The 57671-nt window shown below is 66.0% G+C and carries 45 protein-coding genes (1 of these 45 running past the window's edge); 20 read left to right on the top strand and 25 right to left on the bottom strand.

Going from position 1 to position 57671, the window contains the following annotated elements; genetic code table 11:
* Window positions 1-120: 120 nt before the first annotated feature.
* Window positions 121-2205 (top strand): TonB-dependent receptor domain-containing protein, encoded by a 2085-nt coding sequence (locus CQ039_RS14465; protein ID WP_105561833.1) that lies wholly within the window; start codon window positions 121-123, stop codon window positions 2203-2205.
* Window positions 2206-2227: 22 nt separating this feature from the next.
* Window positions 2228-2707 carry a copper chaperone PCu(A)C gene (locus CQ039_RS14470; RefSeq protein WP_233190071.1) on the top strand — a complete coding sequence of 160 codons (480 nt, stop codon included), beginning with the start codon at window positions 2228-2230 and terminating at the stop codon, window positions 2705-2707.
* A 288-nt stretch (window positions 2708-2995) separates the two neighbouring features.
* Here CQ039_RS14470 and CQ039_RS14475 read toward each other — a convergent pair whose 3' ends face one another.
* From CQ039_RS14475 to CQ039_RS14485, 3 genes are all read right to left on the bottom strand, one after another.
* Window positions 2996-3214 (bottom strand): hypothetical protein, encoded by a 219-nt coding sequence (locus CQ039_RS14475; protein WP_105561835.1) that lies wholly within the window; start codon window positions 3212-3214, stop codon window positions 2996-2998.
* 62 nt (window positions 3215-3276) lie between these two features.
* Window positions 3277-3882, bottom strand: coding sequence for a hypothetical protein (locus tag CQ039_RS14480; RefSeq protein ID WP_233192739.1), 606 nt, complete (start codon window positions 3880-3882; stop codon window positions 3277-3279).
* A gap of 2 nt (window positions 3883-3884) precedes the next feature.
* Window positions 3885-4136 (bottom strand): hypothetical protein, encoded by a 252-nt coding sequence (locus CQ039_RS14485; RefSeq protein ID WP_105561837.1) that lies wholly within the window; start codon window positions 4134-4136, stop codon window positions 3885-3887.
* Window positions 4137-4489: 353 nt separating this feature from the next.
* On the opposite strand from CQ039_RS14485, the gene CQ039_RS14490 reads away from it, so the two are divergent.
* The 4 genes from CQ039_RS14490 to CQ039_RS14505 are packed head-to-tail and all read left to right on the top strand — an operon-like array spanning window position 4490 to window position 12272.
* Window positions 4490-7267 carry a DNA methyltransferase gene (locus CQ039_RS14490; RefSeq protein WP_105561838.1) on the top strand — a complete coding sequence of 926 codons (2778 nt, stop codon included), beginning with the start codon at window positions 4490-4492 and terminating at the stop codon, window positions 7265-7267.
* Window positions 7268-7286: 19 nt separating this feature from the next.
* Entirely contained in the window at window positions 7287-8996 is a 1710-nt protein-coding gene (locus tag CQ039_RS14495; protein ID WP_105561839.1) for a DUF262 domain-containing protein, read from the top strand.
* Complete coding sequence (locus tag CQ039_RS14500; RefSeq protein WP_105561840.1) at window positions 8993-11059, top strand: pseudomurein-binding repeat-containing protein; 2067 nt, start codon at window positions 8993-8995, stop codon at window positions 11057-11059. Before CQ039_RS14495 ends, CQ039_RS14500 begins: the two co-directional genes overlap by 4 nt.
* Window positions 11052-12272 carry a GIY-YIG nuclease family protein gene (locus CQ039_RS14505; protein WP_105561841.1) on the top strand — a complete coding sequence of 407 codons (1221 nt, stop codon included), beginning with the start codon at window positions 11052-11054 and terminating at the stop codon, window positions 12270-12272. The genes CQ039_RS14500 and CQ039_RS14505 overlap by 8 nt, the downstream gene beginning before the upstream one ends.
* Window positions 12273-12283: 11 nt before the next feature.
* Here the strand turns inward: CQ039_RS14505 and CQ039_RS14510 are convergent, their stop codons facing one another.
* Together CQ039_RS14510 and CQ039_RS14515 are read right to left on the bottom strand one after the other, a co-directional pair.
* On the bottom strand, window positions 12284-12475 hold the full coding sequence (locus CQ039_RS14510; RefSeq protein WP_105561842.1) for a hypothetical protein: 192 nt from the start codon (window positions 12473-12475) through the stop codon (window positions 12284-12286).
* A gap of 49 nt (window positions 12476-12524) precedes the next feature.
* On the bottom strand, window positions 12525-12713 hold the full coding sequence (locus tag CQ039_RS14515) for a hypothetical protein (RefSeq protein WP_105561843.1): 189 nt from the start codon (window positions 12711-12713) through the stop codon (window positions 12525-12527).
* A 148-nt stretch (window positions 12714-12861) separates the two neighbouring features.
* On the opposite strand from CQ039_RS14515, the gene ychF reads away from it, so the two are divergent.
* Both ychF and CQ039_RS14525 read left to right on the top strand, forming a co-directional pair.
* Complete coding sequence (gene ychF / locus CQ039_RS14520; protein ID WP_105561844.1) at window positions 12862-13959, top strand: redox-regulated ATPase YchF; 1098 nt, start codon at window positions 12862-12864, stop codon at window positions 13957-13959.
* A 131-nt stretch (window positions 13960-14090) separates the two neighbouring features.
* Complete coding sequence (locus CQ039_RS14525) at window positions 14091-15362, top strand: O-acetylhomoserine aminocarboxypropyltransferase/cysteine synthase family protein (protein WP_105561845.1); 1272 nt, start codon at window positions 14091-14093, stop codon at window positions 15360-15362.
* A gap of 3 nt (window positions 15363-15365) precedes the next feature.
* Here CQ039_RS14525 and CQ039_RS14530 read toward each other — a convergent pair whose 3' ends face one another.
* Window positions 15366-15836: a hypothetical protein gene (locus CQ039_RS14530; protein WP_105561846.1), complete on the bottom strand. Its 471-nt coding sequence runs from the start codon at window positions 15834-15836 to the stop codon at window positions 15366-15368.
* Window positions 15837-15949: 113 nt separating this feature from the next.
* Between CQ039_RS14530 and CQ039_RS14535 the strand changes: the two genes are divergently transcribed.
* Window positions 15950-18229 carry a TonB-dependent hemoglobin/transferrin/lactoferrin family receptor gene (locus tag CQ039_RS14535; protein WP_105561847.1) on the top strand — a complete coding sequence of 760 codons (2280 nt, stop codon included), beginning with the start codon at window positions 15950-15952 and terminating at the stop codon, window positions 18227-18229.
* Window positions 18230-18274: 45 nt separating this feature from the next.
* Entirely contained in the window at window positions 18275-19249 is a 975-nt protein-coding gene (locus tag CQ039_RS14540; protein WP_105561848.1) for a DUF6607 family protein, read from the top strand.
* 256 nt (window positions 19250-19505) lie between these two features.
* Here CQ039_RS14540 and CQ039_RS14545 read toward each other — a convergent pair whose 3' ends face one another.
* The 5 genes from CQ039_RS14545 to petA all read right to left on the bottom strand — a co-directional run bounded on the left by CQ039_RS14545 (window position 19506) and on the right by petA (window position 25771).
* Complete coding sequence (locus CQ039_RS14545; protein ID WP_105561849.1) at window positions 19506-21116, bottom strand: M28 family peptidase; 1611 nt, start codon at window positions 21114-21116, stop codon at window positions 19506-19508.
* Between the two features lie 112 nt (window positions 21117-21228).
* Window positions 21229-22869, bottom strand: a complete 1641-nt coding sequence (locus CQ039_RS14550; RefSeq protein ID WP_105561850.1) for a M28 family metallopeptidase — start codon at window positions 22867-22869, stop codon at window positions 21229-21231.
* Between the two features lie 144 nt (window positions 22870-23013).
* Window positions 23014-23889, bottom strand: coding sequence for a cytochrome c1 (locus CQ039_RS14555; RefSeq protein WP_105561851.1), 876 nt, complete (start codon window positions 23887-23889; stop codon window positions 23014-23016).
* Window positions 23890-23894: 5 nt separating this feature from the next.
* On the bottom strand, window positions 23895-25193 hold the full coding sequence (locus CQ039_RS14560; protein WP_105561852.1) for a cytochrome b N-terminal domain-containing protein: 1299 nt from the start codon (window positions 25191-25193) through the stop codon (window positions 23895-23897).
* A 17-nt stretch (window positions 25194-25210) separates the two neighbouring features.
* Complete coding sequence (petA, locus tag CQ039_RS14565) at window positions 25211-25771, bottom strand: ubiquinol-cytochrome c reductase iron-sulfur subunit (protein ID WP_105561853.1); 561 nt, start codon at window positions 25769-25771, stop codon at window positions 25211-25213.
* Window positions 25772-25966: 195 nt separating this feature from the next.
* Between petA and CQ039_RS14570 the strand changes: the two genes are divergently transcribed.
* A complete protein-coding gene (locus tag CQ039_RS14570) occupies window positions 25967-26422 on the top strand; it encodes a tRNA (cytidine(34)-2'-O)-methyltransferase (RefSeq protein WP_105561854.1) in 456 nt (151 codons plus the stop codon).
* A gap of 165 nt (window positions 26423-26587) precedes the next feature.
* On the opposite strand, the gene CQ039_RS14575 is transcribed toward CQ039_RS14570, so the two are convergent.
* On the bottom strand, window positions 26588-27865 hold the full coding sequence (locus tag CQ039_RS14575) for a dipeptidase (RefSeq protein ID WP_105561855.1): 1278 nt from the start codon (window positions 27863-27865) through the stop codon (window positions 26588-26590).
* A gap of 178 nt (window positions 27866-28043) precedes the next feature.
* Between CQ039_RS14575 and hemF the strand changes: the two genes are divergently transcribed.
* A complete protein-coding gene (gene hemF / locus CQ039_RS14580) occupies window positions 28044-28898 on the top strand; it encodes an oxygen-dependent coproporphyrinogen oxidase (protein WP_105561992.1) in 855 nt (284 codons plus the stop codon).
* A 7-nt stretch (window positions 28899-28905) separates the two neighbouring features.
* Here the strand turns inward: hemF and CQ039_RS14585 are convergent, their stop codons facing one another.
* Entirely contained in the window at window positions 28906-31407 is a 2502-nt protein-coding gene (locus CQ039_RS14585; RefSeq protein ID WP_105561856.1) for an ATP-binding protein, read from the bottom strand.
* A gap of 82 nt (window positions 31408-31489) precedes the next feature.
* A complete protein-coding gene (locus CQ039_RS14590) occupies window positions 31490-32221 on the bottom strand; it encodes a type 1 glutamine amidotransferase (protein ID WP_105561993.1) in 732 nt (243 codons plus the stop codon).
* Window positions 32222-32304: 83 nt separating this feature from the next.
* Here CQ039_RS14590 and CQ039_RS14595 point away from each other — a divergent pair, with 83 nt between their 5' ends.
* A complete protein-coding gene (locus CQ039_RS14595) occupies window positions 32305-32622 on the top strand; it encodes an antibiotic biosynthesis monooxygenase (RefSeq protein ID WP_105561857.1) in 318 nt (105 codons plus the stop codon).
* Here CQ039_RS14595 and rlmJ read toward each other — a convergent pair.
* On the bottom strand, window positions 32619-33440 hold the full coding sequence (gene rlmJ, locus CQ039_RS14600; RefSeq protein ID WP_105561858.1) for a 23S rRNA (adenine(2030)-N(6))-methyltransferase RlmJ: 822 nt from the start codon (window positions 33438-33440) through the stop codon (window positions 32619-32621). The two genes, CQ039_RS14595 and rlmJ, sit on opposite strands and share 4 nt — an antisense overlap.
* A gap of 93 nt (window positions 33441-33533) precedes the next feature.
* Between rlmJ and CQ039_RS14605 the strand changes: the two genes are divergently transcribed.
* Window positions 33534-34547, top strand: coding sequence for a DNA topoisomerase IB (locus CQ039_RS14605; RefSeq protein WP_105561859.1), 1014 nt, complete (start codon window positions 33534-33536; stop codon window positions 34545-34547).
* 92 nt (window positions 34548-34639) lie between these two features.
* Here CQ039_RS14605 and tdh read toward each other — a convergent pair whose 3' ends face one another.
* Complete coding sequence (gene tdh, locus CQ039_RS14610) at window positions 34640-35674, bottom strand: L-threonine 3-dehydrogenase (protein WP_199183669.1); 1035 nt, start codon at window positions 35672-35674, stop codon at window positions 34640-34642.
* Between the two features lie 226 nt (window positions 35675-35900).
* On the opposite strand from tdh, the gene xrtH reads away from it, so the two are divergent.
* Together xrtH and CQ039_RS14620 are read left to right on the top strand one after the other, a co-directional pair.
* On the top strand, window positions 35901-36443 hold the full coding sequence (gene xrtH, locus CQ039_RS14615; protein WP_105561861.1) for an exosortase H: 543 nt from the start codon (window positions 35901-35903) through the stop codon (window positions 36441-36443).
* Window positions 36443-37093, top strand: a complete 651-nt coding sequence (locus tag CQ039_RS14620; RefSeq protein ID WP_105561862.1) for an exosortase H-associated membrane protein — start codon at window positions 36443-36445, stop codon at window positions 37091-37093. Before xrtH ends, CQ039_RS14620 begins: the two co-directional genes overlap by 1 nt.
* A 25-nt stretch (window positions 37094-37118) precedes the next feature.
* Here the strand turns inward: CQ039_RS14620 and CQ039_RS14625 are convergent, their stop codons facing one another.
* Together CQ039_RS14625 and CQ039_RS14630 are read right to left on the bottom strand one after the other, a co-directional pair.
* The gene (locus CQ039_RS14625; RefSeq protein WP_105561863.1) at window positions 37119-38321 is read right to left on the bottom strand and encodes a glycine C-acetyltransferase; all 1203 of its coding nucleotides are present in this window, start codon (window positions 38319-38321) and stop codon (window positions 37119-37121) included.
* A 45-nt stretch (window positions 38322-38366) separates the two neighbouring features.
* Complete coding sequence (locus CQ039_RS14630; protein ID WP_105561864.1) at window positions 38367-39224, bottom strand: DUF4232 domain-containing protein; 858 nt, start codon at window positions 39222-39224, stop codon at window positions 38367-38369.
* Between the two features lie 130 nt (window positions 39225-39354).
* Between CQ039_RS14630 and CQ039_RS14635 the strand changes: the two genes are divergently transcribed.
* Both CQ039_RS14635 and CQ039_RS14640 read left to right on the top strand, forming a co-directional pair.
* Window positions 39355-41424 carry a TonB-dependent receptor domain-containing protein gene (locus CQ039_RS14635; RefSeq protein ID WP_105561865.1) on the top strand — a complete coding sequence of 690 codons (2070 nt, stop codon included), beginning with the start codon at window positions 39355-39357 and terminating at the stop codon, window positions 41422-41424.
* 200 nt (window positions 41425-41624) lie between these two features.
* Entirely contained in the window at window positions 41625-44159 is a 2535-nt protein-coding gene (locus CQ039_RS14640; RefSeq protein ID WP_105561866.1) for a TonB-dependent receptor, read from the top strand.
* A 189-nt stretch (window positions 44160-44348) separates the two neighbouring features.
* Here the strand turns inward: CQ039_RS14640 and mce are convergent, their stop codons facing one another.
* The 6 genes from mce to CQ039_RS14665 are packed head-to-tail and all read right to left on the bottom strand — an operon-like array spanning window position 44349 to window position 52263.
* Window positions 44349-44771, bottom strand: a complete 423-nt coding sequence (mce, locus tag CQ039_RS14645) for a methylmalonyl-CoA epimerase (protein ID WP_199183666.1) — start codon at window positions 44769-44771, stop codon at window positions 44349-44351.
* The gene (scpA, locus tag CQ039_RS14650) at window positions 44771-46933 is read right to left on the bottom strand and encodes a methylmalonyl-CoA mutase (protein ID WP_105561868.1); all 2163 of its coding nucleotides are present in this window, start codon (window positions 46931-46933) and stop codon (window positions 44771-44773) included. The genes mce and scpA overlap by 1 nt, the downstream gene beginning before the upstream one ends.
* The gene (locus CQ039_RS14655) at window positions 46930-48312 is read right to left on the bottom strand and encodes a methylmalonyl-CoA mutase family protein (protein WP_105561869.1); all 1383 of its coding nucleotides are present in this window, start codon (window positions 48310-48312) and stop codon (window positions 46930-46932) included. Before CQ039_RS14655 ends, scpA begins: the two co-directional genes overlap by 4 nt.
* Window positions 48313-50289, bottom strand: a complete 1977-nt coding sequence (locus CQ039_RS14660) for an acetyl/propionyl/methylcrotonyl-CoA carboxylase subunit alpha (RefSeq protein WP_105561870.1) — start codon at window positions 50287-50289, stop codon at window positions 48313-48315.
* Between the two features lie 52 nt (window positions 50290-50341).
* Window positions 50342-50731, bottom strand: coding sequence for a hypothetical protein (locus tag CQ039_RS16570; RefSeq protein WP_146112110.1), 390 nt, complete (start codon window positions 50729-50731; stop codon window positions 50342-50344).
* Window positions 50728-52263 (bottom strand): acyl-CoA carboxylase subunit beta, encoded by a 1536-nt coding sequence (locus CQ039_RS14665; RefSeq protein WP_105561871.1) that lies wholly within the window; start codon window positions 52261-52263, stop codon window positions 50728-50730. The genes CQ039_RS16570 and CQ039_RS14665 overlap by 4 nt, the downstream gene beginning before the upstream one ends.
* Window positions 52264-52349: 86 nt before the next feature.
* Here CQ039_RS14665 and CQ039_RS14670 point away from each other — a divergent pair, with 86 nt between their 5' ends.
* Window positions 52350-53804 (top strand): short-chain fatty acyl-CoA regulator family protein, encoded by a 1455-nt coding sequence (locus CQ039_RS14670; protein ID WP_233190074.1) that lies wholly within the window; start codon window positions 52350-52352, stop codon window positions 53802-53804.
* 63 nt (window positions 53805-53867) lie between these two features.
* Here the strand turns inward: CQ039_RS14670 and CQ039_RS14675 are convergent, their stop codons facing one another.
* Entirely contained in the window at window positions 53868-56075 is a 2208-nt protein-coding gene (locus CQ039_RS14675) for a TonB-dependent receptor (RefSeq protein WP_199183667.1), read from the bottom strand.
* Between the two features lie 194 nt (window positions 56076-56269).
* On the opposite strand from CQ039_RS14675, the gene CQ039_RS14680 reads away from it, so the two are divergent.
* A protein-coding gene (locus CQ039_RS14680; protein WP_105561873.1) for a carboxylesterase/lipase family protein crosses the window boundary here: on the top strand, window positions 56270-57671 show its 5' portion. The gene runs 125 nt beyond the window's last position; only the first 1402 of its 1527 coding nucleotides appear in the window; it begins with the start codon at window positions 56270-56272; its stop codon lies off the right edge, out of view.

The following is a 57671-nucleotide window of genomic DNA, read 5'->3' on the forward strand; positions in this document are numbered from 1 at the left end:
CCGCCGCGCCCGCCGTCCACCGCCCCGCCGAAAGCCTGAAAACCAGAAACCTCTGCCGCCTCGCGCGCGTCCAAGGACGACGCCCGCGACCGCACCTCTGTTTTCAGGATTTGACCTTCCATGTCTTTCAAGACCACTGCGGCGCCGTGCGCGCTGCTCATCGGCGCCTGCCTGGCGCCCGCCCTTGCTCATGCGTCCGAGGCTGATGGCCCCACCACTGTCGTCGACAGCATCATCGTCACCGGCCGCCGCAACGCCGAAGACCCCGCCGTTGTGGCCGAGGCGCGCGACCGCCTCAGCCGCACCCCCGGCGCCGTCGCCGTCGTCTCGGCCGAGAGCTACGCCGACCGCTTCGCCCAGGGCTTCGCCGACACCCTGAGGAACGTTCCCGGCGTCCTGGCCCAGAAACGCTATGGCGAGGAAAGCCGCCTCTCCATTCGCGGCTCGGGCATCGCTCAGGGATTCCACCAGCGCGGCGTCCTGCTGGCTCAGGACGGCGTGCCCTTCGCCGACGCTGACGGCTTTTCCGACTTTCAGGGCGTCGATGCCCTCAGCGCCCGCTACATCGAAGTGTGGAAGGGGTCGAACACGCTTCGCTTTGGCGGGGCGCAACTGGGCGGGGCGATCAACCTGGTCACGCCGACCGGCCGCACGGCCCGCCAGCAGAACCTGTGGCAACTGGAGGGCGGCAGTTTCGGCTCCGTGCGCGGCCATGCCGCCGTGGCGCGCACGCACGGCGACTGGGACGTCTATGCCGCCGCCACAGCCATGCAGAGCGACGGCTGGCGCGACCACAGCCAACAGTCGCAAGCCCGCCTGACCGTCAACGCCGGGCGCTCGTTCGGCGTGGACCGCGAGGTGCGCCTGATCGCCCAGGCGGCGGACATCAAGCAGGATCTGCCCGGCTCGCTGACTCTGGATCAGGCGCTGAAGACGCCGCGCCTAGCCTCGGCCTCGGCTCTTTCCGGGGACCAGGCCCGCGACCTGACGGTCAAGCGACTGACGCTGCAGACCCGCTGGCGCTTCAATGACGCCACCCTGTTCGAGGGCGCCGTCTGGGGCTGGGAGAAGTCCCTCTATCACCCGATCTTTCAAGTCATGGATCAGGACAGCGCCACACGCGGCGCCTTTGGCCGCATCGACTGGACGGGTCAGGTCGCGGGCCTGCGTGCCGACGCCTTCTACGGCTTCTCGTGGCGGGACGGCGAGGTCGAGGCCCTGCGCTACGTCAATCTGAGCGGCCTGCGGGGCGCCAAGACGGCGGACGCTCGGCAAGAGGCCTCGGGTCTGGACGTTTTCGCCGAGGGGCGCCTGTTCGTCACCGATCGGCTGGCGCTGGTGGCGGGCGGGTCCTGGGGCCGGGCCACGCGCGACTATGCCGACCGGCTGAACCCCGCCAATGACGACAGCATCGACTACGACTGGTTCTCGCCGCGGCTGGGCCTGCTATGGGAGGCGGAAAGCGGGGCTCAGGTCTTCGCTAACGTCACCCGTTCGGTCGAGCCGCCGACCTATGGCGCCCTGGTGCAGGCCCCGCTGACCGGCTTCACGCCCGTTCAGGCTCAGGACGCCTGGACCGCCGAGATCGGCACGCGCGGACGGCATGGCGCCTTCGCCTGGGACCTGACCGCCTATCGCAGCCAGATCGACGGCGAGATGCTCAACTTCACCGTCGCGGCGGACCAGTTGCCCGCCACCTTCAACGCCGACAAGACGGTCCATCAGGGGATCGAGGCCGGTCTGGACTGGCGTCTGCCCGTCGAGGTCGCAAACGGCTCCATGTTGCTGCGCCAGACCTACACCTGGAGCGACTTCCGCTTCGACGGCGACGCGCGCTGGGGCGACAACCGCCTGCCGGTCGTGCCTGAGCATCAGTATCGGGCCGAGCTGACCTGGCGACACCCGTCGGGCGTCTTCATCACCCCCTCGGTCGAGTGGCGGATCAGCCAACCCTACGTCGACTACGCCAACACCATGAAGGCTCCCGACTACGCCCTGCTGGGCCTGACGGCGGGCTTCGACGTGCGTGACGGCCTCTCCGTCTATGTCGATGCGCGAAACCTCACGGACGAGCGTTACGTCGGCGAGTTCTCCGCCGTGACCGACGCCCGTCCGAATGACCCCAATATGCCGCAGCCGTCCACTGCTGTCTTCTTCCCCGGCGAAGGCCGCTCCGTTTTCGTCGGCCTGCGACTGGCCTATTGATCAACCCGAGAAGGAACCCATGATGACCAAACACACCCTGATCCTCAGCGCCCTCGGCGCCCTGTCCCTCGCCGCCTGCGGCCAGCCCGCCGACAAACGCCCTGAATCCGCCGCTGCCGCCGGAACCGTCACGGTCGCCGACGCCTGGTGCCGCCCGACGCCGAACGGCGCCAAGGTCGGCGGCTGCTACGTCACCCTGACGGCCGGTTCCGACGACCGCCTGCTCAGCGTCTCGACGGCTCTGGCCGAAAGCGCCCAGATCCATGAGATGAAGATGGAGAACGGCGTCATGAGCATGGGCGAGCTGAAGGACGGCCTGCCCCTGCCCGCCGGTCAGAAGGTCGAACTGAAGCCGGGCTCCACCCACGTCATGCTGATGGGTCTGCGCGATCCTCTGGTGGACGGCGGCGTCGCCTCCTTCACCCTGACCTTCGAGAAGGCCCCGGCCATCGGGGTGCATGCGGCGATCAAGCAGCCGCAGGTGGTGGATTCCGAGGAGTAGCCGGATCCGCGCCTTTCCTCCCCATTCCATGGGGAGGGGACCGCGTAGCGGTGGAGGGGGCGACACAAAGGTCAGCCGTCGAGACGCCCCCTCCGTCACGTCGGCTTTGCCGCCGCGCCATCTCCCCATTGCATGGGGAGGAAAGCCCGATATGCGGGTAGTGACTTAGGAAAATCGTCGTTTGTTAGTAAGCGCCAAATAGGCCATCGGCTGCCCGGATAGGGGCGTCGTTTTAACTGCCCGATAGCCACCCTGACATCCGACCGGCCTAGGTCGTTATGAGGCCTCTCACGGCCGGGTGGCGCGGATGACCTTCTTGATCTGCTTGCACAGGGAGCATGTCGCGACCTCCTGTGCGAAGTCAGACGTCGTAGCGAGCGCTCCGGTTATCTGTGCGGGATGGGCGGCGTCATTGGATAGGCCGACACCGCCAGCGAGACACTTGTTGCAGATCGCTGCTGGTCGCATGGCCGTGATGTAGTCGTTGATCTTCTGGGGGACTGACATGGGCCTCTCCGCGTTTGCTGAAGGTAGCAGTGGGCATGCGGCCCGCGCCAGTCTTCGAAGGTCTAGTAGCCTCGGATTCGATAGCTACCCAGGCACATGTGGCAGATGGTGCTCCGGCCAGGCTGGAGGGCCTCCGCCAACACCTTCGCCCTATCAAGGTCCTCGCACGCGAGCCAGCGCCCGGACTTGGTGTCGCCCTTGCCTCCCTTGCCTCGCCCATCGTTGCAGTTCTTGGAGGAATGAGTGTGAACCTTCGTCAGGTGGTGCACAGTGCTTTCGTAGACCCAGAACGGTGCCCTGATCGGCCCATCCGCCTTCGGCTTCGAGAAGAGAGCCCTCAGGCGCGCATCGGCTTCTTTTTTGGCTGCGCACTCCTGGCGACGCCGTTCGGCTGTGAATGCATCGGCCAGATCAAGGAGGTGATCTACCTCCCAAATCGTATCGACGATCCCGGCTTCCATCGCTGGAGTCAGGCGTTTGATCCATGGGAGGGGCTTCCCGGCTGCGTCACGCAAGGGCTTACCCTTGGCGTCGCGTGGCCGCTTTGGCGTCGGCACCAAACAGTAGTTTCCGTAGACAAGCGTCAGCGCCAGATGACGTTCATGGTGCTCCGCCTTCTTAGAGAACGCATTGGTGCGACGCCCGAACCGACGGTTGCGCATGCGCAGGTTTAGGTTCTGGCGTTCGACGTAGGCGGTGTGGACGTCCGAACGAAGGAATAGAGTTCGTCGGCCTGAATCTTCTCGATCACCAGCCCTCTGGTTCGCTTCATCAGGCTGATCGCCATATCCCCCGCATCAGCGAGAAGTTTGGCGACGGTGTTCTGCTCGACACCGAAAATGCGCTCGCAAGAGCGAATGGAAACCCCCTCGCAGAGGCTCGCAAGGATTTGGCGGCGGGTCCGCCGGTCGGGCTTAGCCATCCAGTCCCGTAGCTGACCAGCTAGGGTGGGCAGTCCTCTGAGTGTCGCGGTTGATCATGAGCGGCTCCTAGTTTCAAATTTCCGGGTAGCTCCGGCAGTGATTCCGCTAGCGCTGTGGCCGAAAAATGTCAAGTATAAATCGCTCAAAATGACCTGTTTACTTTGTTAACCTTACCTATGACGCCGATGACAATGTATAGACTAGGTTCTTGAATGTGTTTGCCATCAATGTTGCTTCAGATTTAGATGTGCTTACGGAGGAAAGATCGACCGGCGATCGCCTCTAGGTTCTATCTGTTGAAATAATCGCAGTTCGCATCGCGCGCCGTCGCCTAGCGCGCTAGACGGGTTTCATGAACGCCGTTGAGATCGAAGAAGCCGTATCAGCCCTGGCCGAGGCGCCGTTTGACGCCGAGGCGTTTCCGTTCGCCTTCCTGGCGGCGTTCGGGAACAAGGAGACGGCGATCAAGCGGTTGCGCACTGGCGCGACCAACCAGTCAGACCTGCCAGGCGGCGTGCTCCAGCGCAGCAACATCCATGTCCTGGTCGCGCCGCAGGAGCAGGTCGCCGAGGCGCTCGGCATGCTGCGCGACAGTCCGCGCACAAAGTCGGCCAAGGCGCGCTATGTCCTGGCGACCGACGGCGTGACGCTGGAGGCCGAAGACCTGACGTCTGGCGAGACGGTTGTCTGCGACTACGTTGACCTGCCCAACCACTTCGGCTTCTTCCTGCCGCTGGCGGGCATCACCACCGTCCGGCAGATTCGCGAGAGCGCCTTCGACATCCGAGCGACCAGCCGGCTGAACCGGCTCTACGTCGAACTGCTAAAGGACAACCCGGAGTGGGGCACGCCTGAGCGACGCTCGGCCATGAACCACTTCATGGCGCGCCTGATCTTCTGCTTCTTCGCCGAGGATACTGGCATCTTCCCCGGACAGCGGCGCTTCACCCTGACCATCGACCAGATGAGCGCCCGGGACTCGTCCAACACCCACGAAGTGATCGAGACCCTGTTCCGGGCGATGAATACCAAGACCGGCGAACGGGCTGCGGCGGGGGGGGCACGCTGGGCGGACGCCTTTCCCTACGTGAACGGCGGCCTGTTCTCCGGCGGCACGGAGGTCCCGCGCTTCAGCAAGATCGCCCGGTCCTACCTGCTGCACATCGGCAATCTGGACTGGACGCAGATCAACCCAGACATCTTCGGCTCGATGATCCAGGCGGTCGCCGACGACGAGGAGCGCGGCGCGCTCGGTATGCACTACACCAGCGTGCCGAATATCCTGAAGGTGCTGAACCCCCTATTCCTTGACGATCTGCGGGCGCAGGTTGAGGCGGCCGGTGATAACCCGCGAATGCTGCTGAACCTGCGCAAGCGCATGTCGCGGATCAGGGTCTTCGACCCCGCCTGCGGGTCCGGCAACTTCCTGGTGATCGCATACAAGCAGATGCGAGAGATCGAGGCCGAGATCAACAAACGGCGCGGTGAGCCAGACCGTCGCTCCGAAATTCCCCTGACCAACTTCCGGGGCATCGAACTCCGGGAGTTTCCTGCCGAGATCGCCCGGCTGGCGCTAATCATCGCCGAGTATCAGGCCGACGAATTCCACAGAGGGCAAAAGGAGGCAGTGCGCGACTTCCTGCCGCTCGACAAGGACAACTGGATCACCTGCGGCAATGCCTTGCGGTTGGACTGGCTGAGCGTCTGCCCACCTACAGGAACCGGGGTGAGGATGAATGCTGACGACCTGTTCGCAAGCCCTCTGGATCAAGCCGAGATCGACTTCGAGAACGAAGGCGGGGAGACCTACCTTTGTGGTAATCCACCGTATCTGGGCAGCAAGTGGCAGTCTGCTGAACAGAAATCTGACCTTGGCGCGCTTTTCGATGGGCGGACGAAAAACTGGAAATCGCTCGACTACGTGGCGGGCTGGTTCATCAAGGCCACAGACTATGGGCTACACACCCACTGCGCCGCTGCCTTCGTGTCCACGAACTCCATATGCCAAGGTCAACAGGTGCCGATCCTCTGGCCGCTGATCTTTCGGACGGGCCACGAGATAGCCTTTGCGCATACCAGTTTCAAATGGACTAATCTTGCCAGTCACAACGCCGGGGTGACGGTCGCAATCGTAGGCATCTCCAACCACGCAGGAAAAGGGCGGCTCCTGTTCTCTATCGGAGAGGATGGCACGACGATTCTGCGGGAGGCTGAGAACATCAATGCCTATCTGGTTGCAGCCCAGAACATCGAGGTGGAAGCGATCGGCCGCCCCATCTCTAACCTTGCGACGATGCAGTTTGGCAACCATCCCTACTATGGCGGGCCCCTGATTTTTTCGAAGTTCGACGCGGACCTGATGCGCAGGGCCGACCCACGCGCCGCGCGCTTCATCCGCCCACTTTATGGCGCACAAGAGTTCATCTCCGCTGCGCCGCGCGCTTGCCTATGGATCAGCGACGACGAAGCGGCGGAAGCGGGAGCGGTTGCGACGATTGCCGAGCGGATGGATGCCGTGGTGATCGCCCGACGCGCAGCGAAGCAGGATAAGGCGGCGCAGAAGCTAGCCGAGACTCCTTATCGTTTTCGGGATCAGGAAACCGCCGAGGATCATGTTTTGGTCGTTCCCCGCGTGAGTTCGGAGAACCGACCTTACCTGCCGGTTGGTCTCCTGAGTGCCGACGCGATCATTCAGGATCAAGCTTTTGCGCTTTACGACGCCCCCCTGTGGAACTTGGCGCTGATCGCTTCGCGTCTGCACCTTGTCTGGATCGCCAACGTTTGCGGCAAGTTGGAAACCCGATACCGCTATTCCAATACCCTCGGCTGGAACACCTTTCCGGTTCCGACGCTGACTGAAACCAACAAGGCAGAGCTGACCGCCTGCGCCGAGGAAATTCTGCTTGCCCGCGAAGCGCATTTTCCCGCCACCATCGCCGACCTCTACGCCCCCGAGAATATGCCCGCCGACCTGCGCGCCGCACATGAGCGCAACGACGAGACGCTGGAGCGCATCTATATCGGCCGCCGGTTCCGCAACGACACCGAGCGGCTGGAGAAACTGTTTGAACTCTATATCAAGATGACGACGACGGTCGCCAAGGCGGCCGGATCGCAGACGATGAACTGACCAAAGTCCGGGGGCATGGGTGGAAGCGCGTAACAAGAAGATCGAAGACTGGTTCGGCATGATCAAGCAGGGGCAGATCGTTCTGCCCCGGTTTCAGCGCCACGAGGCATGGCGGCCGGGCCAGGTGGTCGCCTTGCTCGAAAACGTGCTGCGCGATCCTCCTCTGCCGATTGGAGCGCTGCTGACCTTGGAGGTCGGGGACAACGAACTTTTTCACTCGCGACCCATCGTCGGCGCCCCGGAGCCGCAGTCCAAGCCTCTGCTCCACCTGCTGGACGGACAACAGCGGATGACGGCGTTGTGGCGAAGCCTGACCGGCGACTACGACGGGTTGGCGATCTTCGTCTCTCTCGACCCGGCCAAACAAGGCGAAGCGGACGCGGAGACCGACAGCGAACCGGGTGTGGATGCGCCGCTGATCGAGGCCGTGAAACGCTGGGACCGCAAGGGCGTCATGCAGCCGGTCTGGGCCAACGACCCCGTCGAGACCCTGGAGCGCGGACTGATCCCCGTCACCCTGCTGCGTCCAGGCGCCGACGGAGAGGCTTTGCTGGACGCCTGGGAGACGGCCGTCGGTGACAGCGCCCTTCTCACGCCCAAGGTCATTAAGCGGGTGGCTGCCCTGCGCCAGCGCGTCGCCAAGTATGACGTGCCGTTCCTGTCGCTGAACGCGACCACGGGCCGCGACACTGCCCTCAACGTCTTCATCCGCATGAACACCTCGGCGACCCCCCTGAAGGACTTCGACATCGTGGTGGCTCAGCTTGAGAGCGCGACCGGCGACTCTCTCCACGACATGGTCGAGGAACTGACCGACGCGGTGCCGATGGCGCGAAACTATGGAGATGTCGAGGACACCATCCTGTCGGTGGCCGCACTCCTGATGGGCAAGCCACCGCTGAAAAAGACCTATCTCGACCGGTCCTATGGCGAAGAGTTCAAGTCGGTCTGGCCGCGACTGAAGCACGGCTTCAAACACGGGATCGACTTCCTCCAGCGCGAGGCCCTTTTCAACGACCGCAGCCTTCCGAGCGATGTGGCGGTCTATCTGACTTGCGCCTTGTGGGCCGACGTGCCCGAGCACGCCTTCGACAGCGGGGGCAATGCGCGGACGACCATCCGCAAGGCGCTGTGGCGGGCCTGCTATACCGACCGCTACGGCAAGACTTCAGCGACGCGCGCCTATGCGGACTATCGCGTTCTGAGTGCCATGATCGCCGGCAAGGACGCCGGTGCTTGCGACCTTTTCGACGAGACTTTCTACCCGTTGCCGGCTGTCGAAGAATTGGTTTTGGCGGGTTGGCCGGGCCGCAAGGATCGTCTTCCGCGCGCCATCCTCGCCACCGGCTTGCGACGGGGCGGCCTGGACTTCGCTGACGGTGCCTCGATCTCGGCGTCGAATTTTCACAGCCGCGAACTGCATCACCTGTTCCCCGTCGGGGTGCTAAGCGGCGATCGTCAAGACGAACGGGTCAACAGGGGCTTGAACTGCGCGCTGATCACCTGGACGACCAATCGCAAGGTCGGTGCCCAGACGCCCTCGGAATACATTGGCCGGCGGGCTGAGGCGGCGCACCTCGGCGAAGACGCGGTGCGTCAGCGACTTGAGAGCCACCTGATCCCCTATGACGCGCTGGTAGGCGATGACTACGACACCTTCCTGCTGGCGCGGGCGGAACGGGTCCACTCTGACATGACCGCCCTCTGCAAGGGACATTCGCCCGCATGACGACCGCTCGTCCGATCCCGTCCGTCTCCCTGACCACAGCCCGCACCGGCGCCTCGACCAAGGCGAACGAGATGGGCATGCGGGTGATGCAGGAGCGCGCCTATGCCCGGCGCGGCGAGCAATACCTGTTGATCAAGTCGCCGCCAGCATCAGGCAAGTCTCGGGCCTTGATGTTTATCGCCCTGGACAAGCTGCACAACCAGGACCTGAAGCAGGCGATCATCGTGGTGCCCGAGAAGTCGATCGGCGGCAGCTTCGCCGACGAACCGTTGAGCCACTTCGGGTTCTGGGCGGACTGGAGGGTCAAGCCACAGTGGAACCTGTGCAACGCCCCCGGCATTGACGAGGCGCGGGTAGCAAAGTCCAAGGTCAAGGCAGTTGGGGAATTCTTGGCGAGCGACGACCGGGTCCTCGTGTGCACCCACGCCACCTTCCGCTTCGCGGTCGAGGACCTCGGCGTCGAGGCCTTCGACGACCGCCTGATCGCGGTGGACGAGTTCCATCACGTCAGCGCAAACCCGGACAATGTGCTGGGACGCCAGCTTGGCGACCTGATCGCGCGGGACAAGGCGCACATCGTCGCCATGACCGGCTCCTACTTCCGGGGCGACGCGGAAGCGGTCCTGTCGCCCGGCGACGAAGCGAAGTTCGAGACCGTCACCTACACCTACTACGAGCAACTGAATGGCTACGAGCACCTGAAGGCGCTCGACATCGGCTACTTCTTCTATTCGGGCCGCTACCTCGACGCGATCATGAAGGTGCTCGATCCGAGCCGGAAGACGATCGTCCACATCCCCCACGTGGCCTCGCGCGAGAGCACCAAGGACAAGATCAAGGAAATCGACGAAATCATGGACGCCTTGGGCGACTGGAAGGGGGTCGACCCGGTTACCGGCTTCCACCAGATCGAGATCGAGGGCGGCCGCATCATCAAGGTCGCCGATCTGGTCGATGACGACCCCGGCAAACGCGAGCGCGTGATCACGGCGCTCAAGGACCCCGCCCACCGAAATGACCGGGACCACGTCGACATCATCCTGGCCCTCGGCATGGCTAAGGAGGGCTTTGACTGGATTTGGTGCGAGCACGCGCTCACGGTTGGCTACCGGAGCAGCCTGACCGAGATCATCCAGATCATCGGCCGTGCCACCCGCGATGCGCCGGGCAAGGAGCGCGCCGCCTTCACCAACCTGATCGCGGAGCCGGACGCCGCCGAGTCCGTGGTGGTCGACGCCATCAACGATACCCTGAAGGCCATCGCCGCCAGCCTGCTCATGGAGCAGGTGCTGGCGCCACGCTTCGAGTTCACGCCGAAGGACACCGGGCCGAAGGAAGGGTTCAACTACGGCGAGGGCGGCTATCAGGAAGGCAAGCGCAATGTCGGCGTCAATGAAGAGACGGGGCAATTCCACTTCGAGATCAAGGGGCTGGTGACGCCTGAAAGTCCCGAAGCGACCCGCATTTGCCGCGAGGACCTGAACGAGGTCATCACCGCCTTCGTTCAGGACAAGCAGGCTCTGGAGCGTGGTCTGTTCGACCACGAGAACGTCGTGCCGGAAGAACTAACCCAACTGCGCATGGGAAAGATCGTTCGGGATCGTTACCCGGAGTTGAGCGAAACGGACCAGGAAGCCATCCGCCAGCACGCCGTCGCTGCGCTCAACCTGACCCAGGAAGCCAAGCGTCTGGCCACCGGGGGCACCAGTGACAGCGATCCCAAGGCGAATACCGCCCTGCTGGATGGCGTGCGCAAGCTGGCGATGGACGTCAGAGAACTGGACATCGACCTCATCGACCGGATCAATCCATTCGAGGCTGCCTACGCGGTGCTGGCGAAGTCCATGAGCGAAGGCATGTTGAAGCAGGTCGCCGCCGCGATCGCCGCGAAGAAGATCAGCCTGACCATCGAAGAAGCCCGTGACCTCGCCAAGCGCGCCCTGAAGTTCAAGCAGGAGCACGGTCGCCTGCCTGAGATCACCTCTCAGGACCCGTGGGAAAAACGAATGGCTGAAGGCGTTGCTTTCCTGGCCCGTAGTCGCGCACAAGCCGGCAATGGCTGACTTGGACAACGAAGACGACAAACTGCTTGCCGAACTCGGCGTCGAGGTCACCGCGAAGAAGGTGGCCACCCTCACGCCGTTGGAGGAACGGGTCATTGCAGGTTTTGAAGTCGTTATGCGGTTTCATGCCGAACACGGCCGTGCGCCTCTTCACGGCGAGGGTCGGGACATCTTCGAGCGCCTCTATGCGGTTCGTCTGGATCGCCTGCGCGATTTGACCGAATTCCACGCCCTCCTCGCCGAGTTCGACATGGCGGGTCTGCTGGCTAAGCCGGACGGGCTTGTCTCCGCCGAAATCGAAGCCCTCGACGATGAGGGCCTGCTTGCCGAACTCGGCGTCGAAGCCAATGGACAGGTCGAGGACGACATCAAAACCCTGCGCCATGTGAAACCACGCCAGGAAATCCGCGCCGCCGAGGAGATCACCTCTCGCCGCCCGTGCGCCGAGTTCGAGCGCTTCCAGCCGCTGTTCGAGGCGGTTCGGGCCGACCTTAAGTCAGGGGTGCGAGAGGCCCGAAAGTTCGGCGAGAGCGCCGCCATTCGGAAGGGCGAGTTCTTCATCCTCGGCGGACAGGTCGCCTATGTCGCCGAAGTCCCCGAAGCGTTCACGATCGAACACGACCACCCCAATGGACGCTTGCGGGTGATCTTCGACAACGGCACCGAAAGCGAGCCTCTCCTGCGCTCGTTCCAGCGTGCCCTCTACAAGGATGAACAGGTCGGCCGCCGCATTACCGACCCCGCCGTGGGGCCGCTGTTCGGCACCGAGGCCGAGGACGGCGACCTGGAGAGCGGCACGATTTACGTCCTACGCAGCAGGTCGGATCATCCGACGATCACTGATCGTCATGATCTGATCCACAAGATCGGTGTGACCGGTGGCGATGTGAACGCCAGAATCGCTAACGCTCGCCACGACCCGACCTACCTACTCGCTGACGTAGAGATCGTTGCCACCTACAAACTCTACAACATCAATCGGGCCAAACTCGAAGGCGTGTTTCATCGAGTGTTGGGTCGCGCGCGTCTCGATCTGACGATCCCGGATCGGTTCGGCCAAACCGTTCGGCCCCGTGAATGGTTCCTGGTCCCGCTCCACGTCATTGACGAGGTGGTGGAGCGCATCAGCAACCAGACGATCACCGACTACGAGTACGATCCTGCCTCCGCCTCATTGGTCAGGCACGGCAGCGGGGTGGCTACTCAATCCTGAGGCTTCTCGGGCTACGCCAGTCGGCGACCGAGTTCACGCATCGACTTGCGCGACGGACGAGGCAGCTTGGCCTTCAACGCCTTCAGTTCCTTCGCCTCTTCACGCGTCAGGGGGCGGTCATGATCTCCGAGGATGTCACGGATCGCCTGCGCTACGCTCGCCGCAACGGCGTCGTCATCATCGTCTTGGACCGGCGGGGTCACTTAGGCTCTCGTAGTTGGGGCGACATTGGGGAAGGCTACCACGCCTCGGTCAGTAGGGCACGTTCGACGCCGCGCGGCGCAGCAGCGCCTGAACAGCGGCCTCCTTGGTCGGCCACGCGCCGCACTCGACGCCGTTAAGGGAGCCGACGAACTGAAGGCGGCCGCCGGACGTCACACGGCGAACGCCGAAAACCTGACGGCCCCGCGAAAAGTGGATATAGTGAGAACGACTGTGCATCGGGGGAACTCCATTGATCGTCCCCCAGCGCTGAAGGCCCCCGAACGCCTTATCAACGCCTCCAGAACAGCTACGTCACCACCGATATGCGCCCGCACCTGACAAACGAGCCCGAACCCGCTAAAGGCTCGCGCTCACGAGGAATCCCATGGCTCTTAAAGTCGCGATCGTCGGCCTGCCCAACGTCGGCAAGTCCACCCTGTTCAACGCCCTGACCAAGACGGCGGCGGCCCAGGCCGCCAACTATCCGTTCTGCACCATCGAGCCGAACACCGGCGACGTGGCCGTGCCGGAAGCCCGTCTGAACCAACTGGCGGAAATCGCCGGGTCGAAGGAAATCATCCCCGCGCGGATCACCTTCGTCGATGTGGCTGGCCTGGTGCGCGGCGCGTCCAAGGGCGAGGGCCTGGGCAACCAGTTCCTGGCCAACATCCGCGACTGCGACGCCGTGGCCTTCGTCGCCCGCTGCTTCGTCGATGACGACATCACCCACGTCGAGAACCGCATCGACCCCATCTCGGACCTCGAGATCATCGAGACCGAGCTGATGCTGGCCGACCTCGAAAGCCTGGAGCGCCGTCGCGTTCAGGTCGAGAAGCGCGCCAAGGGCGGCGACAAGGAATCCCAGTTGACGCTGAAGCTGATCGACGCCGCGCTGGAGAAGCTGCGCGACGGCAAGCCCGCGCGCCTGGCCGAGGTGTCCAAGGAGGACAAGAAGGCCTGGGACATGCTGCAACTGCTGACCGCCCTGCCCGCCCTCTACGTCGCCAACGTCGAAGAAGCCTCGGCCGACAAGGGCAATGAGCTGTCCGACCTGGTGGCCAAGCGCGCCGCCGAGGACAACGCCAACTCGGTGGTCATCTCGGCCCAGATCGAGTCGGAAATCGCCATCCTGGACGACGAGGAGCAAAAAGAGTTCCTCGAGACCCTGGGTCTGGAAGAACCCGGCCTGAACCGCCTGATCCGCGAAGCCTACAAGCTGCTGGGCCTGCAGACCTACTTCACCGTCGGTCCCAAGGAAGCCCGCGCCTGGACCATCCCCGTCGGCGCCACCGCGCCTCAGGCCGCCGGCGTGATCCACACCGACTTCGAAAAGGGCTTCATCCGCGGCGAGACCATCGCCTTCGACGACTATGTCGCGCTGAAGGGCGAAGCGGGCGCCAAGGAAGCCGGCAAGATGCGCGCCGAAGGTAAAGCCTATGTCGTCAAGGACGGCGACGTGATGCACTTCCTGTTCAACAACTGATGCTGACGCGGCGGCCGGTTAGAAAATCTGACCGGCCCCGCAGAAAATCTGAAATCCCATTGCTATTCGGGGTTTGCTAGCCTCGGGGAATGAAGGCGCGGTTCCCGCGTCAGACTCCCCGGGGAAACGCCATGAAGTTCGACACGCTCGCCGTCCACGCCGGCTATTCGCCTGACCCGACGACCAGGTCGGTGGCCGTGCCCATCTATCAGACCACCAGCTACGCCTTTGACGACACCCAGCATGGGGCCGACCTGTTCGACCTGAAGGTGGCGGGCAATATCTACACCCGGATCATGAACCCCACGTCCGACGTGCTGGAGCAGCGTCTGGCGGCGCTGGAGGGCGGGATCGCGGCCCTGACCGTGGCCTCGGGCATGGCGGCCATCACCTATGCCATCCTGACGATCGCCGAGGCCGGCGACAACATCATCGCCACCGGCGCCCTCTATGGCGGCACCTACAACCTGTTCGCCCACACCCTGCCCCAGTACGGCATTGAGGTGCGCTTCATCGACGCCGACGACATCGCCGCTGTCGCCGCCAACACCGATGAGCGGACCAAGGCGGTCTTCTGCGAGTCCATCGGCAATCCGCTGGGCAATGTGGTGGACTTCGCCGCCCTGGCCGACGCGGCCCATGCCCAGGGTCTGCCGCTGATCGTCGACAACACCGTGCCGACCCCCTACCTGACCCGCCCCATCGAACACGGCGCCGACATCGTCGTCCACGCCCTGACCAAGTATATCGGCGGCCACGGCACCTCGATCGGCGGGGCCATCATCGACAGCGGCAAATTCCCCTGGGCCGAGCACAAGGCGCGCTTTCGTCGCCTGAACGAGCCCGAGGTGTCGTATCACGGCGTGGTCTATACCGAGGCGCTGGGCCCGGCGGCCTATATCGGTCGGGTGCGGACGGTCCTGTTGCGCAACACCGGCGCCGCCATCTCGCCCTTCAACAGCTTCCTGATCCTGCAAGGGCTGGAAACCCTGGCCCTGCGCATGGACCGGCACGTCGAGAACGCCGTGGCCGTGGCGAACTATCTGAAGGCCCACCCCAAGGTGAAGTGGGTCAACTACGCCGGTCTGCCCGACCACCCCGGCCACGCCCTGATCCAGAAGTATTTCGGCGGCAAGGCCTCGGGTCTGCTGACCTTTGGCGTGGACGGTGGCCGCGAGGCCGGCGGGCGGTTCCAGGACGCGGTCAAGCTGTTCACCCGCCTGGTCAACATCGGCGACGCCAAGTCCCTAGTCTGTCACCCGGCGTCTACCACCCACCGCCAGTTGTCGCCAGACGAGCTGAAGAAGGCGGGCGTGACCGAGGACACCGTGCGACTGTCGGTCGGCATCGAGCACATCGACGACCTGATCGCGGACCTGGAACAGGCCCTGAGGGCGGTCTGACCCTCAGTCCGCCAGGGTGGTGCATCGCAGCAGCCGGACTGGCCGGTCGCTGCGGTCCATCCAGGTGATGGCCAGGGTCTGGGCCGTGGCGGCGAAACGCACCCGCTCGTAATGTGCCTGACCCTCGGCGTCGCACTTCAGCGCCGCTTCATAGCCAGTGCTGATCTCCGTGATGCGCTGGATGTCGCAGCGGTTCTCATAGCCGCGCAACTCCGTGGTGGTGATCTCGATCGGCACGCGATCTCCGCGCGGGTTGAAGCACCACTCCGCCTCGGCCGCCCAGCGGCCCACGAAACTGGCCGGCCCCGCCCCCGGAAGCATGGATTCGGCGCCGGGCGGGCGCTCGCTCGGGGGCGCGACGGCGGCCGGCCCCTGAATGGGCTGAGCCGGCTCCGTCGGCGGATTGACCCCGCCGTCCCTATCGCATCCTGCCAAGGCGAGGGCGACGACACAGATCACGACGAGACGGTTCATTGGTATGGAACGCCCGCTGCGGCGGCGCAGTTTCACCACAACGCCACAATTGAGATTGATTCTGATAACCGTTCGCAGTAATTGCGCAGCCCTCTCCAACCGGGGCCGTAACCATGCGCTCGTTTCTGATGTTCTCCGCCGGGCTGACCGCCCTTTCGGCCGCCGCCTTCCCCGCCTTCGCCGACGAGGTTGCGGACCTGGAACAGGCCGTTCCGGTCGCCCCGATCACTGTGGTCGGCACCCGCACCCAGCGCCGCGTGGACGATGTCCCGGCCAGCGTCAGCGTCATCACCGCCGAGACCATCGAGAACAACCTGGTCACCGACATCAAGGACCTGATCCGGTTCGAGCCGGGCGTCAGCGTCCCGACCAGCCCTGCCCGCTTCTCGGCCGCCCTGTCGGGCGCCGGCCGCGACGGCAACTCGGGCTTCACCATTCGCGGCATGGGCGGCAATCGAGTCCTGATCATCCAGGACGGCGTGCGCGTGCCCGACGGCTTCGCCTTCGGCGCCCAGAGCGTCGGTCGCGGAGGCTATAACGACCTGGACCTGGTCAAGTCGGTCGAGATCCTGCGCGGCCCGGCCTCGGCCCTCTATGGTTCGGACGGCATCGCCGGCGCGGTCAGCTTCACCTCCAAGGACCCGTCCGACTTCATCAATAGCGGCGAGAACTTCGGCGCTCGCGCCCGCGTCGGCTACAGCTCCGCCGATGAAGGCTGGACCGAGGGTCTGGCCCTAGCGGGCCGTGCCGGGACCCTGTCCGGCCTGCTGGCCTACACCCGCCGCGACGCCCATGAGACCGAGAACATGGCCGAGACCGGCGGCACGGGTTCGGCCCGCACCCTGCCCAACCCGCAAGAGTTCGCCTCGAACGCCGTCCTGGCCAAGCTGGTCTGGGATGCGAACGACAACCACGCCTTCCGCCTGACCTATGACCACTTCGATCAGGACATGGAGGGCGACGCCCTGAGCACGCGCGGATCGAGCCGCTCCGGCACGCAGGCGCGCACTACGATCACGACGGTCAATCAGGTCCTGGCTCAGGACGAAACCCAGCGCGACCGCATCAGCCTAGACTGGCGCTTCAGCGACTTCCTCGGCCTGGAATCGGGATCGGTCGCCGGATACTGGCAGGACGCGACGACCCGTCAGTTCACCTTTGAAGATCGGGATATCACCACCATCATCAACGGCGGGACGCCGACCACGGTCGCCAGCGACCGCACCCGCGACGTGACCTTCGACAACACGGTCTGGGGCCTGGCGGCACAGGGGTCCAAGACCTTTGGCGGTCCCTCGGTTCAGCATCGCGTCACCGTCGGCGGCGACTGGTCGCGCACCACCCAGGAAGGCATCCGCGACGGCACAGTGCCGCCGATGGGCGAGCCCTTCCCCGCCCGCCCCTTCCCCAAGACCGAATATGATCTGGCGGGCCTGTTCGTTCAGAACGAGATCACGCTGATGGGCGGCCGCCTCAGCATCATCCCGGCCCTGCGCTACGACTGGTATGAGTTGACGCCCAAGGCCGACGCCCTGTTCCCGGCCCCGTCCGAGGGTCAGAGCGACAGCCATCTGTCGCCCAAGATCGGCGCCATCTACTGGGTCGATGACCACTTCAGCGTCTTCGCCAACTACGCCCAAGGCTTCAAGGCGCCCTCGCCCATGCAGGTGAACAACTTCTTCGCCAACCCGGTGTTCGGCTATGAGTCCATTCCCAACCCCGACCTGACGCCGGAAACCAGCGAGAGCATCGAGGGCGGTTTCCGCTTCCGCAATCTGGCGATGTTCGGCGGCGCCCTGTCGCTGTCGACCACGGCCTTCCACACCAGCTACGACGACTTCATCAACCAGGTGGTGGTGCGCGGGACTGGCGTGCCGGGCGTCGATCCTCTGATCTATCAGTACGTCAACCTGACCGAGGTGAAGATCTGGGGTCTGGAAGCGCGCGGGGACATCCGCTGGGACAACGGCTTCTCGGCCATCGTCGCCGCCTCGTTCGCAGACGGCGATCAGGAGACGGACGGCGAGCGCGGCAAGCTGACCAGCATTGATCCGATCAAGGTTGTGGCGGGCCTGAACTATGCTGCGCCGTCGGGCGTCTGGGGCGGCGGCGCGACCGTCACCTGGTCCGACGACAAGTCGAACCATGAGTGCGGCGGCGGCCTGTGCTGGCCGGGCGAGGAGTTCGCCATCCTGGACCTGACCGCCTTCTGGAACGTCACCGAAAAGGCCACCCTGCGCGCCGGCGTGTTCAACGTCTTCGACGAGAAGTACGCCTGGTGGAGCGACGTTCGCGGACTGAACCGCCCGGCCGTCGACGCCCGGCCCGCGACTCTGGACGCCTTTACCCAGCCGGGCCGCAACTTCGGCGTCTCGGTCAACTTGCGCTACTGAGACCGAGGGTTAAAAATGCAAACGACTCTCATTACGGAAAAACCCATGCGCGCCATTCTCATCGCCGCGGCCCTGCTGGCCAGCGCGGTTCCAACGGCCAGCGCCCTGGCGCAGACGGCGCCCGCCGCGAACGCCGCGACGCCCGCCAGCCCGTTTGAACGCGATCGCCAATCGATCCTGGCCCAGGCCGGCCAGTTCCGCGTCCACTTCGACATGCGCGAAAACGTCAGCTTCAACGCCGACTACGATCCGATGGAGGGCAAGCTGTCGGGGGGCAGCGAGATCGTGCGCGTCGTCTATGACAAGGGCGACCGCATCAGCCTGCAGCACATCCTGGTCATGGAACACGAAGGCCAGGCCATCGTCGTCAAGCACTGGCGCCAGGACTGGGTCTATCAGCCGCAAACCGTCCTGACCTACGCCGGCCCGAACCAGTGGACCCTGTCGCCGGTATCGGCCGATCAGGGCGCGGGCGCCTGGTCGCAGACGGTGTGGCAGACGGACGACTCGCCCCGCTACGGCGGCGTCGGTCGCTGGACCTACGTCAACGGCCTGAGCGTATGGACCTCCGACCCGACCTGGCGTCCGCTGGCGCGGCGCGACGCGGTGCTGAACCCCGTCTATGACCGCTATCTGGGCACGAATCGCCACGCGCTGACGCCCGCCGGCTGGGTCCACATCCAGGACAATGTGAAGATGAACGGCCGCGCCGGCGGCGAGCCCGTCGCCATCGTTCAGGAAGACGTGGTCAACACCTACGACCGCTCGACCAGCTACTCGCCCAAGGCCGGGGACGACTACTGGGCGGCCACGCAGACCTACTGGGCCGCCGTCCGCGACGCCTGGGACGCCGTCATCGCCCGCGACGGCGGCGTGCATGTCGAGGAAGAGGCCCAAACCGGCGTCGTCACCGGCACGCCGCTGATGGACCTGGCCGAAAAGATCCAGGACGGCGAGATCACGACCGAAGCCGCCATCGTCCAGGCCCGCGCCACCATCGACGCCGCCACCAAACGCTGACGCCTGCCCTCCCCGGTGCGTCAGAAAAAAGGCCCTCCGCCCGGCAAAGGGCGGAGGGCCTTTCACTTGCGGTTGTACCGCCACGTCAACGCGCTCAGACCGCGTCGGTGAAGCCTACGACCAATCCGTCGATAACACCGGCAGTGAACTCACCCAGAATCCGAACTCCAACCATCACGGCCATGATCGCAATCCATGTGCGGAAGGGTTTCAGCCTGGCTTGAGCCGTCAGTTCCTGCAGCCGTCGGCGCTTCATTTACTTGCGCGCCACATCACTAGCCGCCCGCACCTGACCGAACTCCGAGGTCGGCTTCCAGGTCGGCCATGCGTCGCTGTTGGCCAGTTCCAGGCCCAGGCGATACAGCAGGGTCAGGTTCTCGACCGCCGAACGCAGGTCCCAGTCGGCGGACCATTCGTCGCTGGGACGGTGATAGTCGGCGCCGAACTTGGCCTTCCACGCCGCCAGACCGGCTTCACGTCCGCCGTCGACCCAGTCCACGCCGTGCCAGGGCATCAGGGCCGGAACCCCAGCGCGGGCGAAGGGGAAGTGGTCGGAACGATAGTAGAAGCCCTGCTCCGGCTGACCGTCGTCGGAGACATAGCGGCCTTCCTTGGCGGCCAGGGCCTGAAGATCATCTTCCAGGCTGTTCTGGCCCTTGCCGAAGATCGGCACGTCGCGGGTCGGTCCCGACAGGGGCAGCATGTCGATGTTGATGTCGGCGACCGTGGTTTCCAGCGGATAAACCGGATCGGCGGCATAGGCGTAGGCCCCCAGCAGGCCCATTTCCTCAGCCGCCATGTGGGCGAAGACGATGGTGCGGTCGGGCGCGGGCGCGGCCTTCAGCTGACGCGCCATTTCGACCACGCCGACAGTGCCAGAGGCGTTGTCCCAGGCGCCGTTGAAAATCTTGTCGTCGCCTCCCGCATGGTCATTGACCCCGACGTGGTCCCAGTGGGCCGAATAGATGATGGTCTCGTTCGGGCGCTTTGTTCCCGGAATCCGAGCCAGCAGATTGTGCGTGCGCAGGGTGTCGATGGTTTCAGCCGTCTCGACCGACAGGGTCACGTTTGGCACGACGAAGGCGCGGAAGTCGCCCGTGCCGATACGCGAGGCCAGATCGGCCACGTCCAGCCCCAGGGCCTTGGCCGTGTCCGCATTGATCGCCCCTGAAAACTCCAGGTCCGCCGCGCCCGGCGTCAGGGTGCGGGTACGGGTGTTGCCCTGGGCCATGCGGGTCCAGCCGGCGTCTGCCGCAGCCGCCTTGGACACCGTGATGACGCCCAGCGCGCCCCGGCGCTTGGCCTCGTCCGCCTTGTAGGCGCCGGACTGGTAGTTGGTCGCGTAGGGCCCGTTGAACAGGTCGCCGTCCGGCTCGCCGCCGACCACCAAAACGATCTTGCCCGTCACGTCCAGGCTGCCGTAGTCGTCCCAGCCGCGCTCCGGCGCATGGATGCCATAGCCGACGAAGACCAGATCCGCATTGGTGATCGTCACCCTGCCGTCGTTGCTGACCGCCCGCAGGGCGATGTCGGTTCCCGGCGTCAGATCATGGACCTGACCGTCCGCGCTGGTCCAACTGGCCCGGGTGGCGTCGGCGACGGGCGTATAGCGCTTCAGGTCGATCACCTGCAGCCACTGGCCGTTCGGGCCGCCTGGCTCCAGGCCCATGGCTTCGTACTGAGCCTGCAGCCAGTCCAGGGTCTTCTTCTCGCCCTCGGTGCCAGGATAACGGCCCTGGAAGTCGTCAGCGCTAATGGTGCGGATCTCGTCCGACAGGCGCTGGGCCGAGAAGTCCTGAGCGGCCGCCGCACCAGCGGCGAACAGAAGGGCCGTGGCGGCGACGCCGCTGATGAACCGACGATGCATGGAAGCTCCTTCGCCCTCCCCACGGGGCGTTCGCGCAAAGTAATAGGGCGGCCTCGCAAGAAGCCGCCCCTTACATTTTTGTCATGTTCCGCGACAGCGGGTCAGCGACGACCTATTTGCGCTGGGCGTCGCTGACCGTGCGGGCCGGGCCGAACTCCGAACCCGGCTTCCACTGGGGCCAGTCGCGGCTGTTCGCCAACGCCTGACCGGCGTCGAAGACCACCTCGAGGTCCTGGATCATGCCACGATAGTCCCAGTTCGGCTCCCACTCGTCGGCTGCCTGGTGATAGCGATTGGCGCGATACTCGGCAGCGGCGGCCACGCGCGGCGCGATCGGCTCATCCACGAAATCCCCGGTCGAGGACAGATAGCCCATCGGCACGCCCCGCTTGGCCAGGGGGAAGTGATCCGAACGGAAGTAGATGCCCGCGCCAGCGCCCGCGTCGCCCTCGAAACCGCGCCCCTGCGCCGCCGCCAGGGCGATGACGCGCTCGTCCAGCTCGGACTGGCCGTAACCGGTCACGCCCAGCTTGCTCATCCGCCCCAGAACGCTGGTCGCATCCAGGTTGAAGCCCGCCACCGTTGTTTCCAGCAGATACAGCGGATTGGCGGCATAGAACTCCGATCCCAACAGACCGCTTTCCTCGCCGGTGAAGCTGATCATGACGATGGTGCGCTCGGGCTTGGGCCCCTTCGACCACTGACGCGCCAGTTCCAGCAGACCCGCCGTGCCCGAGGCGTTGTCCACCGCGCCGTTGAAGATGCGGTCCCCGTTGGCGTCCGGCTCGCCCATGCCGATGTGATCCCAGTGCCCGGTATAGAGGATGGTCTCGTCCGGGTGGGTAGAGCCCTCCAGCTTGGCCAGAACGTTGTGGGTGGTGATCTGGTCGGTCTTCACGTCGAACTTGGCGTCGATGGTCGCGCCGGCCAGTTCGACCGGCTGGAAGTCGCGGCTGCGAGCCTTGATCTTCTCCTGCTCGAAATCGAGGCCAGCGTGACGGAACAGGTCAACCGCCACATCGCGCTGAATCCAGGCCTCCATCGGCACGCGTTCGGCCGACGGGTTGGCGCGCACGATGTCGAACTGCGGCACAGACCAGGAGTTGGCCACCGTGGTCCAGCCATAGGAGGCCGGGCGCGTCTCGTGGACGATCAGCACGCCGGCCGCGCCCTGACGCGCCGCCTCTTCGTACTTGTAGGTCCAGCGACCGTAATAGGTCATCGCCTCGCCGCCAAAGGTGTTCAGCGCGGGCTCCTCAAAGTCGGCGTCGTTGACCAGAACCACGATGACCTTGCCGCGCACGTCAGTCTTGAAGTCGTTCCACTGGCGCTCGGGCGCGCTGGTGCCATAGCCCACGAAGACCAGGGGCTTGCCGCGCAGGTCGACGCCGTCGCTGGGCAGACGGGTGGTGATGGTGGCCTGCTGGCCCTGGGCCAGGGGCTGTGTCCAGTCGCCGACCTTGATCTGACCGCTGACGTTGGAGACGGTGAAGCGGTTCAGGCCGACCGCCTGGGTCCAGCCGCCGTTCTCGCCGCCGGGGGCGAAGCCCGCCGCCGCATATTGCTGGCTCAGGTAGTCGATGACCTTCTGCTCGGCCGGCGTGGCGATGCCGCGCCCCTCGAAGCTGTCGTCGGACAGGACCTTGATGTCGTTGGAGATGCGCGCGGCATCGAAAGCGGCCTCTTGGGCGGCGGCGCCCGACGCAAGAGAAGCGGCGAACAACAGGACGGCGGCGGACGACATCAAACGCATGGAACAAGCCCCTCAACCAATAAAGAGCCCGGACCCTAGAGGGCGAAATCCCCCATGTCGATGCAGGCCGCCACGGCGTCAGGCACGAAAAAACCCGCCGGATCGCTCCGGCGGGTCGTCTCGTTCCGATCTGACGGCGAAGCCCTAGTGGGCGACGCCCTTCCAGATGCGACGGTAGCTGGCGTAGGTGATCCCTGCGAACAGCAGCAGGAAGATGATCACGCCAAAGCCCATCTGCTTGCGCTCGGTCGCCTTGGGCTCGGAAGTCCAGGCGATGAAGGCGGCGACGTCCTTGGCCATCTGGTCGACGGTGGCCTCGGTGCCGTCATCATAGGTCACCTGACCGGCGCGCAGCGGCGCGGGCATGGCGATGAAGCCGCCCGGAGGCACGTGGCCCTCGCCTTCCCAGAATGGGGTCAGATCGCCCGCCATATAGGGGTTGTAGTGCTGGGCCGAGGTCATCTTCAGACCCGCCGGCGGCGTGCCGTAGCCCGACAGCAGCGAGTAGATGTAGTTGGCGCCATCGTGACGAGCCTTGGCCATGACCGAAAGGTCCGGCGGGGCCGCGCCGCCGTTTGCGGCAGCTGCCGCCGTGGCGTTCGGATAGGGCGACGGGAACTTGTCGGCGGTGGTGGCGTCGCGCATCAGCGCTTCACCCGTCTCGCTGTCGATGTCCGGGACCTGAACTTCCTTGGCCAGGGCCTTCACGACGGGGTTGTCGTTCGGGTTCGGGTATTCCGGGTTCCAGAACGGCCCGTGCTTGTCGCCCAGGTTGCGGAAGTGCATCAGCTCCATGCCGTGGCAGGAGGCGCAGACTTCCTTGTAGACCTTGTAGCCGCGCTGCAGCTGGCCCTGGTCATAGGTGCCGAACGGCCCCTCAAAGCTGAAGCCGCCGCTGCGCGGATGCTTGGCGCCCCCAGCGGCCAGCGCCGGAGCGGCAGTGGCGGCCAGGCCCAGAGCGGCCGTCAGAACGACCAAGGTCTTGCGGAAGGACACGGTTTTCTTCTCGTTGGAAATCATCGCGCTCAGCCCTTCTGCTCGGCGTCGCCCGACAGGACCGGCTCGGAAATCGTCGCCGGAACCGGCAGCGGCTTCTCGCGCAGGCCGAGGAACGGCATCAGCACCAGGAAGAAGATGAAGTAGTAGGCCGTGAACAGACGCGTCAGCCACAGGTAGGAGTTCAACTGGCCGTCGATCAGGTTGAAGCTCGGCATGCCCGGAACGACCGGGGCGTCCGGCAACTGACCACCGCACCAGCCGAGGCCGAAGCACACGAACAGGAAGATGATGAAGCAGGTGCGCATCGTCGGGCGGTAGCGCATCGAGCGCACCTTGGACGTGTCCAGCCAGGGCAGGACGAACAGCACGCCGATGGCGCCGAACATGGCCACCACGCCGCCGAACTTGTCGGGGATGGCGCGCAGAATGGCGTAGAAGGGCAGCATGTACCACTCGGGCACGATGTGCGCCGGGGTCTGCAGCGGGTTGGCCGGGATGTAGTTGTCGGCGTGACCCAGGGCGTTCGGCTGATAGAAGACGAAGACCGAGAACAGGATCAGGAAGAGGATGATCGCAAAGCCGTCCTTGACCGTGAAGTACGGGTGGAAGGGCAGCATGTCCTTCTTCTGGCGGTCCTTCGGGATCAGGATGCCAACCGGGTTGTTCTGACCGGCGGCATGCAGGGCCCAGAGGTGCAGCACCACGCAGCCGGCGATGACGAACGGCAGCAGGTAGTGCAGCGAGAAGAAGCGGTTCAGCGTGGCGTTGTCGATCGCCGGGCCGCCGCGCAGCCAGATCAGGATCGGCTCGCCAACGACCGGAATGGCGCCGATCAGGTTGGTGATGACCTCAGCGCCCCAGAAGGACATCTGGCCCCAGGGCAGGACGTAGCCCAGGAAGGCGGTGGCGATCATCAGGAAGAAGATGACGCAGCCGACGATCCAGATCATTTCACGCGGCGCCTTGTAGGAGCCGTAGTAGAGGCCGCGCAGCATGTGCAGGTAGACGGCGATGAAGAACATCGACGCGCCGTTGGCGTGCACGTAGCGGATCAGCCAGCCGCCGTTGACGTCGCGCATGATGCGCTCGACCGAGGCGAAGGCCAGGGCCGTGTTCGGCGTGTAGTGCATGGCCAGAACGATGCCGGTGATGATCTGCGTCATCAGGCACAGGGCCAGGATGCCGCCGAAGGTCCACCAGTAGTTCAGGTTACGGGGGGTCGGCAGGTTGGCGTAGTCCATGCCGAAGCGAATGATCGGCAGGCGCGTGTCCATCCACCGCTCAATCGCGGTTTTAGGGACGTAGGTGGATTCGTGATCGCTCATGGGTCCTCTGTCCGTCCTCAGCCGATCTTCACGCGGGTGTCGGACATGTATTCGTAGTTCGGCACCACCAGGTTCAGCGGGGCCGGTCCCTTACGAATACGGCCCGAGGCGTCGTAGTGCGAACCGTGGCAGGGGCAGAACCAGCCGCCGAAATCGCCCGTGCCGAAGGTCGGCACGCAACCCAGATGGGTGCAGGAACCGATGACGACGAGATACTTCTCGTGGCCGGGCTTGGTGCGCTCGGCGTCCGTCTGCGGCTGCTTCAGGTCCGAGGCATGGTCGTCGGCGATGACGCGCTTCAGCTCGGCCGGGGTGCGATAGCGCACGAAGACCGGCTTGCCCTGCCACTTGATGACGACCTGCTGACCTTCCTGAACCTTGGTCAGATCGAATTCGATCGACGCCAGGGCCAGGGTGTCCGCGGCGGGGTTCATCTGGTTGATCAGCGGCCAAGCCACCATCACGCCAGCACCGACCGCGGCGGCGCCGGCGGCGATGTGGATGAAATCGCGGCGGGTGGCGTCGCCGCCCCCGTGTTGGCCCTCGGGCCCTTCAGCATTCACGACCGATTCGGCCACGCTCTCACCTCTGCACTCCCGATCGCCCGCCCCGGAAGGGGGATGGTCGTCGGCATGGATCGTCCCTGCGAGACGGCAGAAGATGCCTGCGGCCCTTGTTTTACCGCATTCGACGCAAGTTGCTGACACAACTTGCGAAACGGTCGCAACAAATACCGCGACAAGACCCCGCCCCGCGCGTATGACGGCCTTAGAATGCGTCTCGCCCTTTTTCAACCTGACATCCCGCAGAATGTGGGCGCCTGCATCCGCCAGAGCGCCTGTTTCGGCGTCGAATTGCACGTCATCGAGCCCACCGGCTTCCGTTTCGACGACCGCGCCATGAAACGCGCGGCGCTGGATTACGGCCCGCTCAGCCACATGACCCGCCACGCCGACTGGGATGCCTTCCAGCGTGACCGTGCGCCCGGGCGGCTGGTCCTGTTCACCACCAAGGGCGCCACGCCCCTGCCCGAATTCGAATTCCGGCCCGACGATGTCCTGCTGTTCGGCAAGGAAAGCGCCGGCGCGCCCGACTACGTCCACGCCGCCGCCGACGCCCGCGTCTTCATCCCCATCCGCCCCGAGACGCGGTCGCTGAATCTGTCCGTCAGCGCCGGGATCGCTCTGTGGGAAGGGCTGAGGCAGTTGGGCGAACTGCCGAGGCGCTAACTTTCTCCCTCCCCTTCATGGGGAGGGTGGCTGAGCCCACAGGGCGAAGTCGGGTGGGGGGGCGTCTTGGCAAGTCAAGCGCACCCTGCATCACCTCGCCCTCCCCACCCGGTCTCAGCTTCGCTTCGACCACCCTCCCCATGAAGGGGAGGGAGAATTTATACCCTACTCCGGCGCGCCGTCGTTCGGCAGTTGCGCCAGGTTGGGGCGCTGGCCGCGTTCGGCCGTCGCGGCGCGTTCGACCGCACGCATGGTGCGCAACAGGTTCTCGCCCGAGATCTTGCGGATGTCGGCCTCGGACCAGCCGCGACGCATCAACTCGGCCAGGATGCGCGGATAGGCCTCCACGCTCTCGACGCCTTCCGGCAGGCTGTCGACGCCGTCGAAGTCGCCGCCCAGCCCAACATGGTCGATGCCCGCCACGTCGCGAACATGCTGGATATGGGCCACCACGTCGTCCAGCGTGGCCTTCGGCGCGGGGTTGGCGGCATTGAAGGCCTCCATGCCCGCCTTGACCGCCTCGGGATCGCCGGGGTTCAGGGCCGATAGTCGCGTCATCTCCGCGCCACGCGCGGCGCCCGAGGCGCGCACCGCCTCGCTGATGAAGCCCGGCACGAAGGTCACCATGACGATGCCGCCGTTGGCCGGCATCAGCCGCAGCACGGCGTCGGGCACGTTGCGCGGATGCCCCGTCACCGCCCGCGCGGACGAGTGCGAGAAGATGACCGGGGCGGTCGAAACGCGGATAGCGTCGGTCATCGTCTCTTCCGAGACGTGGCTCAGGTCCACCATCATGCCGATGCGGTTCATCTCCTTGACCACCTGCTCGCCAAACGGCGACAGGCCGCCCCACTTGGGCGCGTCGGTGGCGCTGTCGGCCCAGGTCGTGGTCTTGGAGTGGGTCAGGGTCATGTAACGCGCGCCGGAGTCATAAAACTCGCGCAGCAGGCCCAGGGAATCGTCGATGGAATAGCCGCCCTCCATGCCGATCAGGCTGGCGATGCGGCCCGCCTTGTGGATGCGGCTGATGTCGTCGGCGGTGGTCGCGATCTCGAACACCGAGGGATAGGCGGCGGCGATGCGCTTGACCGTGTCGATCTGCTCGAAGGTGGCCTTGGCCGCCTCTACCGGCTCCAGGCTGGCAGGGACATAGACCGACCAGAACTGGGCCCCGACGCCGCCCGCGCGCAGGCGCGGAATATCGGTATGAAGACGCGTTGTGGCCGACAGATTGGTTGCCAGATCAACGCGATAGGGGTCGTTTCCGAACGCCTGACGCAAGGCCCAGGGCAGGTCGTTGTGACCGTCGATCAGCGGCGTGCGACGCAGGATCTGCATCACCCGCTCCTGCCCCGCCGTGTCAGCGCCCGCTTGAGATTGGGCCAGGGCAGGTCCCGCCAGAACGGCGAGCGAAACGGCGGCGAGCAAGGCGGTGCGGATCATGGTGTCCCCTCAAGACTGTTGCGGCCACGCTGGCACAGGCGAGGCGGCATGGGAACCGGGTCTGATCTGGATCAAGGCCCGCTTTCGCCGCCGAGCGCATGAAGCGCGCATCCCGCCCTGTTCACAAAGGCCGCCCGTCATGGTTGAAGCCCTGATGATCCAAGACACCCCCACCCTGATGGTCGAGCATCGCGAGCGCGCCCGCGTCTGGTTCGAGACCCTGCGCGATCAGATCCACGCCGGGTTCGAGGCCCTGGAAGACGCCGCCCCTACCGACCTCTTCCCCGGCGAAGCGGGCCGCTTCGTGCGCACGCCCTGGGACCGCAAGGAAGGCGGCGGCGGCGTCATGGGCATGATGCACGGGCGTCTGTTCGAAAAGGTCGGCGTCCACTGCTCGACCGTCCACGGAACCTTCCCCGCCGACTATGCCAAAAACGTCCCCGGCGCCGAGGAAGACCCGCGCTTCTTCGCCACCGGCATCAGCCTGATCTGCCACCCGGTCAGCCCGCGCGTGCCCGCCGTGCACATGAACACCCGCCTGATCTCGACCACCAAGACCTGGTTCGGCGGCGGCGGCGACCTGACGCCGGTGCTGGACGCAGATCGCCGTCAGGACCACCCCGACACCATTGCCTTCCACGCCGCCATGCAGGGCGTCTGCGACGCCTATGACCCCGCCTGGCACGCCAAATACAAGCAGTGGTGCGACGAGTATTTCTTCCTGCCCCACCGCAACGAGCCGCGCGGCACCGGCGGCATCTTCTACGACCACCACGACAGCGGCGACTGGGAACGAGACTTCGCCTTCACCCAGGACGTCGGCAAGGCCTTCCTCGACGTCTATTCGAAAATCGTCGCCGGTCGCATGACCGAGGCCTGGACGCCCGAGGAACGCGAGGAACAACTGATCCGCCGCGGCCGCTACGTCGAGTTCAACCTGCTCTACGATCGCGGCACCATGTTCGGGTTGAAGACCGGCGGCAACGTCGAGTCGATCCTCAGTTCCATGCCCCCCGTGGTGAAGTGGCCCTGACGCGGCCTTAGGCGACCTCGACGCGGGCCCTGTCGGCCATCGCCCGCCCGATCCCGTCGAACAGGGCCGCCAGGGTCAGCGGCTTGGTCAGATGGCCGTCCGCGCCCGCCGCCCGCCCGGCCTCGACATGTTCGGCCATGGCGTTGGCGGTCAGCATCAGGATCGGCGTCCGGGCGCGGCCCGCCTGCGCCTCGAAGGCGCGGATGGCGGCGGTAGCGGTCAGACCGTCCATCACCGGCATCTGCATGTCCATCAGCACCAGGTCGAAGGCCTCGCGCTTGAACAGGTCCAGGGCCTGAGCCCCGTCCTCGACCGCGACCAGTTCCATCGCCGTCGCGCCCAGCATGATCTCGACCACCTTGCGATTGGCCGGATGATCGTCGGCCAGCAGGACCCGCAACGGCTGCTCGCGCACGTCGCCGACCGGCTGAACCGTCTCGGCGGTCTCGACGGCAGCCTCGGCTGACGGCAGGGGAATCTCGAACCAGAAGCGCGATCCCTGCCCCGGCATGCTGTCGCACTCCAGCCAACCGCCCATCAGTCCGACCAGCTCGCGTGAGATGGCCAGGCCCAGGCCGGTGCCGCCGAAGCGGCGTGTGATCGAGCCGTCCGCCTGCTGGAAGCGGCCGAAGATGCGGGCCTTCTGCTCCTCGTCGAAGCCGACCCCGGTGTCGGCCACGACGAAGCGGACGTCGCCCTCCTCGCCCGGCGCCACCGTCAGGCTGACCTCGCCTTCCGTCGTGAATTTCAGCGCATTGCTGACCAGATTGGTCAGAACCTGGCGCACCCGCACGGCGTCGCCTTCGACCAGGCGGTCGAAGCTCGGATCGACATGGGCCACGACCGCCACGCCCTTGGCTTCGGCCGGAATGCGCCACAGGGCCGCCACGTCCTGCACCGCCCGCCCCAGATGGAAGGGCGCCGTCTCGATCGTGACCTGACCGGATTCGATGCGGGCGCTGTCCAGAATGTCGGACAGCAGACGCTCCAGGGTGGCGCCGGACGAGCGAATGACCTCGACCATCTCATGCTCGTCAAGATTCAGGTCGCGCTGGCCCAGGGCGTCGGCCATGGCCACCACCCCGTTCAGGGGCGTGCGGATTTCATGGCTCATATTGGCCAGGAACTCGCTCTTGGCGCGGCTGGCTTCCTCGGCGCGACGACGGGCGCGGCGCAGTTCTCCCGCCTGGCGCCACTGCCACAGCAGGGTCAACAAGGCCGACAGCATGAAGACCACGCCAATGCCGACGATCCAGTTCTGCCAACGGATGACGGTGCGTTGCAGCTCGGTATTGGCGCGCGCGGTCTCCAGTTGCTGACGCCGGCGATCCAGCTGTTCCTGGATATCGCCAGTAACCTGGCGGATGCCGGCGCTGAACCGCTGGGCGCTCTGAATGTCGCGGTCGCGCTGATAGGTGCGCAGAACTTCATAGGCTTCGGTCGACCGTCCCGATGCAAACAGAACCTCGGCCTCAGCCAGGGCGACGCGGGTGTCCACCCCGCCTTCACGATTGAAGGTCCGCAGACGATCCATATCCCTCCGCGCGCCGTCCACATCGCCGGTTCGCGCCCGCGCCACAGCCCGCACCGGCAGGCTGTCGAGCAGGACATAGGTTCCCTCGGTCAGGTCCTCGCCATAGGGCGCCAGACAGGCCAGGACCTCCAGCGGTTCATCCCTGGCGTTCGCCACCTGGGCGCACAGGCCCGCGTCATAGACCAGCAGATTGGGCAGACCGGTCCGCAGGCTCAGTCGACGATGCGCGGCATAGTATTCCTGCGCCTTGGTCAGATCGCCGACCTGGATCGCCATCTTGGCCAGATTATACAGGCTGTCGAAGTCCGGGCGCGGATAGGTCGGGTCGGCGTAGTCGATCTCGAACCGCCGAAAGGCGATGGTGGCGCCCACCACGTCGTTCAGCTTCATCAGCCCCATGCCCGTCATCTCCCACAGCCCGGCATGGGCGGTGGCGGCGTAGGGGTCGCTGTCGGGGATGTCGGTCTCGGCCTGATTGAGCAGCTTCAGGCCCTCGCCGACGCGATCCTCGTCAATGAGGTTCAAGGCGGTCAGGCGGGCGGCGTGGGCGCGCACGAACCAGTCGACGCCATTCGTCGCCATGCGGCTCATCTCCGCCTCGACGCTGTGATCGCCGAGATCATAGCGGGCCGTCAGCGCGTTCAGGCGGGCGATCTGGATGTAACGCTGATCGCGTTGCACGCGGGCCTTCTCTTCCAGTCGCTGGTTCCAGAAGGCCGCGCGCTCGAACTCGCCCTGGTTCTGCGTCGTCCACACGACATGATAGAGGCGGTTCAAGCCCTCCCGATCGTGACGCTTGTAAGCCGCCTCGCCGAAGGCCTCCAACTCGGCGAAGCTGGTCCCGCCCGCGCGCACCTCCACTGCCCGCAGCAAATCGTCTCCGGGTGCGGCCGTCTGCGCCAGAGCCGGGGTCTGAGCCAGGCTAGGCGACAGCAGGATGGCGATCGCGAGGACCGCAGCTTTGATTGGCGACATATCACTTCCAGACTGACGCCTCAGAATGGCACGCCAGAAGTTGCCCAAGGTTTAGCGTTCGGGGAACGCACGCACCTCGCGATCAGATACCGCTGCCGTCCGCCTCGACTGGCGGCGGGGTCAGCAGCAGATAGGCGCGTATCCAGGCCGTCAGCACGGCACGGTCATTGGCGCCTTCCAGGCTCAGCAGGGCCTCGTCCGCCAGGTCATGCGGGATGCGATGCCCGCGCCGCCCCTCGATCAGCGCCGCGGCATAGGCAGGCTGGAACTCGGGGTGGCACTGGAAGCTGACGGCGTCCTCGCCCCAGGCTAGACCGGCGTAGGGCGTGAACTCGCACGCGGCGATGACCCGCGTGTCCGGGGCGACCGCCACCACCTGGTCCTGATGCGACACAGGAATGGCGATGGAGGGCGCGCGCGGATGCATCCACGGCTCATGGCTGACCACGTCATAGCGATGCAGACCGACGCCCCAACCCTTGGGCGACTTCTCGACCTTGCCGCCGAAGGCATGGGCGATGACCTGATGCCCGAAGCAGATACCCAGCAGCCGCGTCTTGCCCCGCGCCGCGCGCAACCAGTCGACCAGTGGCGCGATCCAGGGCAGGTCGTCATAGACCCCCGCCGCCGAGCCGGTGACGATGACGCCGGTATAGATGGACGGATCTTCCGGCAGATGCCCCGACTGCACATCGAAACGCGTCGTCGGCACGTTCTCGCCCAGCAGATAGCGGAACCGCGCCGGATAATCATCGAAAGCGTCCCGCAGATGCTCGGGCGGGTGGCCGGTTTCCAGAATGGCGATACGGGTCATTTCGGCGTTTTCCGGCGGGGAGAAGGAAGCGTCTGTCTCTGGATTGGGGTAGAAGTCGGGCGATTGCAACGAGGCCGCCCTTCATGACCGCCGACGCGACCGCCGATTCCCCCGTCGTCCTGATCAATATCTTCAAGTGCGACACGCGCCGTCAGGATGAATTGATCGAGCATCTGACCGCCCTGGCCCAGGTGCAGCGCGCCCTGCCCGGCTTCGTCTCAGCCACCCTGCATCGCGGCCTGAACGGGCGCGTCGTGGCCAATCACGCCGTTTGGGGCAGCGCCACCGACTGGAAGGTCATGACCCGCCACCCCGCGGTGGTGGCGGCAATGGAGCCCATCCTGGCCCTCGCCACCTTCGAGCCTCACCTCTACCAACCCGGCGAGGTCGTGGAGGCTTAACCGGCCCGCCAGACCTCGGCCCGCGCCCCCGCCTCGCCCAGGGTCTCCGCCACCCAGCCGCAGATCTCGGCGGCGGCGGCTTCCGCGCCCGAGGGCGGGTTAATCACCGTCATGGTGCAGCCGTTCATCTTCATCGGATTGTTCAGCGGCCGCAGACGCGCCTCGGCCACCAGCACCCGACCGACCCTGGCCTCCTCCAACCGGCGGATGAAACCGTCAAAAGTCTCCATGTCCTTCAAGGGTGTCCAGACGGCCACCGTCGCCGTGCGGTCGTGGCGCAGGATGGCGGCGGCGGTTTCGGCCGAGCGCACATAGTCGTCGGGCCGCTCGAACGGCGGGTCGATCAGGACCAGCGGCCCCTTGGTGGCCTTGGCCGCCTTCAGCGCCTCGACATAGCCGTCGCCCTGATGCCCCACGGCGGCAGGCCAGTCGGCCAGGGCCTCGGCCAGCATTTCCTGAACCGGCGGATGGAACTCGAAGCCGACATAGCGGTCCTCGCCCTTCAGCGCCCGCGCGATCAGCAGCGGCGATCCCGGATAGAAGCGCGACCCGCCGTCGGGATTCAGAGCCGCGACTTCCGCCGCCAGGGCCTCGATCAGCGGCGGCCGGTCCTCGGCGGTCATCAGCCGTGCCACGCCCGCCTCTGCTTCCCGCGACCGCGCTGCGTCCCCCGACAGGTCATAGAGGCCCGCCCCCGCGTGAGTGTCGATGACAGTGACAGGCCCCTTCGCCTGCTGCTCCTTCAACAGCCACAGGACCAGGGCGTGCTTGACCAGGTCGGCGAAGTTTCCGGCGTGAAAGCTGTGGCGATAGTTCATCCCGCTCCGTCACCCGCCCCGCCCTCGCGGTCAAGTCGAATAGCGGAACCCGCGAGCCGGCCGCGTCGTTGCGCCAAGCCGAGGACAGCCCTGATGACCGCCCACCCGCCCCACGACGAGCCTGCGCCCCTGGGCCTGAGTTGGTGCGATGACGCCGGCCCCGGCCTGAGCCGCCGCCGCGCGGGCTCGGGCTTCACCTATCGCGATCAAGCCAATCAGATCCGTGACGCAAGGACGCTCAGCCGCATCCTCGCCCTGGCCATCCCGCCCGCGTGGACCGAAGTCTGGATCTGCCCCCGCGCCGATGGCCACGTCCAGGCGACAGGCCGCGACGCGCGCGGGCGCAAGCAGTACCGCTATCACCCGGACTGGACCCGCTACGCCGCCAGTCACAAGTTCGACCGGCTGTCCGACTTCGCGCGCAAACTTCCGAAGCTGCGCCAGCGGGTAGAGCATGATCTGGCCCGACGCGGGCCGTGCCGGGACAAGGTGCTGGCCACCGCCGCACGCCTGCTGGAAATCACCCTGATCCGCGTCGGCAACGCCGAATACGCCCGCCAGAATCGCAGTTTTGGCCTGACCACCCTGCACAAGCGGCATCTGGAGGTGGACGGCGCGGCCCTGACCTTCGAGTTTCGCGGCAAGAGCGGCCAGGACCACCGGGTGAGCGTTCGCGACCAGAGGCTGGCGCGGGCCATGCGCACGCTGGAGGGCCTGCCTGGCCAGCACCTGTTCAAATACCGCGATGCGGCGGGCGACCTGCATCCCGTCACCTCGGACGACGTCAACGCCTATATCCGCGACGCCATGGGCGAGCAGTTCTCGGCCAAGGATTTCCGCACCTGGGCCGGGACGGCTTCCGCCGCCCGGGCCCTGCGCGACATGGAACCGCCGACCTCGCCCACGGACGCGCGGCGCAAGATCACGGCCTGCATCAAGGCGGTGTCCGGCCTGCTGGGCAATACGCCCACAGTCTGCCGCGCCGCCTATGTCCACCCGCGCGTGCTGGCGACATTCGCGGACGGCGACCTGGCCGACGCCTTGCCCGGCGCTGAGACCAAGGGATTTGATCAGGCACTGATCCGGCTTCTGTCATCCGCACAATAGAGCTGTGCGTCGACTGTCCAGAGAGACCGCGAGTATGAAAAAGCCCCCCGACCTGTGATCAGGGGGCCTTCATTTCGCATGTCAGGAACGGATCAGTCGGCCCAGTTCAGGACGACCTTGCCCGACTGGCCGGACTTCATGGCCTCGAAGCCCTGCTGGAAGTCCTGATAGGGCATCTGATGGGTGATCAGCGGCGTCAGGTCCAGACCGGCCTTCAGAAGGCCCAGCATCTTGCGCCAGGTGGTGAACATCTCGCGGCCATAAACGCCCTTGATGGTCAGGGCCTTCAGGATGATCGTGCCCCAGTCCGTCTCCATCGGCTTGGACGGGATGCCCAGCAGGGCCATGCCGCCGCCCATGATCAGGGTGTCGACGCACTGCTTGAAGGCGATGGGCGAACCCGACATCTCCAGCGCCACATCGAAGCCGACCTTGAGGCCCAACTCGTGCATGACGTCGCGCAGGTCTTCCTTGGTGGTGTTCACCGTGCGCACACCCGGCGCAACCTTCTGCGCAAGTTCCAGGCGGAAGTCATTGATATCGGTCAGAACCACGGTGCGGGCGCCCGCGTGACGCGCCACGGCGGCGGCCATCATGCCAATGGGACCGGCGCCGGTGACCAGCACGTCCTCGCCCAGCAGGTCGAACTGCTGCGCCGTGTGCACGGCGTTGCCGAACGGGTCCAGGATCGAACCGATCTCATAGGGCACGTCGTCGGGCAGTTCGATGACGTTGAAGGCCGGAGCCACAACGTATTCGGCGAAGGCGCCCTGACGGTTCACGCCGATGCCGCGCGTGTCCGGGTCCAGGTGGAAGTGACCGGCGCGGGCCGCTTCGGAGTTCAGGTCGATGACGTGACCCTCGGCCGAGACGCGCTGGCCGACCTTGAGGCGGCGATCCACGTCCTTGCCGATGGCGACGATCTCGCCGGCGAACTCGTGGCCGGTGATCATCGGCACGGGCACGTTCTTTTGGGACCACTCGTCCCAGTTCCAGATGTGGATGTCGGTGCCGCAGACGGCGGTGCGGTGCACCTTGATCAGCACGTCCTCGTCGCCCGCGACGGGGATGGGGGCGTCGATCAGTTCCAGCCCCTCGGCCGGTTTGGTCTTGGCCAGGGCCTTCATGGTGTCGGTCATGGTGGGTGCTCCCGTTACTTAGATGCAGCCGCTAGGCCGCCTTGGCCGGGATCGCAAGCGGTCCCGGTGAAAACTTCCGTCAGTTCGGCCTGCCAATCCGTCGCATAACACTGAGACGGATAGACCTGTGCGGGAAACCGTGAATCAGCTAGCGACAAGGTTTCCAGACGCTGGCCTTGCCCGGCGACGCCGATAGTGGACGTTTCGCCAGCCCATGCCGCGCTTCTTCAAATCCCCCGCTGTCCAGTATCTGGGTCTTTTCGCCCTGCTGGCCATCACCCTGTTCAGCGTCTTGGCCACGCCCTGGGCCGAGCGGCTATTCGTCCAGCCCTTCACCCAACTGCTGGTCGACATCTGCGCCCTAGTGCTGAAGCCGTTCGACAGCCGGGTTCTGGCCCAGGGCGACATCCTGCGCTTTGCCGACGGGCATGGCGCGGTTCAGGTGCTGGCCGGCTGCAACGCAGTCGAGGTCTGCGCCCTGTTGATCGCCGCCATCCTGGCCTTTCCCGGCCGGCTGCGCGACGGCCTGATCGGCGCCGCGGTCGGCGTGATCGCCCTGCAACTGGTCAACCTGCTACGGATCATCAGCCTGCTGTATCTGTCGCGCGGGTCTGAATCGATGTTCGAATTCTTCCATCACTATGTCTGGGACGCGATGATCGGGCTGGAGGGCCTGCTGGTCTTCTTCTTCTGGACCCGCTGGCAGAGCCGCCAACCCGGCAAGATCTCCAAGCCCCTCGCCGAGGACGCCGCCTGATGGCCGCCTGGTTCAAAACCCTCGGCGCCAAGACGCCGGAAGAGGCCGCCCGCCGCCGCTTTGGCCTGTGGTCGCTGGGGATGTTTATTCTGCTGCTGCCGCCCTGGTGGCTGTGGGGCGCGGATCTGGCGGCGATGGGTCTGCGGCCGCTGGCCGGACTGGTGTTCCGGCTGTTCGGCCTGACGGGCGAGGTCGGCGTGTCCGCCGATGGGGGCTGGAGCGTTGGCACCCACCTGACCAGCGGCGGCGTTCCCGCGACCTATGAGGTGACGCAGTCGGCGTTGCGGCGGCTGCTGCTGGGCTTCCCGCTCGCCCTTGCCTTCCTGACCGCGCCGCCGCGCACGCCTCGACCGATCAGAGCGGCAGTCGTCTCGCTCGTTTCCCTGACCCTGCTGTTCGCCCTGTCAGTGACGTCGCTGATCTGGGGCGATCTGGCCGCGCAGTTGAACCCCGCCCTGGCCCCGCCGAGCTCAGGCGTGCGGCAGGCGCTGGATCAGCCGCCTCTGCCCGCTCTTGTGGCGCAGATCGCCATCATCGGCCGCTATATCGGCATGTCGGTGGCGCCGCTGATCGCCGCCGTCCTGCTGTGGGCTGCGCTCAACCCCGCAGGCCGGTCGGTCATCATGGATGACGATAGCCTGAAGGACTGAGGCCTGCCCGGCGACAGGTTGAGGGTCAGATGACCCCCAGTTCCTTGCCCGCCTGCGTAAAGGCGGCGACGGCGGCGTCGATCTGCTCGAACGTGTGCGCCGCCGACATCTGGGTGCGGATGCGGGCCTGACCGCGCGGCACCACCGGGAAGCTGAAGCCAATGACATAGACGCCCAGTTCCAGCATCCGCGCCGCCATGTCCTGCGCCAGCTTGGCGTCCCCCAGCATGACGGGGATGATGGGGTGCTCGCCCGGCTGCAGGGTGAAGCCCGCCGCAGTCATGGCCGAGCGGAAGCGCGCGGCGTTGGCGAACAGCTGGGCGCGCAGGGCGTCGCCCTCTTCGCCAGCGGCGATGCGGATGGCCTCCAGTGACGAACCGCAGACGGCCGGCGCCAGGGCGTTGGAGAAGAGATAGGGCCGCGCGCGCTGCTTCAGCAGGGCCACGACATTGGCCTTGGCGCAGATGAAGCCGCCCATGGCGCCGCCCAGGGCCTTGCCGAAGGTGCCGGTGACGAAGTCCACCTCGACCTCGTTCCAAGCGTAGGAGCCGCGCCCCTTCTCGCCCAGGAAGCCGGTGGCGTGGCAGTCGTCGACCATGATCAGGGCGCCGTACTGGTCAGCCAGGGCGCGGATGTCCTTCAGCTTGGCGATGTAGCCGTCCATCGAGAAGGCGCCGTCGGTGGCGATGATGATCTCGCGCGCGCCGTCGGCCCGGGCCTGCTTCAGCTGGGCCTCCAGGTCGGCCATGTCCGAGGTCGCAAAGCGGTAACGCTTGGCCTTGCACAGACGCACGCCGTCGATGATCGAGGCGTGGTTCAGGCTGTCCGAGACGATGGCGTCCTCAGCCCCGAACAAGGGCTCGAAGATGCCGCCGTTGGCGTCAAAGGCGGCGGCGAACAGGATGGTGTCTTCAAAGCCGAGGTAGTCGGCGATGGCGCGTTCCAGTTCCTTGTGGATTTCCAGCGTGCCGCAGATGAAGCGGACCGAGGCCGTGCCTGCGCCCCACTTCTGCATCGCCTTGATGCCTGCCTGGGTGACGCGCTCGTCGCCGGCCAGGCCCAGATAGTTGTTGGCGCAGAAGTTCAGGACGTCGCGGCCGTTCACCGAGATCACCGGCCCCTGACGCGAGGCGATGACGCGCTCGGGCTTGGTCAGGCCCTGGGCGTCGATGTCGGTCAGTTCGGCGGAGATGCGGTCGTAGAAGGCCGTATTGGTGATCTGGGTCATGATTTCTCCGCTACGCTGAATTCCGGTCCGTTTGAACCCCCGATCTCAGGTCGCCGGGGCAGGACCAGCCGAGGCCTCGGCCACCGGTCGGAACGGGCTGACACGAACCTGCCGACCGCACGGCATCAGGGCCAGCGGCAAGCTAACCATGGCCGTGTCGCCGGGCGCCGTCAGACGCAGGGTCTTGGCCTCGGGGCAGGTCTTTTCGCCCTCGGCTTCATGCGGCACGACATTCCAAGCCAGATCGAAGAAGGCCTTGGCCTGGGGAGCCAGTGAAACCGGCGTCGGCGTCATCCCCTTGGCGAAATAACTGCCCGGCTCTTGCACAGACCTGACCATGCCCAGGACGCCGCCGCTTGCATCGACCAGGCTCACGCCTGGATAGCCGCCCAGGCTGCAGGTCCGCGCCCCGGTGTTCTGCAATGCCAGAATTGTGACGCGGTTGCCCATGCCCGCATCGCCGCCCTCGACCGACAGCTTCAGGTCCGATCCCGTGCAGGGGCCAACCGGCGCCGGGGCCAGGGCCGCAACCGGGCGGCTGCAGCGCTCGATCACCGCCCCGCCTGTCTGATCGTTCGGCCCCAGACGGCTCAAGGTTCCGCTTTCTTGCCCGTTGCGGCTGGCGGTCCACCATTCCAGACCCTGCCCGGCATACCGCGCACCGCTGGCCGAGACCGCGCTGGTCAGGACGTAGTCGCGCCCGTCGTAGGACACCCGCGCCGTCTCCGTGTCGGGATAGGTCACGGCGATAGTCTTGCCGCTCTCGCAGGCATAGCCGACGGCGGCTGCGGTCTGGGCCGTCGGCGCTTCCACCGGCGAGGTCGGCGCAGGCGGCGTCTCCTGCGAACAGGCGGCCACGGTCAGGCCAAGGCAGGACAGAAGCGCAACGGCGGAACGAGTCATGAGCGTCTCTCTGGGTGAGTCCGATCCCAACGCTACACCCGCCCAAAGGCTCCGCTTGCAAAGAAATCGAGCGGAGCAGTTGCGTAATGATATACTATAACATATCAAGCTTCCCGACATTGTAACGGGGATGCGTGCCTTGCGACTTCAAACCTTCCTGCTGACCGCCGCCGGGGCCGCCGCCCTTTCCACCACCGCCTTCGCCGCCGACGAGGTCATCCAGACGCAGGACGATCCGACCGAGATCGCCGACGTCGTGGTGCGCGCCCTGCCCCTGGGCCGGGCCGGCGACGATGTGGGATCGCACGTCGCCTTGCTGAGCGGCGACGAACTGGTCCACCGCCGCCAGTCGACCCTGGGCGACACCCTCAGCGGCATTCCTGGCGTCAACTCCGACACCTTCGGCGGCGGCGCCAGCCGCCCGGTGGTGCGCGGTCAAGCCGCCCCGCGCGTCAAGGTGCTGAGCGAAGGCGCGGGTCTGATGGACGCGTCAGAGGTCTCGCCCGACCACGCCATTTCGGGCGAGCCCCTGCTGTTGGAGGGCATCGAGATCCTGCGTGGCCCGGCGGCCCTGCTCTACGGCGGCGGAGCCATCGGCGGCGCGGTCAACCTGCTGGACAAGAAGATCCCCACCCGCGTCCCGGCCAACGGCGGCGAAGGCGTGGCCGAATACCGTCGCGGCTCGGTCGATAACGAAGAGGCTGGCGTGGTCGGCATGACGGTCGGCGCCGGAAACTTCGCCGTCCGCATCGAGGCGGCTGCGCGCAAGGCCGACGACTACAAGGTCCCCGACTGGAACGAGCCGCGCCTGGACGGCTCGTACAATGAGACCTCGACGGCGACGCTGGGCGCCTCATACATCGGTTCGCGCGGCTATCTGGGCGCGGCCTATACCGAACAGACCAGCCGCTATGGCCTGGCCGGCCACACCCATGAATACGAGGGCTGCCACCCGCACGGCGACCACCTGCACTGCGGCGGTCACGACGATCATGACCATGGCGGCCATGATCACGAGGAGGGCGAGGAACACGATCACGACCACGGCGTGCCGGAAGTCCGGCTGAAGAGCCGCCGCTTCGATCTGCGCGGCGAGCTGCGCGATCCCCTGCCCGGCATCGAGAATGTGCGTTTGCGCGCCGGCTACACCGACTATCAGCATCAGGAACTGGAAGAAGGCGTCGTCTCGACCACCTTCACCAACGAGGGCTACGACGGCCGCATCGAGGCCCAGCACCGTCAGATCGCCGGCTTCAAGGGCGTGATCGGCCTGCAACTGAGCAAGAGCGACTTCGCCGCCGTCGGCGAAGAAAGCTTCCTCGCCCCCAGCACGACCAAGAACACCGGCCTGTTCGTGATGGAGGAGTACGAACTGGGCGACTGGCATTTCGAGGGCGCCCTGCGTCAAGAATGGCAGGAGGCCTCGGCCCTGGGCCTGGCCGACACCGAGCACAAACCCTTCTCGATCTCGGGCTCTGCGGTCTGGCACTTCATGCCGGGCTGGTCGGGCGCCGTCTCGCTGTCGCGCTCGCAGCGTGCGCCCTCGGCGCAGGAGATGTATGCCGACGGCGTCCACTTGGCGACCAACACCTATGAGATGGGCGACAGCGGTCTGGACGTCGAAACCGCCAATGCGCTGGAACTGACCCTGCGCAGGACGGCGGGTTCCACCACCGCCTCGGTCAGCGCCTATCACTACATCTACGACGACTACATCTTCGCCCGCACCCTGGATCAGTTCGAGGACTTCCGCCTGATCCAGTACAGCCAGGCCGACGCGACCTTCACCGGCCTGGAAGGCGAGGTGCGCCAGCAGTTGACGCCCTGGCTGTCGGCCACGGTGTTCGGCGACTATGTGCGCGGCGAGCTGAAGGGCGACGGCGGCAACCTGCCCCGCATCCCTGCCGCCCGCGTCGGCGTCCGCGCCGAAGCCTTCGCCGGACCGTGGTCGGGCGACATCGAATACAGCCGCACCTTCAAGCAGAACGACATCGCCGCCTTCGAAAGCGAGACGCCGGGCTACAACATGGTCAACGCCACCGTGGCCTATGACGTCGATCTGGCAGGCGTGAAGTCGCAGGTCTTCCTGCGCGGGACCAACCTGCTGGACGAGCTGGCGCTGAACCACGCCTCCTTCCTGGCGGAAACTGCGCCGCAGCGGGGGCGCAACCTCGTCGTGGGCGTGCGCGCCCGCTTCTGATTTCGCCAGATATGAAAAATAAGGGGGCGGCGTCCGACGGACGCCGCCCCTTCGTTCGTTAGATCACTGTCGAGCCTGCTGTGACATTTGCGCGTCATTACAGGCTGTTAATCTGACAGAGGCGCGGACGTCATTTTTCGGCGACCATCAGTCTCCAAGCAGATCGACACCCTAAGCTTTCGGTCTAGCCAGGACTCCTCATGTCGCCCGTCGTTCTGCTTCTTGCCCTTGCCTCGCTCGATCCCAATGCGGACACGGCGACGACAGCGCCTGTCGCGGCGCCGCAGACCCAGACGCCGACCGTCCCGGCCATCGAGGATCAAGAAGCCTATGACCTGGGCGAGATCCAGGCCGTCTCGACCAAGCGTCGCGGCGCGGCGCTGGGCGACTATGAGCCCGAGCTGGTGCTGGATGAGGAACAGCTGAAGGCCTATGGCGCCAGCAGCATTCAGGAACTGATGACCCTGCTGGAGCCGGTGACGCGCAGTTCGCGCGGCGGCTCGCCGGTCTTCCTGGTCAATGGACGGCGCATTTCGGGCTTCCAGGAAATCCGCGGCATCCCGCCCGAGGCCATCGAGCGCACCGAGATCCTGCCCGAGGAAACCGCCCTCTCCTACGGCTACAGCGCCGACCAGCGGGTGGTGAACTTCGTCCTCAAGGCCAATTTCCGCTCGCTGACCATGCAGGCCAGCGTCCGCCGCCCCGACGAGGGCGGCCGCACGGTCAGCGATCTGGAAAGCAACATCCTGCGCATCGCCGGCAAGCAGCGCACGACCCTGGATCTGGAATACGAGAACGACACCCCCCTGTTCGAGACCGAGCGCGACATCCAGCGCGAGGACGGCGATCCCACCGCCTACCGCACCCTTCTGGCCAAGCAGGAACAGGCGTCAGTGGCCGGCTCGGTGGTGCGCGATCTGAACGACACCACGGCCCTGACGCTGAGCGCCAGCCTGGAGGACACCTCGCGGCTGTCCTACCAAGGCCTGCCGAGCGTCCAACTGGCCCTGCGGCCGTCCAGCATCTCGGAACGACTATATCTGAACGCACCCGACGCCCTGTCGCGCACCACCGACACCCTGGAGGGCAAGGTCGGGGCCCTGGTGGACGGCTATCTGGGCGACTGGCGCTGGACGCTAACGGGCGGCTACGACCGCACCGAGACCAAGACCCGCACCGGGCGTGGGCTGGATCAGGAGGCGCTTCAGGCCGGGATGACGGCGGGCACGATCGATCCGTTCGGCGAGGCAGACCTGCTGCCGCGCCTTCCTTTCGACACTGCCCGGTCTGTGTCGAGCAGCGGCAACCTTGAGGCCGTCATCAACGGCACAGCCTGGGAGGCACCGGCGGGCGCCCTGACCTCGACCTTCAAGGTCGGCTTCGACACCCAGACGCTGGATTCCGAAAGCCTGCGCTATGATGCGGACCAGAAGACCAGCGTCTTCTCCGAGCGTTCGCTGTCGCGCGACCGGACCAGCGCATCTGGCAATTTCAACCTGCCCATCGCCAACCGCGACCGCGAGGTTCTGGGCATGCTGGGCGACCTGTCGGCCAACCTGAATCTGGCCTACCAGGACCTGTCCGACTTCGGCGGGCTGTCATCCTACACCCTGGGGCTGAACTGGTCGCCGTGGAGCCCGATCAACTTCAACGTCAGTTGGAGCGACGAGCAGAACGCCCCGTCGATGTCGCAGTTGAACGACCCCACCATCTCGACCCCCAATGTGCCAGTCTACGACTTCGCCACTGGCCAGTCGGTCAACATCACCCGCATCGAAGGCGGCAACGCGGGCCTGTCCGAGGAAACCAAGCGCATCCTCAAGCTGGGCTTCAACTTCACACCGTTGAAGGACAAGGACCTGCGGCTGACAGCCAACTACAGCCGCACCGAGGTCGAGGGTTCCATCGCCGCCTTCCCGACCATCACCCCGGAACTAGAAGCCGCCCTGCCCGAGCGCTTCACGCGGGATCTCGATGGCAATTTGCTGTCGATCGACGCCCGTCCGCTGAACTTCCAGAAGGCCGAGCAGCAGGAAATCCGCTGGGGTCTGAACTTCTCGACCCCGTTCGGCAAGCCGGACCCGGCGGCGGCCGCGCGCATGGGCCAGCGCGGCCCCGGCGGTGGCGGCACAATGCGCGTCGAAGGCGGACCGCCTCCGGGCGGCGGTGCAGGCAGTCCTCCGCCCCGCGGCGGCATGCGAATGCAGATGGGCGGCGGACGCGGTGGACGCGGCCCGGCCATGCAACCCGGCCAGGGTCGTTTCAACGTCTCGCTGTACCACACCTATCGCATCCAGGATGAGATCACGATCCGCGACGGCCTGCCGGTTCTGGACCTGCTGGACGGGGCGGCGACCGGCTCGCGCGGCGGCCAGTCCCGCAACGAGGTCCAGTTCCAGATGGGTCTGTTCAAGAGCGGCATGGGCGGCTTCCTGAACGCCAACTGGAAGGAATCTACGCGGATCAACGGCGGCGACGACGCCAGCGACCTGAGCTTCTCGGACCTGACGACGGTCAACCTGAACCTGTTCGCCGACCTGTCGTCGCGTCAGACCTGGGTGACCAAATATCCCTGGCTGAAGGGCGCGCGGGTCAGCGTCGGTATCGACAACATCTTCGACCAGAAGCTGGACGTGCGGAACGGCCTGGGCGAGACGCCCCTGTCCTACCAGCCCGACTATCTGGACCCGTTGGGCCGGACCTTCCGGGTCAGCTTCCGCAAGATCCTGTTCTGACCATCTCCTCTTCCGTCATTCCGGGGCGCGAAGCGAACCCGGAACCCAGACGCCTGACGTATCCCCGCCCATGCCATTGAAGTCACGGCCTGGGCCCCGGATCGTCCCTTCGGGCCGTCCGGGGTGACGGAAATGGGGGGCAGACGCAGCCAAGAAAAAGGCCCGGTCATCGACCGGGCCTTTTGACTGTCAGTGCGCCTCTTTCGGCGTTTCCATCAGTTCGATCAGGACGCCGCCCATCTCCTTGGGATGCAGGAAGACGACCGGGGTGCCGTGGGCGCCGATGCGCGGCTCGCCCGTGCCCAGGATGGTCACACCCTTGGCGCGCATCTGGGCGACGGCAGCGTGGATGTCAGCCACCTCGAAGCAGACGTGGTGCTGGCCGCCCTTGGGGTTCTTGGCCAGGAAGCCAGTGATCGGGCTGGTTTCGTCATAGGGCTCGATCAGTTCGATCTGGGCCGTGGGCGTATCGATGAAGCAGACCTTCACCCCCTGCGACGGCAGGTCGAACGGCTCGCCGATCTTGGTCGCGCCCAGGATGTCGCGATACAGCTTGATCGAGTCCGCGATCGAGGGCGTGGCGACGCCGACGTGGTTCAGATTGCCGATCATTATTTCGTCTCCGCCGGCGTCGGTTGGGCATAGCCCAGACGCAGGTTCAGCTTTTCAATCAGGTCCGCCGCCGTCTCGGCGATCACCGAGCCGGGCGGATAGACGGCCGCCGCGCCCATATCGAGCAGCGGTTGCACGTCCGACGGCGGGATGACGCCGCCGACCACGATCATGATGTCCTCGCGGCCCAGCTTTGCCAGTTCGGCGCGCAGTTCCGGGACCAGCGTCAAATGCCCCGCCGCCAGCGACGAGGCGCCGACCGCGTGGACGTTCTTCTCGACCGCATCCTTGGCCGCCTCGGCGGGTGTCTGGAACAGCGACCCGGCGGTCACGTCAAAGCCGATGTCGCCATAGCCGGTGGCGACCACCTTCTGGCCCCGGTCGTGGCCGTCCTGACCCAGCTTAGCGATCAGGATGCGCGGCGGGCCGCCGTCGTTCTCGACAAAGGTGGCGACCATGTCGCGGGCGCGGGCGACCTTGGGATCATTGCCCGCCTCCTTGCCATAGACGCCCGAGACGGTCTTCACCGTGGCGACGTGGCGGCCGAAAGCGGCCTCCAGCGCGTCCGAAATCTCGCCCACCGTGGCCTTGGCGCGGGCGGCCTGAACCGCCAGTTCCAGCAGGTTGGCGTCGCCGCGCGCCCCGGCGGTCAGGGCTTCCAGAGCCGCATCCGTCGCCACCTGATCGCGTTCGGCGCGCAGGCGTTTCAGCTTGTCGATCTGGGCGGCCAGCACGGCGGCGTTGTCGACCTTCAGCATCGGAATGTCGTCGGGCGTATCGTTCAGATAGCGGTTCACGCCGACCACGGTCTGCTTGCCGGTGTCGATGCGGGCCTGGGTCTTGGCCGCCGCCTCTTCGATGCGCAGCTTGGGGATGCCGGCCTCGATGGCCTTGGCCATGCCGCCCGCCGTCTCGACCTCGGCCATCAGGGCGCGGGCGCGGTTCGCCAGATCATGCGTCAGCCGCTCGACGTAGAAGCTACCGCCCCAGGGGTCGATGGTGCGGGTCAGGCCCGTCTCCATCTGCAGCAGGATCTGGGTGTTGCGGGCGATCCGGGCCGAAAAGTCGGTCGGCAGGGCCAGGGCTTCGTCCAGGGCGTTGGTGTGCAGGCTCTGGGTCTGACCGCCCGCCGCCGCCATGGCCTCGACCATGGTGCGCGAGACATTGTTGAACACGTCCTGCGCGGCGAGGCTCCAACCCGAGGTCTGGCAGTGGGCGCGCAGCGACAGCGAGCGCTGGTCCTTGGGTGCGAACTTCTCGGCGACCTTTTCAGCCCACAACAGGCGGCCGGCCCGCATCTTGGCCACCTCCATGAAGTAGTTCATGCCGATGGCCCAGAAGAAGGACAGGCGCGGCGCGAACCGGTCCACGTCCATGCCGGCGTCCACGCCCGCCTTGATGTATTCCAGACCGTCCGACAGCGTATAGGCCAGCTCGATGTCCGCCGAGGCCCCCGCCTCCTGCATGTGATAGCCCGAGATGGAGATGGAGTTGAACTTCGGCGTCTCCTGCGCAGTCCAGGCGAAGATGTCCGAGATGATCCGCATCGAGGGCGCGGGCGGATAGATGTAGGTGTTGCGGACCATGAACTCCTTCAGAATGTCGTTCTGAATGGTTCCGGTCAGGGCCGCGTGCGGCACGCCCTGTTCTTCGGCCGCCACGACATAAAGGGCCAGGATCGGCAGCACCGCCCCGTTCATGGTCATGGACACCGACATCTGGTCCAGCGGGATGCCGTCGAACAGGGTCCGCATGTCCAGAATGCTGTCGATGGCCACGCCGGCCATGCCGACGTCGCCCTTTACCCTTGGATGGTCGCTGTCATAGCCCCGGTGGGTGGCCAGGTCGAAGGCGATGGACAGGCCCTTCTGGCCCGCCGCCAGGTTGCGACGATAGAAGGCGTTGGATTCCTCGGCGGTCGAGAAGCCCGCGTACTGGCGGATCGTCCACGGATTACCCGCGTACATGGTCGGATAGGGCCCGCGCATATAGGGCGCAAAGCCCGGCAGGCCGTGGATGGCGTCGAGGCCTTCCAGCGCCTCGGGGCCATAGGCGGTTTCCACCGTCAGACCCTCTGGCGTCAGCCAGGGATCGCGCGTCGGGCCAGCGCCCGTCGCGGTCAGGTCCAGATCGACCTTGGAGAAGTCGGGGAAGGCGCTCATTGGGCGGCCTCCTCGGACGCGACTTCAAAGGGCGCGGCGAACCGCACCGGGGTCAGGGCGCCGCCGTGTACCGGGACGAAGGCGGGATCGGTCGTCTCGACCGGCGCCGGGCGCGGATCAGGATCGACGTATTTGGTGACGCCGACCATGTGGCGGGCGCCGTCCTTCAGCGCCGCTTCCAGCTGGCCGCGCGCGCGTTCGACGCGCGGCTGGATCAGATGGTGCTTCAGGGCGTCGACCACGCCGCCTTCAGCTTCGATGGACTGGAACTCGGTCCAGCCCGCCTCGGCCAGATCGCGGGTGCGGCTGTCCAGGAACCAGGAACCGGCGACGGGGTCGTCGACCCGGCCCAGATTGGCTTCTTCCATCAGCACCAGCTGGGTGTTGCGGGCCTGACGGCGGGCGAAGGCGTCGGGACGGCCCTCGGCGCGGGTGAAGGCGTCCAGCACCACCACATCGGCGCCGCCCACGGCGCCAGCGAAACCGGCGGCGGTCAGGCGCAGCAGGTTCGGCCACGGATCGCGGGCCGACAGCATCCGCCGCGACGAGCGGGCCTCGATGATGGCGGGCGTCTCATGGCCAAAGGCCCTGGACAGGCTGGCCCAGATCAGGCGCATGGCCCGCACCTTGGCCAGGGCGTCGAAATATTCAGCGTCGACCGACACGCCCAGGACCACGCCCTTCAGCGCCTGTTCGGCGCTCAGGCCCGCCAGAACGGCAGCCTTGACGTAGGCGACGGCGGAGGCGGCGGCGAAAGCCAGTTCCTGTCCCGCCGAACCACCTGCCTCATGCACCACGCGGCCCGAGGCCAGGAACAGTCGGGCGTCGGGATAGGTCCCGGCCAGACGCGCGGCGGCTTCGGCCGCCTCGGTCACGGCGGCGTCGATCGGGCCTTCACCCGCCTCGGCAAAGGCCGAGATGGGGTCCATGTGGAATTGCAGCTGGGCGCGGGGCGAACCCTTGGCCACAGCCGCCAGAGCCTCGGCGGCCTTTACGCCGTCAAAGCCCGCGTCCAGCGCCACCGGCGCCAGTTCCAGAGCCACGCCGTCCAGCGCGGCGGCCAGCGTCGCCTCGTCGGTCGTGAATACCCCCTTCAGCACCACCGAGGCGGCGCCGTTTTCAAGGTCGGTCAGGACGGCGGCCCTGATGGCCGCCACCTCGTCGCCCTCGACCAGGGTGCGCAGGTCCCACGCCCGCCCCTCGGCGTCCGTGGTGCGCGGCGCGCGAAGCGCCTGCACCCCGGTTGCGTCGGCATAGAGCGGCCGGATGATCAGGCCGTCGGCGTCGAGGTGGAGCAGGCTTTCGATCGCCCGCCCCTTCAGCGCCTTCTCGGCCTGTTCCCGCCATTCCAGCGGGCTCGGCGTGGGAAAGGTCGTCATTTACGCAAACTCCACCAGCACGTCGTCGGCGGCGACCGGATCACCGGCCTTGGCCCCGACCGCCTTCACCACGCCGTCACGCTCGGCCTTGAGGATGTTCTGCATCTTCATGGCTTCGATGATGGCGACGGTCTCGCCCGACTTGACCTCCTGCCCCACGCTTACGGGGATGTCGACGACCAGACCCGGCATGGGCGACAGCACCAGCTTGGAGGTGTCGGCGGCGATCTTTTCCGGCAGACGCTGATACATCTCGGCGGCGCGCGGGGTCAGGACGCGGACGCGGGCCCTGGCCGCCCGGTGGCGGATGTCGAAGCCGTCGGGGGCACGCTTGACCTCGGCGGTGAAGGGCTCGTCATCAAGCACGGCGCGGAACTGGGCCATGCCCGGGCGCCAGTCGATCTCCGACAGGGTCAGGTCGCGCTCGTCCAGCGAGATGACCAGATCCTCGGCCTCGTCATAGGACAGCGACACCGCGTGGCCTTCACGGCCGATCAGCACGGTCCAGTCGGTGCGTTCCGACGGATCGCCCGCCTGCTCGGCCAGGACCTCGTTCATCGCCGCGGCCACGGTGATGAAGATGTCCTTCTGCGCCTCGCTGGGCTCCAGACCGCGGAAGCCGTCGGGGAACTCGTCCTTGATGTAGCTGGTCGACAGCTCGCCGGACTTGAAGCGGTCCTGATCCATCACCGCCGACAGGAAGGGCACGTTGTGGCCCAGACCCGACAGGTGGGTGTCTTCCAGCGCGCGGGCCATGCCCTCGACGGCGGCGTCGCGCGTTTCGCCCCAGGCGCACAGCTTGGCGATCATGGGGTCGTAGAACATGCTGATCTCGTCGCCCTCGCGGACGCCAGAATCGTTGCGGACCGTATAGTCCCCCTGATCACCCTCTTCCGGCTGCTCATAGCGCACCAGACGGCCGATCGACGGCAGGAAGCCGCGATAAGGGTCCTCGGCGTAGATGCGGCTTTCGATGGCCCAGCCGTTGATCGACAGGTCTTCCTGTTTGAAGCCCATGGTCTCGCCCGCCGCCGAACGGATCATCTGCTCGACCAGATCGACGCCGGTGATCAGCTCCGTCACCGGGTGCTCGACCTGCAGACGGGTGTTCATTTCCAGGAAGTAGAAGCTGCGGTCCTGCCCGGCCACGAACTCGACCGTGCCGGCCGAGTCGTAGTTCACGGCGCGGGCCAGAGCCACGGCCTGATCGCCCATGGCCTTGCGCGTTGCGTCGTCCAGCAGGGGCGACGGGGCCTCTTCGATGACCTTCTGGTTGCGACGCTGGATCGAGCATTCGCGGTCGAACAGCGAGACGATGTTGCCGTGCTTGTCGCCCAGCACCTGAATCTCGATGTGGCGCGGATTGACGATGAACTTCTCGAGGAAGACGCGGTCGTCGCCGAAGGCGGTCAGGGCCTCGGCCTTCACCGCCGCAAAGCCTTCAGCCATGTCGGCGTCGGAATGGGCGACGCGGATGCCCTTGCCGCCGCCGCCAGCCGAGGCCTTGATCATGACCGGATAACCGATCTCGTTGGCGATCTTCACCGCCTCTTCGGTCGATTCAATCAGGCCCATGTGGCCCGGCACGGTCGAGACGCCCGCTTCAGCGGCGAACTTCTTGGACGTGATCTTGTCGCCCATGGCCTCGATGGCGTGCGGGTTCGGGCCGATGAAGGTGATGCCCTCGGCCTCCAGACGACGCGCGAAGACCGGGTTTTCCGACAGGAAACCAAAGCCGGGGTGAACCGCCTCGGCGCCCGACTGACGCACCGCGTCCACGATCTTGTCCTGGATCAGATAGGACTGGGCCGCGGGCGACGGGCCGATGTGGATGGTCTCGTCAGCCATCTCGCAGGCCAGCGAACCGGCGTCGGCGTCCGAGTAAACGAGCACCGTCTTGATGCCCATCTTGCGGCAGGTCTTGATGATGCGAACCGCGATCTCGCCCCGGTTGGCGATGAGGATTTTCTTGAACATCAGAGGGTCCTACCGACGGCTTGGATGCGTCGTGAAAAACAATTTGAAAGTGTCAATCGAGTAGCCCCCATGTGAAGGGAGCATTGTCAGTAATGGCGTCGACCATCAGCACATGATCAGCCGCGCCGCTTGGCCAATGGCCTGCGAATACGGACTGTCCATTCGAAAAGCGCAGTTCGTAGACGCCGCCGTGATGCTGGATTTCAATAAGATTCGTTCCGATCATCGGGCCGATCATTGGAGCAAATACATACCCGTGAACGTCGCTACCGACAGTTGGACTCGCAGTCGAAGATAACCAGCCGCTCCAACTGATCCGATAGCTATGCGGCTCACGCGACAGTTCCAGCCAACCCTCGAACAGGCTGATGCCCAGCCAATCGAACCGGGCACCAGCCAGTGCGGCATTAACTTCCGCAAGAAACTCAACGTCGCAGGTCACAGCGGAATGTTGTCGTGCTTCTTCCAGGGATTTTCCTGGGTCTTGTTCTTCAGCGTGCGCAGGGCCTTGATCAGGCGACGGCGCGTGCCGTGGGGCATGATGACGTCGTCGATGTAGCCGAGCCCCGCCGCCACGAAGGGGTTGGCGAAGCGTTCCTTGTATTCGGCCTCGCGCGCGGCCAGGGCCTCGGGATCGCCGGCCTCCTTGCGGAAGATGATCTCGACCGCGCCCTTGGCGCCCATGACCGCGATCTCGGCGGTAGGCCAGGCGTAGTTGACGTCGCCGCGCAGGTGCTTGGAGCTCATGACGTCATAGGCGCCGCCATAGGCCTTGCGCGTGATGACCGTCAGCTTGGGCACCGTGGCCTCGGCATAGGCGAACAGCAGCTTGGCGCCGTGCTTGATCAGGGCGCCGTACTCCTGCTTGGTGCCCGGCATGAAGCCCGGCACGTCCACCAGGGTCACCAGCGGGATGTGGAAGGCGTCGCAGAAGCGGACGAAGCGCGCGGCCTTGCGGCTGCTGTCGATATCCAGAACGCCCGCCAGCACCTGAGGCTGGTTGGCGACGATGCCGACCGACTGGCCGTCCAGACGGCCGAAGCCGCAGATGATGTTCTTGGCGAAGTCGGCGCCGATCTCGAAGAAGTCGGCCTCGTCGACCGTCTTCAGGATCAGCTCCTTCATGTCATAGGGCTGGTTCGGATTGGTCGGGACCAGGGTGTCCAGCGACGCCTCGTCGCGATCCGGCTCGTCATAGCTGTCGCGCACCGGCGGCTTTTCGCGGTTCGACAGGGGCAGGAAGCCGATCAGGCGGCGGACCTCGGACAGGGCCTCCAGATCATTCTCGAAGGCGCCGTCGGCGACCCCCGACTTGCCGGCATGAACGCGGGCGCCGCCCAGGTCCTCGTGGCTGACGACCTCGTTGGTGACGGTCTTCACCACGTCCGGACCGGTCACGTACATGTAGGACGTGTCCTTCACCATGAAGATGAAGTCGGTGATGGCGGGCGAATAGACGTCGCCGCCTGCGCACGGGCCCATGATGACCGAGATCTGCGGGATGACGCCCGAGGCGAGCGTGTTCTGCAGGAAGATGTCGGCGTAACCGGCCAGGCTCTCGACGCCTTCCTGAATGCGCGCGCCGCCCGCATCGAACAGGCCGATGATCGGGGCGCCGGCGGTCAGGGCCATCTTCTGGATCTTGACGATCTTGGCCGCGTGGGCGCCCGACAGCGAGCCGCCGAAGACGGTGAAGTCCTTGGAGAAGACATAGACCAGACGACCACCGATGGTGCCGCGCCCGGTGACGACGCCGTCGCCGGGGATGCGCTGCTGGTCCATGCCGAAGTCGTGGCTGCGATGCTCCACGAACATATCGGTCTCTTCGAAGCTGCCTTCGTCCAGCAGGACTTCGATCCGTTCGCGCGCGGTCAGCTTGCCCTTGGCGTGCTGGCTCTCGATGCGCTTCTGGCCACCGCCCAGTTTGGCGGCGGCGCGACGGCGCTCAAGCTCCTCGAGGATGGCCTGGCTCATGGTTTGGGCGACTCCCTGCAATCTTTGACGATCACCAAGCCGCTTCGTTGCAAAAAGGCAATCGCAACTTTGCAAAAGGGGCGTAAGTGCGTAAGCCTGCCAAGGTCGATGGGCTGTTTTGCAAAGTTGCGATGGCGGAAAAACTCTATCTCGGGGCCAAGGTGCGCAAGCTGCGCGAGGCGCGCGGCTGGACGCTGGAAGCCTGCGCCGGGCGGCTGGCCCTGTCGCCCAGCTACCTGTCGCAGATCGAGACCAATCAACGCCCGGCGACGGCGCGGGTTCTGATCGCCCTGACGCGGGCCTTCGATGTGGACGCCAGCCTGTTCGATCTGGACGGCGACGCCCGCCTGATCGCCGACCTGCGCGAGGCCGTCACCGACGTGGCCGGCCACGCCGAGGCGCCCTCGCCGGTCGAGCTGAAGCAGGCGGTGACCAACACCCCCCGGCTGGCGCGTCAGTTCCTCGCCCTGCATCAGGACTATCGCCGGCTGGACGAGCGGCTGAAGACCCTGAACGAGACCCTGGGCCGGGACGAGCGGGCGCAGGCGGCGCCTGCCCTGCCCTATGAGGCCGTCCGCGACTTCTTCCACTATCGCGACAACTACATCGACGTTCTGGATCAGGCGGCGGAAGCGCTGGCGGAACAGCTGGGGCTGGGTGCGGGCGGCCATCCTGAACGCGATCTGGAGGCGGCATTGAACGACCTGTGCGGGGTCCGCCTGGCGACCGGCGAGGGACGCGGGGCCATGCGGCGCTTCGACCCGACGGCGCGCATCCTCTATGTCGACGCCAGCCTGCCCGGCGCGACGCGCTCTTTCCTGATGGCGCACCAACTGGTGCTGCTGCGCTTCCACGACCTGATCGAGCACGAACTGGACCGGGCGGCCTTCGACATTCCGGCCGCGCGCGACGTCTGCCGGGTGGGTCTGGCCAACTATGCGGCTGGGGCCCTGCTGCTGCCCTATCGCCGCTTCCTCGAGGCGGCGCGCGAGCTGCGTCACGACGTGGACCGCTTACGGAACCGTTTTCACGTCAGCTTCGAACAGGTCTGCCACCGGCTCTCGACCCTGCAACGCCCCGGCTGGCGCGGCGTGCCCTTCTATTTCGCGCGGGTGGATATGGCCGGGAACATCACCAAGCGGCACAGCGCCACGCGGTTCCAGTTCGCCCGCTTCGGCGGCGCCTGCCCGCTGTGGAACGTGCACGAGGCTTTCGGCGCGCCGGACCGCATCCTGGTCAATCTGTCGGAGATGCCCGACGGCTCGCGCTACATCTGCATCGCCAAGAGCGTGTCCAAGCCGGGCGGGTCCTACCTCGAACCCGACCGCCGCTACGCCCTGGGCCTCGGCTGCGAGATCGAACACGCAGATCAGCTGGTTTACGCCGCAGGCCTCGACCTGAACGGCCCGCCGACCCGCATGGGCGTCAGTTGCCGCATCTGCGAGCGCACCGACTGCGCCCAGCGGGCCTTCCCGCCCATCGACCGGACCCTGCGCGTGCCTGAAAACGTGCGCGGCGTCATCCCCTACACCTTGAGCTAGGGTGCAAAAGAAAACCCCGCCGGACGGACCGGCGGGGCTTCAGTTTTTCCGGGGCTGGAAACCCTAGAAGTTGGCGGTCACGCTCAGCGTCACAGTGCGCGGCGCGCCGTAGAAGCCGATGACGGAATCCCCGGTGATGGGCGCCGGGAAGTTGTAGCCGCCGGCGCGATAGCGTTCGTCCGACAGGTTGCGACCCGCGAGACTGACCCGATAACGACCGTCCGGCGCGGTCCACATCAGGGTGGCGTCATAGAGCCAGTAGGCGCCCTGATCGAGCAGCGGGATCGGCGTCTCGAACATCTGGGTCGCCCCGCGATACGAGGCCATCGGCGTGAAGATGAGCGAGCCGCGATCACCCAGATCGACGCTGTAGGGCAGCGCGATGTTGGCCGTCCAATCCGGCGTGTTCTGGAAGTGGCGTTCGTCCGCCATGTTTTCGCGCTGGCCGGTCAGCGGATTGAAGGTGACGAACTCGTTGAACTTGGCGTCCAGGTAGCCCAGCGTCAGACGCGGTATGAAGCTGTCGGTGATCCGCGCGCTGGCTTCCAGTTCCCAGCCCCAGATCTCGCTGGAGCCGGCGTTATCGACGAAGCTGACGACCGAGGTCGGCGGAATGAAGAACTGCGAGGTGATCTGCTGGTCGGTGTATTCCGACTTGAACAGGGCCGTAGCGAAGTTGATGCGACGATCCAGCAGCGAGCCCTTCAGCCCGATCTCGTAGGTATCGACCAGTTCGGGCTGATAGCCGTTGACCGTCTCGGGGTAGAGGCTGGCGTCGCCGCGCATGTCGAAGCCGCCCGACTTGAAGCCGCGTCCGAACGAGGCGTAACCCGTTAGTTCCGGCGTGAACTTGTAGCTGGCGCTAATCCGGGGCGTGAACTCCGAATAGTCGTCCGAGTTGGTGTAGTCGGTCAGGGGCGCGCCCAGCGGAACGGCTGCGGCGTTGCCGAAGAAGGGACTCTTGATGCCCAGATAGTTCTGGCGCAGTTGATCGACGCTCTTCTTGTCCTTGGTCCAGCGCCCGCCGACCGACAGCGACAACTGGTCCGTCAGATCGTAGCTGAAGTCAGCGAAGACGGCGAAGCTCTCGGTATCGACCTTGCCGCCGGTAAAGGTGGTCAGATTGGCCAGGCCGACGACCGTGTCGAAGGCGCCTTCCGCCGAGGCGTCCATGTAGAAGACGCCCGCGACGCCCTGCCAGCGCTCGCCCTCGAACAAGACCTGGAATTCCTGGGTGAACTGGCTGTCGGCATAGTAGCCGGGGATGTCGAGGATCGGTTGCGGCAGACCGTCGAAGTCGATGCCGTCGCCCTTGGTGTCGCCGTCGCGCCAAGCCGTCACGGACTTGAGGGTCACGGCGTCGTTGACGTTCCATTCCCCGGTAAAGGACAGGCCGCGTGTGCGCACATAGCCGTCGTCGCCGATGCCCGCGCGGGTGTCGTAGATGCCGTCGGTCATCGGCGCCTTCAGGCGATAGCCGTGACGGGCGTTGGACTCGTCCTCGGTGATGTCGCCCGCCAGGCGGAAGAAGAGGTCGTCGGTGGGGGTCCATTCAACACTGACGCGACCCGCCGTGACGTCCTTATTGTAGTGCTCAGCGCCCGTGGTCAGGTTCGTGCCGTAGCCGTCGCGGGTATAGCGAGCCACCGCGCCGCCGATGCGCAAGGTGTCGGTCAGCGGGGTCGAACCCGAGGCGATCAGATCGACCTGATTGTAGCTGCCGTAGGCGCCCTTCAGCGTCAGTTCGGGGTCCTGGCTCAGGCGCTTGGTGACGTATTTGATCGCGCCGCCGATGGTGTTGCGGCCATAGAGGGTGCCCTGGGGCCCGCGCAGGACCTCCAGCCGCTCGATGTCGAAAATGTCCAGCACGGCGCCCTGCGGACGGGCCACATAGACGTCATCCACGTAGAGGCCGACGCCTGGCTCGAAGCCCCACAGCGGGTCCTGCTGACCGACCCCGCGGATAAAGCTGGTCAGGGTCGAGTTGGTGCCGCGCGCGATCTGGACCGTGGCGTTCGGGGTCTGCTGCTGCAGGGTGGTGATGTCGGCGGCGCCGGTCTGCTCCAGACGCTCAGAGCTGACGGCGGTGACAGCGACCGGCACGTCCTTCAGGCTTTCCTCGCGGCGGCGCGCGGTGACGACGATGTCGTCGACGCTGGAGGCCTGCTCAGTGTCCGTCGCCTGCTGGGCGAAGCTCGGCGCCGCGCAGAGCGAAGCCGTGATGAAGACGCTGGTCATCAGCGCCAGACGCAACTGTCCTGTCGTTCGCATTCTCGTTTCCTCTCCAGGCGCGGTCGTTTGGTCGCCGCTGATCTGAGTTGGTCTGACGGTGATCCGCGAACGGCCCCGCTGTCAACATCATTCATTCCTGCATGAATGAAACTTCATTCAACGGCTCGACAGCTGGGCGAGCGTTGTTCATTCTCAAATGAACGAGCGCGGCGAAGATCGCGCCTGGAGGAAGAATGATGGATCAGGTCAATCTGGCCGCGACCTCGCCTGTCGCACACACTCCGTCCGGCGTCCTGCGCGGTCGACGTGAAGGAGCAGCGAACGTATTTCGCGGCGTGCCCTATGCCGCCTCCCCCGTCGGTGCGTTGCGCTGGAAGGCGCCGCAGCCGTTTCCGGCCTGGGACGGCGTGCGCGAGGCGATAGCGTTCGGCCCCTCCGCCCCTCAGGCCGGTCCCGCCGACGTGGCCGACATCGTCGCCATCGGCGGCGCGCCGGACCCGAGCGCTGAAGACTGCCTGACGCTGAATGTCTGGGCGCCCGCCGAGACCAGCGCCCCCGCCCCGGTCATGGTCTGGCTGCATGGCGGATCGAACCGGATGGGGGCCGGGTCCCTGCCCTTCTACGACGGCGCCGCCTTTGCACGTGACGGGGTGGTGCTGGTCAGCGTCAACTATCGTCTGGGCCAGCTCGGCTTCTTCGCCCACCCGGCGCTGAGCGCCGAGGCCGCGCCCAGCGAACCGCTGGGCAATCAGGCCCTGCTGGATCAGATCGCGGCGCTGGAATGGGTGCGCGACCATGTGGCAGCCTTCGGCGGCGATCCCGCCAATGTCACCCTGTTCGGAGAATCCGCCGGGGGGCTCGACATCCTGGCCCTGATGACGACGAAGCGGGCGCGCGGCCTGTTCCACAAGGTCGTTGTCCAGTCCGGCGGCGGCTGGTTGCCCGCCACGCCGCTGAAAACGGCGCAGGACCGCGGCGCGGCGGCCGCGACCGCGCTCGGCCTGAGCAACCCCGACGCCGCCGCCCTGCGCGCCGTCACGCCCGAGACGCTGACAGCCATCGAAGGCGCCTTTGGTCCGGTCATCGACGGTCGGCTGCTGGACCGCGACCCGATCAGCGCCTTCGCAAGCGGCGACTTCGCCGACGTGCCGCTGATGATCGGCGTCAACAGCGGCGAGGATTCCCTGCTCAACTACGGCGGCGGGCTGAAACGCTTTGGCCAGTTGATCAAGCCGAGCGCCAAGCTGGCCGCCCTCTATCCCGAAGCGAACGGGGACGAGGAGCAAATGATCCGCCTCGGCTTCCGCGACTTCGCCTTCGCCGCCCCGGCGCGCTGGGTGGCGTCGCGCCCGCGCCGGTCGAAAGCCTGGCTCTACACCTTTGACTATGTGGAAGAAGCCCGGCGCGAGACCATGCCGCGCGCCAACCACGCCGCCGAGATCTTCCACGTCTTCGAGACCCTGGACCACCGCCCCGACGGCGCCCCGCCCGCAACCGAGGCCGACCGCGCGGTCAGCGCCGCCATGCACAAGCGCTGGGTCGGCTTCGCCAGAACGGGCGCGCCGGGCGCCGACTGGCCCGCCTATGTCCCTGCCGACGACGCCTGGATGGTGTTCAACGACACGCCCGGCGGCG

The organism is Brevundimonas sp. MYb52 (genome assembly GCF_002979535.1).
Taxonomy (GTDB): Bacteria; Pseudomonadota; Alphaproteobacteria; order Caulobacterales; family Caulobacteraceae; genus Brevundimonas.

Coding starts and splice junctions, on each gene's coding strand:
- CQ039_RS14465 (WP_105561833.1), top strand. CDS start 121: ATGTCTTTCAAGACCACTGCGGCGCCGTGCGCGCTGCTCATCGGCGCC.
- CQ039_RS14470 (WP_233190071.1), top strand. CDS start 2,228: ATGACCAAACACACCCTGATCCTCAGCGCCCTCGGCGCCCTGTCCCTC.
- CQ039_RS14475 (WP_105561835.1), bottom strand. CDS start 3,214: ATGTCAGTCCCCCAGAAGATCAACGACTACATCACGGCCATGCGACCA.
- CQ039_RS14485 (WP_105561837.1), bottom strand. CDS start 4,136: ATGGCTAAGCCCGACCGGCGGACCCGCCGCCAAATCCTTGCGAGCCTC.
- CQ039_RS14490 (WP_105561838.1), top strand. CDS start 4,490: ATGAACGCCGTTGAGATCGAAGAAGCCGTATCAGCCCTGGCCGAGGCG.
- CQ039_RS14500 (WP_105561840.1), top strand. CDS start 8,993: ATGACGACCGCTCGTCCGATCCCGTCCGTCTCCCTGACCACAGCCCGC.
- CQ039_RS14505 (WP_105561841.1), top strand. CDS start 11,052: ATGGCTGACTTGGACAACGAAGACGACAAACTGCTTGCCGAACTCGGC.
- CQ039_RS14515 (WP_105561843.1), bottom strand. CDS start 12,713: ATGCACAGTCGTTCTCACTATATCCACTTTTCGCGGGGCCGTCAGGTT.
- ychF (WP_105561844.1), top strand. CDS start 12,862: ATGGCTCTTAAAGTCGCGATCGTCGGCCTGCCCAACGTCGGCAAGTCC.
- CQ039_RS14525 (WP_105561845.1), top strand. CDS start 14,091: ATGAAGTTCGACACGCTCGCCGTCCACGCCGGCTATTCGCCTGACCCG.
- CQ039_RS14530 (WP_105561846.1), bottom strand. CDS start 15,836: ATGAACCGTCTCGTCGTGATCTGTGTCGTCGCCCTCGCCTTGGCAGGA.
- CQ039_RS14535 (WP_105561847.1), top strand. CDS start 15,950: ATGCGCTCGTTTCTGATGTTCTCCGCCGGGCTGACCGCCCTTTCGGCC.
- CQ039_RS14540 (WP_105561848.1), top strand. CDS start 18,275: ATGCGCGCCATTCTCATCGCCGCGGCCCTGCTGGCCAGCGCGGTTCCA.
- CQ039_RS14545 (WP_105561849.1), bottom strand. CDS start 21,116: ATGCATCGTCGGTTCATCAGCGGCGTCGCCGCCACGGCCCTTCTGTTC.
- CQ039_RS14550 (WP_105561850.1), bottom strand. CDS start 22,869: ATGCGTTTGATGTCGTCCGCCGCCGTCCTGTTGTTCGCCGCTTCTCTT.
- CQ039_RS14555 (WP_105561851.1), bottom strand. CDS start 23,889: ATGATTTCCAACGAGAAGAAAACCGTGTCCTTCCGCAAGACCTTGGTC.
- CQ039_RS14560 (WP_105561852.1), bottom strand. CDS start 25,193: ATGAGCGATCACGAATCCACCTACGTCCCTAAAACCGCGATTGAGCGG.
- CQ039_RS14570 (WP_105561854.1), top strand. CDS start 25,967: ATGCGTCTCGCCCTTTTTCAACCTGACATCCCGCAGAATGTGGGCGCC.
- CQ039_RS14575 (WP_105561855.1), bottom strand. CDS start 27,865: ATGATCCGCACCGCCTTGCTCGCCGCCGTTTCGCTCGCCGTTCTGGCG.
- hemF (WP_105561992.1), top strand. CDS start 28,044: ATGGTCGAGCATCGCGAGCGCGCCCGCGTCTGGTTCGAGACCCTGCGC.
- CQ039_RS14585 (WP_105561856.1), bottom strand. CDS start 31,407: ATGTCGCCAATCAAAGCTGCGGTCCTCGCGATCGCCATCCTGCTGTCG.
- CQ039_RS14590 (WP_105561993.1), bottom strand. CDS start 32,221: ATGACCCGTATCGCCATTCTGGAAACCGGCCACCCGCCCGAGCATCTG.
- CQ039_RS14595 (WP_105561857.1), top strand. CDS start 32,305: ATGACCGCCGACGCGACCGCCGATTCCCCCGTCGTCCTGATCAATATC.
- rlmJ (WP_105561858.1), bottom strand. CDS start 33,440: ATGAACTATCGCCACAGCTTTCACGCCGGAAACTTCGCCGACCTGGTC.
- CQ039_RS14605 (WP_105561859.1), top strand. CDS start 33,534: ATGACCGCCCACCCGCCCCACGACGAGCCTGCGCCCCTGGGCCTGAGT.
- tdh (WP_199183669.1), bottom strand. CDS start 35,674: ATGAAGGCCCTGGCCAAGACCAAACCGGCCGAGGGGCTGGAACTGATC.
- xrtH (WP_105561861.1), top strand. CDS start 35,901: ATGCCGCGCTTCTTCAAATCCCCCGCTGTCCAGTATCTGGGTCTTTTC.
- CQ039_RS14620 (WP_105561862.1), top strand. CDS start 36,443: ATGGCCGCCTGGTTCAAAACCCTCGGCGCCAAGACGCCGGAAGAGGCC.
- CQ039_RS14625 (WP_105561863.1), bottom strand. CDS start 38,321: ATGACCCAGATCACCAATACGGCCTTCTACGACCGCATCTCCGCCGAA.
- CQ039_RS14630 (WP_105561864.1), bottom strand. CDS start 39,224: ATGACTCGTTCCGCCGTTGCGCTTCTGTCCTGCCTTGGCCTGACCGTG.
- CQ039_RS14635 (WP_105561865.1), top strand. CDS start 39,355: ATGCGTGCCTTGCGACTTCAAACCTTCCTGCTGACCGCCGCCGGGGCC.
- CQ039_RS14640 (WP_105561866.1), top strand. CDS start 41,625: ATGTCGCCCGTCGTTCTGCTTCTTGCCCTTGCCTCGCTCGATCCCAAT.
- mce (WP_199183666.1), bottom strand. CDS start 44,771: ATGATCGGCAATCTGAACCACGTCGGCGTCGCCACGCCCTCGATCGCG.
- scpA (WP_105561868.1), bottom strand. CDS start 46,933: ATGAGCGCCTTCCCCGACTTCTCCAAGGTCGATCTGGACCTGACCGCG.
- CQ039_RS14655 (WP_105561869.1), bottom strand. CDS start 48,312: ATGACGACCTTTCCCACGCCGAGCCCGCTGGAATGGCGGGAACAGGCC.
- CQ039_RS14660 (WP_105561870.1), bottom strand. CDS start 50,289: ATGTTCAAGAAAATCCTCATCGCCAACCGGGGCGAGATCGCGGTTCGC.
- CQ039_RS14665 (WP_105561871.1), bottom strand. CDS start 52,263: ATGAGCCAGGCCATCCTCGAGGAGCTTGAGCGCCGTCGCGCCGCCGCC.
- CQ039_RS14675 (WP_199183667.1), bottom strand. CDS start 56,075: ATGCGAACGACAGGACAGTTGCGTCTGGCGCTGATGACCAGCGTCTTC.